Annotated in this window: 48 protein-coding genes; 18 read left to right on the top strand and 30 right to left on the bottom strand. The window is 72.2% G+C overall.

What is annotated here, in order from left to right:
- From ACZ7BZ_RS13905 to ACZ7BZ_RS13890, 4 genes are all read right to left on the bottom strand, one after another.
- Nucleotides 1-735, bottom strand: a 735-nt coding sequence (locus ACZ7BZ_RS13905) for a transglycosylase family protein (protein WP_470358503.1), incomplete at its 3' end; no start/stop codon positions are given.
- Nucleotides 736-803: 68 nt separating this feature from the next.
- Nucleotides 804-2,225, bottom strand: a complete 1,422-nt coding sequence (locus ACZ7BZ_RS13900) for a C40 family peptidase (RefSeq protein WP_470358502.1) — start codon at nucleotides 2,223-2,225, stop codon at nucleotides 804-806.
- A 104-nt stretch (nucleotides 2,226-2,329) separates the two neighbouring features.
- Nucleotides 2,330-2,605 (bottom strand): hypothetical protein, encoded by a 276-nt coding sequence (locus tag ACZ7BZ_RS13895; protein ID WP_380461687.1) that lies wholly within the window; start codon nucleotides 2,603-2,605, stop codon nucleotides 2,330-2,332.
- Between the two features lie 37 nt (nucleotides 2,606-2,642).
- Nucleotides 2,643-2,885, bottom strand: coding sequence for a hypothetical protein (locus ACZ7BZ_RS13890; protein ID WP_470358501.1), 243 nt, complete (start codon nucleotides 2,883-2,885; stop codon nucleotides 2,643-2,645).
- A gap of 333 nt (nucleotides 2,886-3,218) precedes the next feature.
- Between ACZ7BZ_RS13890 and ACZ7BZ_RS13885 the strand changes: the two genes are divergently transcribed.
- Both ACZ7BZ_RS13885 and ACZ7BZ_RS13880 read left to right on the top strand, forming a co-directional pair.
- Nucleotides 3,219-4,205 carry a LuxR C-terminal-related transcriptional regulator gene (locus tag ACZ7BZ_RS13885; RefSeq protein WP_470358500.1) on the top strand — a complete coding sequence of 329 codons (987 nt, stop codon included), beginning with the start codon at nucleotides 3,219-3,221 and terminating at the stop codon, nucleotides 4,203-4,205.
- A 143-nt stretch (nucleotides 4,206-4,348) separates the two neighbouring features.
- Complete coding sequence (locus ACZ7BZ_RS13880; protein ID WP_470358499.1) at nucleotides 4,349-5,128, top strand: VOC family protein; 780 nt, start codon at nucleotides 4,349-4,351, stop codon at nucleotides 5,126-5,128.
- Nucleotides 5,129-5,271: 143 nt separating this feature from the next.
- Here the strand turns inward: ACZ7BZ_RS13880 and hisF are convergent, their stop codons facing one another.
- From hisF to hisD, 8 genes are read right to left on the bottom strand one after another with little or no spacing between them, the layout of a single operon-like run.
- Nucleotides 5,272-6,042 carry an imidazole glycerol phosphate synthase subunit HisF gene (gene hisF / locus ACZ7BZ_RS13875; protein WP_380461691.1) on the bottom strand — a complete coding sequence of 257 codons (771 nt, stop codon included), beginning with the start codon at nucleotides 6,040-6,042 and terminating at the stop codon, nucleotides 5,272-5,274.
- Complete coding sequence (locus tag ACZ7BZ_RS13870; protein ID WP_380461692.1) at nucleotides 6,039-6,470, bottom strand: Rid family hydrolase; 432 nt, start codon at nucleotides 6,468-6,470, stop codon at nucleotides 6,039-6,041. Before ACZ7BZ_RS13870 ends, hisF begins: the two co-directional genes overlap by 4 nt.
- On the bottom strand, nucleotides 6,467-7,192 hold the full coding sequence (gene priA, locus ACZ7BZ_RS13865) for a bifunctional 1-(5-phosphoribosyl)-5-((5-phosphoribosylamino)methylideneamino)imidazole-4-carboxamide isomerase/phosphoribosylanthranilate isomerase PriA (protein WP_380461703.1): 726 nt from the start codon (nucleotides 7,190-7,192) through the stop codon (nucleotides 6,467-6,469). Before priA ends, ACZ7BZ_RS13870 begins: the two co-directional genes overlap by 4 nt.
- A gap of 17 nt (nucleotides 7,193-7,209) precedes the next feature.
- Entirely contained in the window at nucleotides 7,210-7,845 is a 636-nt protein-coding gene (gene hisH, locus ACZ7BZ_RS13860; protein ID WP_465747537.1) for an imidazole glycerol phosphate synthase subunit HisH, read from the bottom strand.
- Nucleotides 7,846-7,882: 37 nt separating this feature from the next.
- Nucleotides 7,883-8,035 carry a hypothetical protein gene (locus tag ACZ7BZ_RS13855; protein WP_188302392.1) on the bottom strand — a complete coding sequence of 51 codons (153 nt, stop codon included), beginning with the start codon at nucleotides 8,033-8,035 and terminating at the stop codon, nucleotides 7,883-7,885.
- Nucleotides 8,032-8,625, bottom strand: coding sequence for an imidazoleglycerol-phosphate dehydratase HisB (hisB, locus tag ACZ7BZ_RS13850; RefSeq protein WP_350516577.1), 594 nt, complete (start codon nucleotides 8,623-8,625; stop codon nucleotides 8,032-8,034). Before hisB ends, ACZ7BZ_RS13855 begins: the two co-directional genes overlap by 4 nt.
- Before the next feature lie 6 nt (nucleotides 8,626-8,631).
- Nucleotides 8,632-9,744, bottom strand: coding sequence for a histidinol-phosphate transaminase (locus tag ACZ7BZ_RS13845; RefSeq protein ID WP_470358498.1), 1,113 nt, complete (start codon nucleotides 9,742-9,744; stop codon nucleotides 8,632-8,634).
- On the bottom strand, nucleotides 9,741-11,048 hold the full coding sequence (gene hisD / locus ACZ7BZ_RS13840; protein WP_470358497.1) for a histidinol dehydrogenase: 1,308 nt from the start codon (nucleotides 11,046-11,048) through the stop codon (nucleotides 9,741-9,743). Before hisD ends, ACZ7BZ_RS13845 begins: the two co-directional genes overlap by 4 nt.
- Before the next feature lie 91 nt (nucleotides 11,049-11,139).
- On the opposite strand from hisD, the gene ACZ7BZ_RS13835 reads away from it, so the two are divergent.
- On the top strand, nucleotides 11,140-12,717 hold the full coding sequence (locus ACZ7BZ_RS13835; RefSeq protein WP_470358496.1) for an oxidoreductase: 1,578 nt from the start codon (nucleotides 11,140-11,142) through the stop codon (nucleotides 12,715-12,717).
- Nucleotides 12,718-12,752: 35 nt separating this feature from the next.
- Nucleotides 12,753-13,145 carry a transposase gene (locus tag ACZ7BZ_RS13830; RefSeq protein WP_470358495.1) on the top strand — a complete coding sequence of 131 codons (393 nt, stop codon included), beginning with the start codon at nucleotides 12,753-12,755 and terminating at the stop codon, nucleotides 13,143-13,145.
- 38 nt (nucleotides 13,146-13,183) lie between these two features.
- Here ACZ7BZ_RS13830 and ACZ7BZ_RS13825 read toward each other — a convergent pair whose 3' ends face one another.
- Entirely contained in the window at nucleotides 13,184-13,762 is a 579-nt protein-coding gene (locus ACZ7BZ_RS13825) for a TetR/AcrR family transcriptional regulator (protein ID WP_470358494.1), read from the bottom strand.
- Nucleotides 13,763-13,905: 143 nt separating this feature from the next.
- Between ACZ7BZ_RS13825 and ACZ7BZ_RS13820 the strand changes: the two genes are divergently transcribed.
- The 7 genes from ACZ7BZ_RS13820 to ybaK all read left to right on the top strand — a co-directional run bounded on the left by ACZ7BZ_RS13820 (nucleotide 13,906) and on the right by ybaK (nucleotide 18,284).
- The gene (locus ACZ7BZ_RS13820) at nucleotides 13,906-14,667 is read left to right on the top strand and encodes an SDR family NAD(P)-dependent oxidoreductase (protein ID WP_470358493.1); all 762 of its coding nucleotides are present in this window, start codon (nucleotides 13,906-13,908) and stop codon (nucleotides 14,665-14,667) included.
- Nucleotides 14,668-14,762: 95 nt separating this feature from the next.
- Nucleotides 14,763-15,281: a class IV adenylate cyclase gene (locus tag ACZ7BZ_RS13815; RefSeq protein ID WP_470358765.1), complete on the top strand. Its 519-nt coding sequence runs from the start codon at nucleotides 14,763-14,765 to the stop codon at nucleotides 15,279-15,281.
- A 72-nt stretch (nucleotides 15,282-15,353) separates the two neighbouring features.
- Nucleotides 15,354-15,563 (top strand): hypothetical protein, encoded by a 210-nt coding sequence (locus ACZ7BZ_RS13810; RefSeq protein ID WP_470358492.1) that lies wholly within the window; start codon nucleotides 15,354-15,356, stop codon nucleotides 15,561-15,563.
- The gene (locus ACZ7BZ_RS13805; protein ID WP_470358491.1) at nucleotides 15,560-15,964 is read left to right on the top strand and encodes a hypothetical protein; all 405 of its coding nucleotides are present in this window, start codon (nucleotides 15,560-15,562) and stop codon (nucleotides 15,962-15,964) included. The genes ACZ7BZ_RS13810 and ACZ7BZ_RS13805 overlap by 4 nt, the downstream gene beginning before the upstream one ends.
- A 160-nt stretch (nucleotides 15,965-16,124) precedes the next feature.
- Nucleotides 16,125-16,961, top strand: coding sequence for a hypothetical protein (locus ACZ7BZ_RS13800; RefSeq protein WP_470358490.1), 837 nt, complete (start codon nucleotides 16,125-16,127; stop codon nucleotides 16,959-16,961).
- Between the two features lie 77 nt (nucleotides 16,962-17,038).
- Complete coding sequence (locus ACZ7BZ_RS13795; protein WP_380461699.1) at nucleotides 17,039-17,773, top strand: LON peptidase substrate-binding domain-containing protein; 735 nt, start codon at nucleotides 17,039-17,041, stop codon at nucleotides 17,771-17,773.
- 16 nt (nucleotides 17,774-17,789) lie between these two features.
- Nucleotides 17,790-18,284, top strand: a complete 495-nt coding sequence (gene ybaK / locus ACZ7BZ_RS13790; protein WP_470358489.1) for a Cys-tRNA(Pro) deacylase — start codon at nucleotides 17,790-17,792, stop codon at nucleotides 18,282-18,284.
- Nucleotides 18,285-18,407: 123 nt separating this feature from the next.
- Here ybaK and ACZ7BZ_RS13785 read toward each other — a convergent pair whose 3' ends face one another.
- The 6 genes from ACZ7BZ_RS13785 to ACZ7BZ_RS13760 form a co-directional block, all read right to left on the bottom strand.
- Complete coding sequence (locus ACZ7BZ_RS13785) at nucleotides 18,408-19,160, bottom strand: hypothetical protein (RefSeq protein ID WP_470358488.1); 753 nt, start codon at nucleotides 19,158-19,160, stop codon at nucleotides 18,408-18,410.
- A gap of 48 nt (nucleotides 19,161-19,208) precedes the next feature.
- The gene (locus ACZ7BZ_RS13780; protein WP_470358487.1) at nucleotides 19,209-20,018 is read right to left on the bottom strand and encodes an ABC transporter permease; all 810 of its coding nucleotides are present in this window, start codon (nucleotides 20,016-20,018) and stop codon (nucleotides 19,209-19,211) included.
- Nucleotides 20,015-21,013 (bottom strand): ABC transporter ATP-binding protein, encoded by a 999-nt coding sequence (locus ACZ7BZ_RS13775; RefSeq protein WP_470358486.1) that lies wholly within the window; start codon nucleotides 21,011-21,013, stop codon nucleotides 20,015-20,017. Before ACZ7BZ_RS13775 ends, ACZ7BZ_RS13780 begins: the two co-directional genes overlap by 4 nt.
- Nucleotides 21,014-21,086: 73 nt before the next feature.
- Nucleotides 21,087-22,388, bottom strand: a complete 1,302-nt coding sequence (locus ACZ7BZ_RS13770; RefSeq protein ID WP_470358485.1) for an NYN domain-containing protein — start codon at nucleotides 22,386-22,388, stop codon at nucleotides 21,087-21,089.
- Nucleotides 22,389-22,733: 345 nt separating this feature from the next.
- On the bottom strand, nucleotides 22,734-23,780 hold the full coding sequence (locus ACZ7BZ_RS13765) for an aspartate-semialdehyde dehydrogenase (RefSeq protein ID WP_470358484.1): 1,047 nt from the start codon (nucleotides 23,778-23,780) through the stop codon (nucleotides 22,734-22,736).
- A gap of 100 nt (nucleotides 23,781-23,880) precedes the next feature.
- A complete protein-coding gene (locus tag ACZ7BZ_RS13760) occupies nucleotides 23,881-24,768 on the bottom strand; it encodes a dihydrodipicolinate synthase family protein (RefSeq protein WP_470358483.1) in 888 nt (295 codons plus the stop codon).
- 72 nt (nucleotides 24,769-24,840) lie between these two features.
- On the opposite strand from ACZ7BZ_RS13760, the gene ACZ7BZ_RS13755 reads away from it, so the two are divergent.
- Complete coding sequence (locus ACZ7BZ_RS13755) at nucleotides 24,841-25,728, top strand: LysR family transcriptional regulator (RefSeq protein ID WP_470358482.1); 888 nt, start codon at nucleotides 24,841-24,843, stop codon at nucleotides 25,726-25,728.
- 57 nt (nucleotides 25,729-25,785) lie between these two features.
- On the opposite strand, the gene dnaE is transcribed toward ACZ7BZ_RS13755, so the two are convergent.
- The 4 genes from dnaE to ACZ7BZ_RS13735 form a co-directional block, all read right to left on the bottom strand.
- Complete coding sequence (dnaE, locus tag ACZ7BZ_RS13750; RefSeq protein WP_380462015.1) at nucleotides 25,786-29,319, bottom strand: DNA polymerase III subunit alpha; 3,534 nt, start codon at nucleotides 29,317-29,319, stop codon at nucleotides 25,786-25,788.
- Nucleotides 29,320-29,501: 182 nt separating this feature from the next.
- Entirely contained in the window at nucleotides 29,502-30,446 is a 945-nt protein-coding gene (locus tag ACZ7BZ_RS13745) for a hypothetical protein (RefSeq protein ID WP_470358481.1), read from the bottom strand.
- A 134-nt stretch (nucleotides 30,447-30,580) separates the two neighbouring features.
- Complete coding sequence (locus tag ACZ7BZ_RS13740) at nucleotides 30,581-31,048, bottom strand: nucleoside deaminase (protein ID WP_470358480.1); 468 nt, start codon at nucleotides 31,046-31,048, stop codon at nucleotides 30,581-30,583.
- Nucleotides 31,045-31,860 carry an LLM class flavin-dependent oxidoreductase gene (locus tag ACZ7BZ_RS13735; protein ID WP_470358479.1) on the bottom strand — a complete coding sequence of 272 codons (816 nt, stop codon included), beginning with the start codon at nucleotides 31,858-31,860 and terminating at the stop codon, nucleotides 31,045-31,047. Before ACZ7BZ_RS13735 ends, ACZ7BZ_RS13740 begins: the two co-directional genes overlap by 4 nt.
- A 93-nt stretch (nucleotides 31,861-31,953) precedes the next feature.
- On the opposite strand from ACZ7BZ_RS13735, the gene ACZ7BZ_RS13730 reads away from it, so the two are divergent.
- Nucleotides 31,954-32,400: an Lrp/AsnC family transcriptional regulator gene (locus tag ACZ7BZ_RS13730; RefSeq protein ID WP_465747487.1), complete on the top strand. Its 447-nt coding sequence runs from the start codon at nucleotides 31,954-31,956 to the stop codon at nucleotides 32,398-32,400.
- Nucleotides 32,401-32,480: 80 nt separating this feature from the next.
- Here ACZ7BZ_RS13730 and ACZ7BZ_RS13725 read toward each other — a convergent pair whose 3' ends face one another.
- Entirely contained in the window at nucleotides 32,481-33,059 is a 579-nt protein-coding gene (locus ACZ7BZ_RS13725) for a dienelactone hydrolase family protein (protein WP_470358478.1), read from the bottom strand.
- 42 nt (nucleotides 33,060-33,101) lie between these two features.
- Here ACZ7BZ_RS13725 and ACZ7BZ_RS13720 point away from each other — a divergent pair, with 42 nt between their 5' ends.
- The 3 genes from ACZ7BZ_RS13720 (at nucleotide 33,102) to ACZ7BZ_RS13710 (ending at nucleotide 34,312) form a co-directional block, all read left to right on the top strand.
- Nucleotides 33,102-33,245, top strand: coding sequence for a hypothetical protein (locus tag ACZ7BZ_RS13720; protein ID WP_470358477.1), 144 nt, complete (start codon nucleotides 33,102-33,104; stop codon nucleotides 33,243-33,245).
- 2 nt (nucleotides 33,246-33,247) lie between these two features.
- Nucleotides 33,248-33,418 carry a hypothetical protein gene (locus ACZ7BZ_RS13715; RefSeq protein WP_470358476.1) on the top strand — a complete coding sequence of 57 codons (171 nt, stop codon included), beginning with the start codon at nucleotides 33,248-33,250 and terminating at the stop codon, nucleotides 33,416-33,418.
- Nucleotides 33,419-33,670: 252 nt separating this feature from the next.
- Complete coding sequence (locus tag ACZ7BZ_RS13710; protein ID WP_470358475.1) at nucleotides 33,671-34,312, top strand: TetR family transcriptional regulator; 642 nt, start codon at nucleotides 33,671-33,673, stop codon at nucleotides 34,310-34,312.
- A gap of 36 nt (nucleotides 34,313-34,348) precedes the next feature.
- On the opposite strand, the gene ACZ7BZ_RS13705 is transcribed toward ACZ7BZ_RS13710, so the two are convergent.
- The gene (locus ACZ7BZ_RS13705; RefSeq protein WP_470358764.1) at nucleotides 34,349-35,233 is read right to left on the bottom strand and encodes an ABC transporter permease; all 885 of its coding nucleotides are present in this window, start codon (nucleotides 35,231-35,233) and stop codon (nucleotides 34,349-34,351) included.
- A gap of 11 nt (nucleotides 35,234-35,244) precedes the next feature.
- Complete coding sequence (locus ACZ7BZ_RS13700) at nucleotides 35,245-38,070, bottom strand: alpha/beta fold hydrolase (protein WP_470358474.1); 2,826 nt, start codon at nucleotides 38,068-38,070, stop codon at nucleotides 35,245-35,247.
- A 128-nt stretch (nucleotides 38,071-38,198) separates the two neighbouring features.
- Between ACZ7BZ_RS13700 and ACZ7BZ_RS13695 the strand changes: the two genes are divergently transcribed.
- Nucleotides 38,199-39,218, top strand: coding sequence for a mechanosensitive ion channel family protein (locus tag ACZ7BZ_RS13695; RefSeq protein ID WP_470358473.1), 1,020 nt, complete (start codon nucleotides 38,199-38,201; stop codon nucleotides 39,216-39,218).
- Nucleotides 39,219-39,332: 114 nt separating this feature from the next.
- Here the strand turns inward: ACZ7BZ_RS13695 and ACZ7BZ_RS13690 are convergent, their stop codons facing one another.
- The 4 genes from ACZ7BZ_RS13690 to ACZ7BZ_RS13675 all read right to left on the bottom strand — a co-directional run bounded on the left by ACZ7BZ_RS13690 (nucleotide 39,333) and on the right by ACZ7BZ_RS13675 (nucleotide 42,118).
- Nucleotides 39,333-39,794, bottom strand: a complete 462-nt coding sequence (locus ACZ7BZ_RS13690) for a GNAT family N-acetyltransferase (RefSeq protein WP_470358472.1) — start codon at nucleotides 39,792-39,794, stop codon at nucleotides 39,333-39,335.
- A 1-nt stretch (nucleotide 39,795) separates the two neighbouring features.
- Nucleotides 39,796-40,734, bottom strand: a complete 939-nt coding sequence (locus ACZ7BZ_RS13685) for an RluA family pseudouridine synthase (protein WP_380462005.1) — start codon at nucleotides 40,732-40,734, stop codon at nucleotides 39,796-39,798.
- A gap of 79 nt (nucleotides 40,735-40,813) precedes the next feature.
- A complete protein-coding gene (lspA, locus tag ACZ7BZ_RS13680) occupies nucleotides 40,814-41,428 on the bottom strand; it encodes a signal peptidase II (RefSeq protein ID WP_380462004.1) in 615 nt (204 codons plus the stop codon).
- 222 nt (nucleotides 41,429-41,650) lie between these two features.
- Nucleotides 41,651-42,118: a TraR/DksA family transcriptional regulator gene (locus ACZ7BZ_RS13675; RefSeq protein WP_470358471.1), complete on the bottom strand. Its 468-nt coding sequence runs from the start codon at nucleotides 42,116-42,118 to the stop codon at nucleotides 41,651-41,653.
- Nucleotides 42,119-42,747: 629 nt separating this feature from the next.
- Between ACZ7BZ_RS13675 and ileS the strand changes: the two genes are divergently transcribed.
- The gene (gene ileS / locus ACZ7BZ_RS13670; RefSeq protein WP_470358470.1) at nucleotides 42,748-45,876 is read left to right on the top strand and encodes an isoleucine--tRNA ligase; all 3,129 of its coding nucleotides are present in this window, start codon (nucleotides 42,748-42,750) and stop codon (nucleotides 45,874-45,876) included.
- Nucleotides 45,877-46,071 lie beyond the last annotated feature (195 nt).

The raw sequence follows: 46,071 nt of genomic DNA, 5'->3' as shown, positions 1-46,071 counted from the left end.
CACGACATCGTCCTTACCGTCACCGTTGAAGTCGCCCACCGCGGTGTTGTTCATCCCGTTCCAGCCACCGGAACCGATCTCCACCCGGTCACCCACACCGTGACCCGTCCCCGGGTACAGCCACAGCTTCCCCGTCGACTTCTCGGTCGCCACCAGGTCGTCCCGACCGTCACCGTTCAGGTCACCGACCGCCAGGTTGCTCATCCCGTTCCAGCCACCGGAACCGATCTCCACCCGGCTCCCCAGAGTCCCCGTACCGGTCCCCGGGTACAGCCACAGCTTCCCCGTCGACACCTCCACCGCCACCAGGTCCTTCTTGCCGTCACCGTTGAAATCACCGGCCGTCAGGTCGGTCATCCCCGGGTCGGACGGACCCGCCGGGTACGGGTCCGCGTGATCGGTCGAGAGTCCGGTGCCGGGGCTGCAGGTCCACGCGCCGGCCCCCTGGTCGGCGAGGATCTTCTCGGCGATCAGGATCTGTTCCTTCTTGGTCGCCTGGTGCGGATAGGCCGCGTACTGGGTGCCGCCGTAGTGCTGCCAGTTGTCCTCGGATATCTGCAGGCCGCCGAAGTAGCCGTTCCCGGTGTTGATGGACCAGTCGCCGCTGCTCTCGCAGGCGGCCACCTTGTCCCAGGTGCTGACGGACGCGGCGTCGGCCGTGCCGGCGAGGCCGAGGGGCGCGAGGCTCAGCGCGAAGACGGCCAGGCTCTTGCGGATGCGGGTCTGTGCGGACATGGGTGTTCTCCCCCTGGAGTTGCCGTGAACTGACGTGGCTTCAGAACTGCGCCGTTGCGCGCTGCGGCTCACCAGCCGCCGGAGCCGATCTCGCTGCGGGAGCCCAGGCCGTTGCCGGTGCCCTTGTACAGGTAGAGCTTCCCGGTCTCGCCCGGGGCGGACTCCACCGCCGCCAGGTCACCGATGCCGTCACCGTTGAAGTCCGCACCGGCGTAGTCCGAGATCCCGTTCCAGCCACCGGACCCGATCTCCACCCGGCCGTCGATGCCGTGGCCGTTGCCCGGGTACAGCCAGAGCTTGCCCGTGGACGTCTCGGTCGCCACCAGGTCGTCCTTGCCGTCCTTGTTCATGTCACCAGGACTGACGATCTTGTTCATCCCGTTCCAGCCACCGGAACCGATCTCCACCCGGTCACCCAGACCGTGACCCGTCCCCGGGTACAGCCACAGCTTCCCCGTCGACACCTCCACCGCCACGACATCGTCCTTACCGTCACCGTTGAAGTCGCCCACCGCGGTGTTGTTCATCCCGTTCCAGCCACCGGAACCGATCTCCACCCGGTCACCCAGACCGTGACCCGTCCCCGGGTACAGCCACAGCTTCCCCGTCGACTTCTCGGTCGCCACCAGGTCGTCCCGACCGTCACCGTTCAGGTCACCGACCGCCAGGTTGCTCATCCCGTTCCAGCCACCGGAACCGATCTCCACCCGGCTCCCCAGAGTCCCCGTACCGGTCCCCGGGTACAGCCACAGCTTCCCCGTCGACACCTCCACCGCCACCAGGTCCTTCTTGCCGTCACCGTTGAAGTCACCGGCCGTCAGGTCGGTCATCCCCGGGTCGGACGGACCGTCCTCGCGGATGGACTTGTTGCGGACCGGCACGTAGGTGCCGTAGCCGGAGAAGTACGGGTAGGGGATCTCGCGGTAGTGGACGCCGCTGCCGGTGAACTCGTAGCCCATGTAGTGGTCGGAGTCGGTCCACTTCTCGAACAGCACCACGTGGCCGCTGGCCCCGCTGTTGTCGTTGAGCAGCGCGTCGCCGGGCTTGAGGTCGCCCTTGCCGATCTGCTCGGTGACGCCCCGCGGGCCGAAGGTGTCGGTGGTCAGCGATTCGTCGAGCTTCCAGGCCATCGAGACGTAGCCCGAGCAGTCGGTGCGGTAGCCGTCGTGCGAGCCGGTCCAGCTGTAGTCGAGGCCGATGCCGACCCAGCTCTTGGCGCGCTGGATCGCCTCGCTCCGGCTGACCGCGGGGGCCAGGACGGAGTCGGACGCCGACGCTCCGTCAGCGGCGGGCGCCTGGACGACCCCGGCCGACTTGCCGACCCCGACCGGCTGGCCGGCGCCACCGTACTCGCCGCCCGCGACCGCGGTGGCGGCGGGGGCGGGGTCGGCGGCGAACGCGGTTCCGCCCTGGACGAGCAGGCCGAGCGACAGCGAGCCGGCCAGGCCGAAGGCGATCGCGGACGTACGGAGATAGGCCTTGCGAGACATGAACACTCCTGGAAATGGCATTCGGAGGACCGGTGCGGCGCGACGGCGCCCGGATCACCGGAAGAGGGAGCGCCGGAGGGACTCCGGCAGGATGTGGACGGCCGTCAGCCGGCGACGATGACGCGCCAGGACCGGAAGGCCGGAGACCGCGAGAGGGCGGTGGAACAGATGGCCAGCGAATGGGCGGGGGCGTTGTCGCCGCTTCCGCCGCTGGTGAAGAGGATGAGGTCGATCGAGTCCTGAGAGGCTCTCGACTGGACGTGCTCCAGGCCACCGTAGGGATCGGCGTGAGCCCAGAGCACGTCCTTCAGGACATGGGCGTCGGCCGCGGTGGGCGGGCGCCGGTCGGGGGTCGTCAGGGTGAGACGGACAATGTGCATCGGGCTCGGTTCAGGCGGCCGACACCGACGGCGGCGGTCACTTCTTGTCGTCCCAGCTGATGCTGCCCGGGTCGCCCAGGCCGGGCTTGTCGGTCCCACCAACAACGGTCCCACCCGCGCCGGTCCCACCCGTGCCGGTCCCACCCGTGCCGGGGTCGCTCGCCGCGGACACGCCCGCCACGGTAACCGGTGCGACGGCGGCGGTGACGACGGGCAGAGCGAGCGTGGCCACCACTGCCGCAGCCGCCAGGACACCGGGAACGCGCGCGGAGATCCGCATGGAGAACAACCCCCTGGTTGTTGATGATCGGTCGGTTCTTCGGAGGACGACAGCTGGTTCCCGTCGCCCGTCCCGCCGGCCCGGGGCTCGGTGGCCCCTGCGGCTCGGTGATCCATATCCTGCTGGCTCGACCGGTGTTCCGGAAGGCCTCACCCGAGGCAGCATCAGGTCTGGCAGCATGGCGCCACCCGGCCCCGACCCTCCGCCCCCGCCGCCTCCGCAGCACCGCAGACGGCCCGTCAGTTCTCCTTGCACACACGTGTGCGAACTGTGAGAATCGCGCAGGCGGTCTTGACGTTCCGACCGCCCGCATCGTCGCGACCGGGGGGAATCGTGCTCGAAGTACTGGGACTGGGCCCGACAGCGGAAGCCGTCTACACGGCCTTGCTGGTCGAGCCCGGATGCGGAGTCACCGACCTGTGCCGCCGGCTCGGCCTCTCCGAGACCGCCGTCAGGGACGCCCTCGACCAACTCGCGGACCTGACGCTGCTGCGTCCCTCCCAGGAGGTCTGCGGCGCGCTGCGTCCGGTCAGCCCGGCGGTCGGCCTGGAGGCCGTCATCCGCCGCCAGGAGGACGACCTCGCCCGCCGCCAGCAGGAGCTGGCCGCCAGCAAGGCCGCCGTGGCCCAGGCCGTCGCCGCCTACGCGGACCTGATGCCCAACACCACCTCGGACGCCACCGAGCGGCTGGTCGGGATGGACGCGATCCAGGCCAGGCTGGAGACGCTGGCGCGTGGCCTCCGGGAGGAGTTCCTCGCCGCGATCTCGGGCGGGGCGCAGTCCCAGGCCAGCATGGACGCCGCCCGTCCGCTCGACCAGGACGCGCTGGAGCGCGGCGTCGCCATGCGGACGCTCTACCAGGACAGCGTCCGCAACGACCAGGCCACCCACACGTACGCCCAGTGGCTCACCGGCCTCGGCGGCCAGGTGCGGACGGCGCCCCTCCTGCCGCCCCGGCTGTTGGTCTTCGACCGGCACACCGCCGTCGTCCCGATCGACCCGACGCGGACCAGGCTCGGGGCCTTGTGCACCACCGAGCCCGGGCTGGTCGCCTCGCTCGTCGCCCTGTTCGAACAGGCCTGGTCGACCGCCGTACCGCTCGGCGCCGACCAGCCCACCCATCACGACACCGGCCTCACCCCGGCCGAACGCGACCTGCTGCGGCTGCTCGGTACGGGCCTGACCGACGAGGCCGCCGGAAAGCGGCTCGGCATCTCGGTGCGCACCGTGCGCCGCCAGATGTCCGCCCTCATGGAGCGGCTCGATGCCGCCAGCCGCTTCGAGGCCGGTCTCAAGGCGGCGCAGCGCGGCTGGCTGTAACGGCGGGCCCGGGCCCGACCGGGGCCCGACCCCTCGGCACGGCCGCCTCCCGGCTGCGGATGTCAGTGGCCGGGTGCAGACTCGCAGGTGCCCGGGTCCGACCAGGGCGCCCGGGTCACTCTCCGTCGAAGGGGCACCGCCTCATGATCACCACCGACTTTCCCATCGGCTCGCCTTGCTGGATCGACCTGGGCAGCCCCGACATCGCCGCGACCGCCGCGTTCTACGGCAAGGTCTTCGGCTGGACGTTCCAGGAGATCCCGGACGCGATGGGCTACGGCTTCCTCCAGCTGAACGGGAAGACCGTCGGCGCGATCGGCCCGCTCAATCCGGGCGACCAGTCGTCCTGGACGACGTACTTCCGCACCGCCGACGTGGACGCGACGGTCGGTGCCGCCCAGCAGGCCGGCGGCAAGGTGCTGGTGCCGCCGGCGGACGTGATGGAGGAGGGCCGGATGGCCCAGCTCGCCGACCCGCAGGGCGCGCGGTTCGCCGTCTGGCAGGCCGGGAACACCGTCGGGCTGGACGCCGTCTCCGAGGACGACACGCTGGTCTGGTCGGAGCTGCACACCCAGGACCAGGACGGCGGATTCTCCTTCTACCACGGGCTGTTCGGCTGGCGGGTGGAGAACTTCGAGCCGTCCCCGGGGATGACCTACCGGGTGATCTCCACGGCCGACGGGGACCAGCAGCAGACCAGCTTCGGCGGTATCGCCCCGACCATGCAGCAGGGCCAGCCCTCCGCCTGGACGCCGTACTTCGCGGCCGGCGACGTGGACGCGCTGGTCACCAAGGCGACGGCGGCGGGCGGCACGGTGCTGATGCCGGCCGCGGACGTGGAGAACGTCGGCCGGATCGCCTGGCTGGCGGACCCGAACGGCGCGCCGTTCGCCCTGATCAAGGGCGAGCCGCGGCAGTCCTGAGCGCGGAAACCGGAGTCCTGAGCACGGAACGCAAGGACACGGAACGCGAAGGCACGAAACGCGACGCCACGAAACGCGCGCCCACGAAACGCGCGGAGGGCCCGCCCCGGAAGCCGAGGCGGGCCCTCCTGCACGTCCGGCCGTCACCGCACCGGGTGCCCGGCCTCCCGCAGCGCGTCCTTGACCTCGCCGATCCGCAGGTCCCCGAAGTGGAAGACGCTGGCCGCGAGCACCGCGTCCGCCCCCGCCTCGACGGCCGGCGCGAAGTCGCCGAGCCGCCCGGCCCCGCCGGAGGCGATCACCGGCACCGAGACGGCCTTGCGCACCGCGCGGATCATCTCCAGGTCGTAGCCGTTCTTGGTGCCGTCCGCGTCCATCGAGTTGAGCAGGATCTCGCCCGCCCCCAACTCGGCCGCGCGGCCCGCCCATTCGACCGCGTCGAGGCCGGTGCCGCGGCGCCCGCCGTGGGTGGTGACCTCGTAGCCGGACGGCGTCTCGGTCCCTTCGGCGCACCGCCGGGCGTCGACCGACAGCACCAGCACCTGGCGGCCGAACCGCTGGGCGATCTCGCGGATCAGCTCGGGCCGGGCGATGGCCGCGGTGTTGACGCCGACCTTGTCGGCGCCGGCCCGCAGCAGCTTGTTGACGTCCTCGACGGCGCGGATGCCGCCGCCGACGGTGAGCGGGATGAACACCTGCTCGGCGGTGCGGCGGACCACGTCGTAGGTGGTCTCGCGGTCGCCGGAGGAGGCGGTGATGTCGAGGAAGGTCAGCTCGTCGGCGCCCTCGGCGTCGTAGAGCTTGGCCATCTCGACCGGGTCGCCGGCGTCGCGCAGGTTCTGGAAGTTGACGCCCTTGACCACCCGCCCGGCGTCCACGTCCAGGCAGGGGATGACACGTACTGCGAGGGTCACGGCTGCTTGCCTTCCAGGGTCTTTGCCAGCCCGGTGCGGTGCGCGTCGATCTCGACCTCGACCATCATCCGGGAGTCGATCAGTCCGTCGACCACCACCAGGGTGGCCACCGGCCGTACGGCGTCGAAGAGTTCGTGGTGGACCCGGCCCACCGCTTCGACGTCGCGGGCGTGGGTGAGGAACATCCGGGTGCGGACCACGTCGTCCGCCGTCAGTCCGTACGCGGCCAGCGCCTCCAGCGCGTTGCCGAACGCGACGCGGGCCTGCTCGGAGGGGTCGCCCTCGCCGTGGAGGACGTCACCCACCAGTGGACGGGCGCCCGACACGTGCACATGATCGCCGGCGGCGACCGCCTGCGCCGTGCCGATGGTGTCCTCCCAGTGGGAGAATCCCGCCACCCGACCGCGTACGACCTGACGTTCCGTCATCCGGAAACCGCCTCCAGGGCCTCTTCGAGGGTGAACTTCTGCTCGTAGAGTGCCTTGCCCACGATGGCGCCCTCGACACCCTCGCCGACCAGCGAGGCGATGGCGCGCAGGTCGTCGAGCGAGGAGACGCCGCCGGAGGCGACCACCGGGCGGTCGGTGGCGCCGCAGACGTCGCGCAGCAGCTGGAGGTTGGGGCCGGTCAGGGTGCCGTCGCGGTTGACGTCGGTGACGACGTAGCGGGCGCAGCCCTCGGCGTTGAGCCGCTCCAGGACGTCGAAGAGCTGGCCGCCGTCGCGGGTCCAGCCGCGGCCGCGCAGGGTGGTGCCGACCACGTCCAGGCCGACGGCGATCTTGTCACCGTGCTCGGCGATGGCCTTGGCGACCCACTCGGGGGCCTCCAGGGCGGCGGTGCCGAGGTTGACCCGGGTGCAGCCGGTGGCGAGGGCGCGGGCGAGCGACTCGTCGTCGCGGATGCCGCCGGACAGCTCGACCTTGATGTCCAGCTGACCGGTGACCTCGCGCAGCAGCTCGTAGTTGCTGCCGGTCCCGAAGGCGGCGTCGAGGTCGACCAGGTGCAGCCACTCGGCGCCGGCGTTCTGCCAGGCGAGGGCGGCGGCCAGCGGCTCGCCGAAGGAGGTCTCGGTGCCGGAGGCACCCTTGACCAGGCGGACGGCCTGGCCGTCCCGGACGTCGACGGCAGGCAGCAGCTCAAGGCTCATCAGTAACAACTCTCAGACGGTCAGAGGGTGTTGACCCAGTTGGTCAGGAGGGCGGCGCCGGCGTCGCCGGACTTCTCGGGGTGGAACTGGGTGGCCCAGAGCGGGCCGTTCTCGACGGCGGCGACGAACGGCTGCCCGTGGGTGGCCCAGGTGACCAGCGGCGGGTTGATCCGCGCGCTGTGGCTTTCCAGCTCCCAGTGCCGCACGCCGTAGGAGTGGACGAAGTAGAAGCGGGTGTCCTGGTCCAAGCCGGCGAACATCCGGCTGCCCTCGGGCACGTCCACCGTGTTCCAGCCCATGTGGGGGATGACCGGGGCGTCCAGCGGCTCGACGGTGCCGGGCCACTCGTCGCAGCCGGACGTCTCGACGCCGTGCTCGACGCCCTTCTCGAAGAGGATCTGCATGCCGACGCAGATGCCCATGACCGGGCGGCCCCCGGAGAGCCGGCGGCCGATGATCCAGTCACCGCGGACGGACTTCAGCCCGCGCATGCAGGCCTCGAAGGCGCCGACGCCGGGGACGAGCAGGCCGTCGGCGGCCATCGCGGTGTCGTAGTCGGAGCTGACCGTGACGTTCGCCCCGGTCCGTTCCAGGGCGCGCTGCGCGGAGCGGAGGTTGCCGGAGCCGTAGTCGAGGACGACGACGTTCTTGCCCATGTTCAGGTGTCCAGTCTCTCTACGGGGCCAGGCGGGTCTAGAGGCGCATGAGGCCGGAGCCCAGGCACATCACGGCACCGATGGCCAGCACCAGGATGACGCCCTTCGGCAGCTTCTGCTTCCAGAAGGAGATCACTCCGCCGGCCAGGAAGAGGCCGACGAACAGGAGGATCGTCGCGGTCTTGTTCACAGCGCGCCCTTGGTCGAGGGGAGGATTCCGGCCGCACGCGGGTCGTGCTCGGCGGCGTAGCGCAGCGCCCGGGCCAGCGCCTTGAACTGGCACTCCACGATGTGGTGCGCGTTGCGCCCGTACGGGACGTGCACGTGCAGCGCGATCTGGGCCTGGGCCACGAAGGACTCCAGGATGTGCCGGGTCATCGTGGTGTCGTAGCTGCCGATCATCGGCGCCATGTTCTCGGGCTCGGTGTGCACCAGGTAGGGCCGGCCGGAGAGGTCGACGGTGACCTGGGCGAGCGACTCGTCCAGCGGCACCGTGCAGTTGCCGAAGCGGTAGATGCCGACCTTGTCGCCGAGCGCCTGCTTGAAGGCGGCGCCGAGCGCGAGGGCGGTGTCCTCGATGGTGTGGTGGGTGTCGATGTGCAGGTCGCCGTCGGTCTTGACGGTGAGGTCGAACAGACCGTGGCGGCCGAGCTGGTCGAGCATGTGGTCGTAGAAGCCGACGCCGGTGGAGATGTCGGTGCGGCCGGTGCCGTCCAGGTCTATCTCGACCAGGACGGAGGTCTCCTTGGTGGTGCGCTCGACGCGTCCGATGCGGGACATGAAGGGTTACAGCTCCTTGATCACGGTGCGGACGGCGTCCAGGAAGGCGTCGTTCTCGGCGGGCGTGCCGGCGGTGACGCGCAGCCACCCGGGGACGCCGTTGTCACGGACCAGGACACCCTGGTCGAGGATGGCCTGCCAGACGGCGTGGGTGTCGGCGAACCGGCCGAACTGGACGAAGTTGGCGTCCGAGTCGGTCACCTCCAGGCCCATCGCGCGCAGCGCGTCGACCAGCCGGTCGCGCTCGGCCTTGAGCCGGCCGACGTACCCGAGCAGGGTGTCCGTGTGCTCCAGGCAGGCTAGCGCGGTGGCCTGGGTGACGGCCGACAGGTGGTACGGCAGCCGGACCAGCTGGACGGCGTCCACCACGGCCGGGTCGGCGGCCAGGTAGCCCAGCCGCAGCCCGGCGGCGCCGAAGGCCTTGGACATGGTGCGGCTGACCACCAGGTTGGGGCGGCCCTCGATCAGCGGCAGCAGCGAGGCGCGGTGCGAGAACTCGACGTACGCCTCGTCCACCACCACCAGGCTGGGCCGGGCGGCCTGGGCGGCCTCGTACAGCCGCAGGACGGTCTCCGCCGTCACCGCCGTCCCGGTCGGGTTGTTCGGCGAGCAGATGAACACCACGTTCGGCCTGTGCTCGGCGATGGCCGCGAGGGCGGCCTCCACGTCGATGGTGAAGTCGTCGCCCCGCGGGCCGGAGATCCAGGCGGTGCCGGTGCCCCGGGAGATCAGCGCGTGCATCGAGTACGAGGGCTCGAAGCCGAGCGCGCTGCGGCCGGGGCCGCCGAAGGTCTGCAGCAGCTGCTGGAGCACCTCGTTGGATCCGTTGGCGGCCCACACCTGCTCGCGCGCCACCGGGAAGCCGGTGGTGCGGGTGAGGTACGCCGCCAGGCCCTCGCGCAGCTCGACCGCGTCCCGGTCGGGGTAGCGGTTGAGGTTGCGGGCGGCCTCGGCGACCCGCTCGGTGATCCGGGCCACCAGCTCCTCGGGCAGCTGGTACGGGTTCTCGTTGGTGTTCAGCTGGACGGGCACGTCCAGCTGCGGCGCGCCGTACGGGGACTGGCCGCGCAGCTCGTCGCGGATGGGCAGGTCGTCGATGCGAGTCGTACGCGTGGTCACGAGCCGGGAACCGTCCAATCGAACCGGGCCTTGATGGCGTCCCCGTGTCCGGGGAGGTCCTCGGCGTCGGCCAGGTTGACCACGTGCGCGGCGACGTCCGCCAGCGCCTCCCGGTCGTACTCGACGACCTGGACGCTCCGCAGGAAGGTCTGCACCGACAGCCCGGAGGAGTGGCAGGCGCAGCCGCCGGTCGGCAGCACGTGGTTGGAGCCGGCCGCGTAGTCGCCCAGCGAGACCGGGGTCCAGCGGCCGATGAAGATCGCGCCGGCGTTGACCACCCGCTCGGCCACCGCGTGCGGGTCCCGGGTCTGGATCTCCAGGTGCTCGGCCGCGTAGGCGTTGACCACGGCGAGGCCCTGGGTCAGGTCGTCGACCAGGATGATGCCGGACTGCCGGCCGCCGAGCGCCTCGGCGACCCGCTCGCTGTGCTTGGTCCGGCCGACCTGCGCGGCCAGCTCGACCTCGACCGCGTCGGCCAGCGCCGGGGAGTCGGTGACCAGCACCGAGCCGGAGGTGGGGCCGTGCTCGGCCTGGCTGATCAGGTCGGCGGCGACGTCGGACGGCAGCGCGCTGTCGTCGGCGAGGACGGCGATCTCGGTCGGCCCGGCCTCGGAGTCGATGCCGATCCGGCCGGCGAACAGCCGCTTGGCGGCGGCCACGTAGATGTTGCCGGGGCCGGTGACCATGTTCACCGGCGCGCACTCCTCGGTGCCGAGGGCGAACATCGCCACCGCCTGGGCGCCGCCGACGGAGTAGACCTCGTCCACGCCGAGCAACGCGCAGGCCGCCAGGATGGTCGGGTGGACGCGCCCCCCGAACTCCTTCTGCGGCGGCGAGGTCACCGCGATGCCCCGGACGCCCGCCTCCTGGGCCGGCACCACGTTCATCACCACGGAGGACGGGTACACCGCCAGCCCGCCCGGCACGTACAGCCCGACCCGCTCGACCGGCACCCAGCGCTGGGTGACCGTGCCGCCCGGCACCACCTGGGTGGTGTGCCCGGTGCGGCGCTGGTCGGCGTGCACGGCGCGGGCCCGGCGGATGGACTCCTCCAGCGCGGCCCGCACCTTCGGGTCCAGCGTCTCCAGGGCCTCGGCCAGCTGCTCGGCGGGCACCCGGGTGGACTCCAGCCGGACGCCGTCGAAGCGCTCGGTGATCTCGATCAGCGCCGCGACCCCGCGATGGCGTACGTCCTCGGCGATCGGCCGCACCTTCTCCAGGGCGGCCGCCACGTCGAACTCGGCACGGGGCAGCAGGTCACGCGGGTCGTCCAGCGAGCCGCGGAGGTCGATTCGAGAGATCACGCCACCCAGTGTAAGGAGTGGCCGGAACGGCTGGTCCCACATTTCAGTCCGTGATACGAAAGGCGAGACGACCGGGGGGACGGGGGAAACCATGGCGGAGAGCGCCCCAGAAGGCTGGAGCGACACCGAACGGGAGCTCTGGGAGGCCTTCCGTGAGGGCGAGGTCTTCGACCGCCGGTGTGGCCGGAACGACATCGACGACCCCTTCGGGGACACCCTCTGGGGGCCCGATCGAACGGTCGGCGCCGAGGTCCTCGCCCACCTGCTGCTGGCCGGCCCGCGGCCCACCGCCGGGCGGGTCGCCTCGCTGCGGATGAGCGGGGTGTACGTCACCGGCGCGCTCAACCTGGCCGGCGGGCACATCGACCGGTACGTCGAGCTGCGCGGCTGCCGCTTCGAGCACAAGGTCCTCATCTCGGAGGCCTCGGCCACCACCCTGCGCCTGGTCGACTGCCTGCTCCCCCGGCTGGAGGCCTCCCGGCTCTCCACCACCGGCGACGTCCACCTGGCCCGCTGCCGGATCCCCGACGGCATCCGGCTCACCGACGCCAAGATCGGCACCGACCTGCTGCTCAACATGGCCGTCATCGGCGGCGACCGCTACGGCCGCGCCGTGTCCGCCGACGGGATGACCGTCCACCAGGACTTCGAGGCCGAACGCCTGGAGACCAGGGGCGAGTTGAGCGTCCGCACGGCCCGCATAGGCGGCCGGTTCTCGCTCCGCGGCGCCCAGCTGCACGCCGACCCGCAGAACCGGGTCTGCCTCAACGCGGTGCGGCTCAACGTCGGCCACACCCTCTACCTGACCAGCTCCGCCGACGGCGGCTGGTTCGGCTCCCGCAGCTACTACGGCTCCGGCTACGGCCAGAGCCCCCCGCCCGACGCCCCCAGCACACCCTTCCGCGCCTACGGCCAGGTGCGCCTCTCCGACGCCCGCTTCGAGGCCGCCTGCCTGATCTCCGGCGAATTCCACCTGGAGGGTGACGACGAGCTCTCGCTGCGCCGCATCCACACCCCCGAACTGCGCTTCACCTGCAAGATCCGACCCACCGGCACCGTCTCGCTGTCCCGCGCCCGGGTCGGCAACCTGGTCGACACCCCAGAGGCCTGGCCGCTCGGCCGACACCTGCGGCTGACCGGCTTCGTCTACGAGAACCTGCGGCCGGTCGGCCAGTTCACCGTCCAGCAGCGGATCGCCTGGCTGGAGGGCTCCGCGGTGGAGTTCCAGCCCGAGTCCTACGAGCAGCTCGCCACCGCCCTGCGCCGCGACGGGGCCGACGACGACGCCCGGCACGTGCTGTACGCCAAGCAGCGCCGCCGCCAGGAGACCCTGCCACTGCCTGCCCGGATCTGGGGCCGCGTCCAGGACGTCACCGTCGGTTACGGCTACCGCCCCGGCCGGGCCGGCCTCTGGCTGCTGCTCGTCTGGGCCCTGGGCAGCATCTGGTTCGCCACCCACCAGCCGGCGCCGCTCAAGTCCGACGAGAAACCGCACTGGAACGCGGTGCTCTACACCCTCGACAGACTGCTGCCCATCGTCGACCTCAACCAGGGCGCCTGGAACCCCGGCGGTGCCTCCCAGTGGATCGCCGCCGGCCTGGTCGTCGTCGGCTGGCTCCTCGCCTCCACCGTCCTCACCGGCGCCACCCGCCTCCTCCAACGCGGCTGACCCCGGCCGCACGCCCCGAAATCACGGTTGGGTACGTGGGCGGCCGGGCTGGTCGCCGGGCCAACCGGCGCTGCCGCCCCTGCCCGGTCCGCGACCAGTGCACCCGCTCCAAGGCCGGCTGCCGCAGCCTCTCCCTACAACCGCGGGAACGCCAAGAGGCCCTCGACAAGGCCCGCGCCCAGCAGACCGACCAACACTGGCGGGCGAAGTACGCCATTCGCGCCGGAGTCGAAGGCACCATCCACCAGGCCGTAGCAGCCGGTATCAGACGCACCCGCTACCGAGGCCTGCCCAAGACCCACCTCGAGCACGTCTTCTCCGCCGTCGCGCTGAACATGATCCGGCTCGACGCCTGGTGGACCGGCGACCCCCTCGACCGCACCCGCACCGGCCGCCTCGCCCTGCTCGACCTGTCCCTCGCCGCATAACCAGCAATTGGCGAGCAGGATCACTTCCGGGGGCGGCATCAATCCGTTGTGCCGTACCTGAGTCCGTCGAGGGTGAGGTCGAGGAGGCGTTCGGCCTGTTCGCGCTGTTCGGGCTTTCCTGAGGCGAGGGCGACGCCGGTGAGGGCGGCGAACATGTCGGCCGGACTGATGTCCGATCGGATGCTGCCGGTGGCGGTCGCGGCGTCCAGGAGCGAGGTGAGGGCGGTCATCATCAACTCCCGGCTGTGGGCGTAGGGGTTGACGCCGGAATCGACGACGGCGCGGAGAGCCTCGGCCATCCCTAGTTTCGCGGTGGCGTAGTCGATGAAGCGCCCCATCCAGACGCGAAGCGCCTCGCGTGGCGGCCTGGCCGCCAGGAGCTCGGGGGCAGCCTCGCACAGTCGGCTCAGTTCGTTGCGGTAGGCGGCCTCGATCAGGAGTTCCCGGGTCGGGAAGTTGCGGTAGAGCGTGCCCGTCCCGACTCCCGCCTCCTTGGCGATGTGCTCCAGGTGCGCGTCCAGTCCCTGCTCCGCGAAGACGCGCGCCGCGGTGGAGAGGATCTTCTCCCGGTTGCGCCGCGCATCGGCCCGCAGTGGCCGGCCGGTCTCTGTGGTCATCGGAGGGCTCTTTCCTCGAAGAGTTGCTAAGTGGCGGCGCCTCCGCTTACTGTCCCGGAAGTGGCGGCGCCTCCGCTTACGAGTTTAGGGCACACGTCGCCATCGTCCGCATGGTGCGGGCAAGCAGATCAGAGGAGAAAACGATGAGCCTCCCGCTCGAAGGCAAGGTCGTCGTGGTCACCGGTGGCGCGTCCGGTGTCGGCCTGGGGATCGCCCAGGAATTCGTGGACCAGGGCGCCCGCGTGGTCATCAGCGACCTCCAGCAGGACCAGCTGGACGAGGCGGTCGCCAAGATCGGCCCGAACTCCTCGGGCATCGTGGCCGACGTCACCAAGCTCGCGGACATGGAGGCGGCGTACCAAGCGGTCATCGCCCGCCACGGACACCTCGACGCGGTCGTGGCCAACACCGGCATCGGCGCGCACGCCCCGCTCGGCGCGATCACCGAGGAGCAGTTCGACCGCACCTTCAACGTCAACGCCAAGGGCGTCCTGTTCACCGTCCAGCCGGCGATCGCGCTGCTGCCGCCCGGCGGAACGGTCGTCATCATCGGGTCGACCGCGTCCATCCAGCCCCCAGCAGGCATGGGCCTGTACGGCGGCTCCAAGGCCGCGGTGCGCGCCTTCATCCGGTCCTGGATCCAGGACATCAAGGGCACCGGCATCCGCATGAACGTCCTCAGCCCCGGCGCCGTGGACACCGAGTCCCTGCGCAGCGCCCTAGGCATGGCGCAGGGCGCCGACGCCGTTGCCGCCGCCGTCCAGAAGATGGGCGAGGGCAACCCAACCGGGCGGATCGCCGACCCGCGCGAGATCGGCAAGGCCGTGGCATTCCTCTCCAGCGACGCCTCCGGCTTCATCACCGGCGTCGAGCTCTTCGCCGACGGCGGCATGGCGCAGGTCTGAGCAGCCAAGCCGTGACGCCCCCGCCCGGAGACCAGGTCCGCCGGGCGCGCGTCACCCCCGCCGACGCATCGTCGGCCGGTCTCCGGGGCCCGGCACTGCGGGCGAAGATCCTCGACGTCGAGCCGGAGAAGATCCGCGCGTTGCTGGCCGAGACGGGAGCCGAGCACATGGCCGACCGCTTCCAGCGCCGCTACGTCTACGACATCCCCGACCAGCCTGGAACGTGGGTCCGCCTCCGCGACACCGGTACCGACGTCACGCTGTGCGTCAAGGAGATCCACTCCGACGCCATCGACGGCGTGACCGAAACGGAGACGACGGTCGGCGACTTCGACGCCACGAACACGCTCCTCGGCAAGCTCGGCTACCAGCCGAAGGCGTACCAGGAGAACCGCCGGTCCTCCTGGACGCCGGGCGGTGCGGCCATCGAGATCGACGAGTGGCCGCTGATCCCCCCGTACCTGGAGATCGAGGGGGACAGCGCGGATCACGTCCACGCGACGGCGGCCGCGCTCGGGCTTCCCCTGGCCGAGCTGACGAGCGAGAACACCACCAAGGTCTACCGCCGGTACGGGATCGACATCGAGACGATTCCCCGACTCACCTTCGAGTGACAGGAGACATGCCTTGCCAATACCCAACACCCGGCGATCCGGGTCGTCCGGGACAGGACCATCCGCATCAAGGTGATCGACGACTGCGGGCTGGCCTGCACGTTCTGCCACAACGAGGGCACCCCGGTCACCGCCGACAACCGGGACCGTACGCTACTGCCCTTCGCTGCGGGCCCGGGCCGGACCGGGCGCGTGCCGATCTACAGCGAGACGAACGGCGTCGGCCTCCTCGCTGCGAAGATGACCCCCGACTGCAATTCCGGCATGCGGTGCGGACCGTGACGAGGGCGTTCGGCGCCGACGAGGTCCACCTCACCGGAGGGGAGCCCACCCTCCACCCGGAGGTCTCCACACTGGTAGCGGCGCCCACCGGCATGGGCCTGAGCGTCGGCATGACCAGCAACGGCGAGCGGGGCCGGCAGGTGATGCCGGACTGCTCGGCCTCCGGCCTCAACCGCGCGTCGTGCCGGTTCAACAACGACACGGACTGCCAGGAGGGCTACTACGGCGTCCGCCTGTACCTCACCGACCAGGGCGAGTTCATGGTCGGCGTCTGCATTCAGCGCATGGACCTCTGCGTCCCCGTCGCCGAGCTGGCGAAGAGCGGGGTCGCGGAAGAGGTGCAGGCGTTCAAGGACAACGAAGTCCGGCGACTGACCAGCCAATACGGCGCCGCCGCCTGATCGACGCGCGCGTACGCGACGCGGGCAGTGGCCGGCGGATTTCGCAAGCGGCTAGCACCCAGTGTAGTGACTGTGCTACTTTCCGCATCATCAACAGAACATAGAAGACCCCGGCGGTGCTACCAACACCCCGGGGTCCGGCACAGGAGCAGCAACTCCCATGCAGATTCATCGTAGCGCCCACGCGCGCTGTTTCACCGTCCTTCCGAACGGCCTCCTCCAGGACCGCCGCCTCAGCTACACCGCCCGAGGCCTCCTCGCCGACCTCCTCTCCCGCCCCGACGGCTGGCGCGAGGACGGGCGGCACATGGCCGACACCAGCCCGCAGGGACGCGGCGCAATTCGCCGGGCGCTCAGGGAGTTGAAGGACGCCGGGTACTACCGCGTCGACACGCTCCGGCTGCCCGACGGCACCATCCGCTCCGAGGCGCACGTCTTCGACACCCCCCGACCGGCACCAGCTGTCCCCCACCCGGCTTCCGGTGAGCCCGAGACCGGTCCGCCTGACAGCCCTGTAGTAAAGAACCCGGGAGAAGTACCCACCCTCCCCGCCCAGTTGACGCGAGCGGACGAGCAGACCCGCCGGGCGGTGGCAGCGCTCTTCCGCGCCATCCGCCCCGAGCCCCGGCTGCGCCTCGGCCAGGCCGAGGCGCAACAGCTCGCGCCCCTCGTGTCGCAGTGGCTGGAACGCGGCAGCACCCCAGCAGAGTTGGCCCACGCCCTGCTGCCCGGCCTGCCCTCGCCGATGCACTCCCCGGTGGCGATCCTGCACGACCGGCTCCAACGCAAGCTGCCGCCGGCCCGGGCACCACAGGCCGCACCCGCCGAGTGCGCCGAGTGCCACGACCCCGTGCCCCGCCCCGGCATCTGCCGTCCCTGCGCGGGCCTCGGCGGCGCCAGAATCCTCGCGATCGGCACCGGCGCCACCGCCGCACCCGGCGGCGCCGCCCGTGCCCGCGCAGCGCTGCGCGGGCACGGTCTGTTCACCACCGCGTGAACACGGTGCGTGTCCACGGGTCGGCGCTCCGGTAACCGCGCGACAAGGGGTGGCTCCGGGGAACTACGCTGTCCGCCGTGACAGAACGGCTGCCGCTCTTCCCGCTGAACACCGTGCTCTACCCGGGCCTCGTGCTGCCCCTGAACGTCTTCGAGGAGCGTTACCGCCGTCTCGTCGCCGATCTGCTCGAACAGTCCGAGGACGAGCCGCGCCGCTTCGGCGTGCTCGCCATCAAGGACGGCCGCGAGACCTCCCCGGTCCGGCCCGAGGAGGGCCCGGCCGGTCCGCTCGACGGCCTGGGCACCGTCACCGGGGACCCGCTGGAGGCGGTGTACCACGTCGGCTGCGTCGCCGACGTCTCCTCCGTCCAGGCCCAGCCCGACGGCCGCTACGAGCTGCTGGTCACCGGCACCACCCGGTTCCGGCTCCGGCTCGACTCGGTGGACGTCACCGGCCCGTACCTGACCGGCGAGGTCGAGCTGGTGGAGGAGCGCCCCGGCGACGGCTCCGGCGCGCTCGCCGCCGAGGTGGAACGGGCCTTCCGGGTCTACCAGAAGCGGCTGGCCGGCGCCCGCGAGGCCAGCACCCACGGCCGGCAGGAACTCCCGGACGACCCCCAGGTGCTCTCCTACCTGGTCGCCGCCGCCTCGGTGTTCGAGACCCCGGTCAAGCAGCGGCTGCTCGCCTGCCCGGACACCGCCCAGCGGCTGCGCACCGAACTCGACCTGCTGCGCCGCGAGAGCGCCGTGCTCAGCTGGCTGCCCTCACTGCCCGCGGTCGACCTCACCCGCCAGTCCTTCAGCCCCAACTGAGCCGAGGCACGCCCCCATGGCCAAGAAACCGAAGAAGGGCGGCCAGGGCACCCCCGCCATCGTCACCCTGGAAGCCGCCGCCGTCCCCTTCACCGTCCACTCCTACGAGCACGACCCGGCCGCCGCCTCCTACGGCGGCGAGGCCGCCGAGGCCCTGGGCGTGGCCGCCGAGCGCGTCTTCAAGACCCTGGTCGCCGACGTGGACGGTGCCCTCACCGTCGGCGTGGTGCCGGTCGCCGGCCAGCTCGACCTCAAGGCCCTGGCCGCGGCAGTCGGCGGGAAGCGCGCCGCCATGGCCGACCCGGCCGCCGCCGAGCGCAGCAGCGGCTACGTCCTCGGCGGCATCTCCCCGCTGGGCCAGCGCCGCCCCCTGCGCACCGTGATCGACGCCAGCGCCCTGACCCACCCGACCGTCTACGTGTCCGCGGGCCGCCGCGGCCTGGAAGTGGAACTGGCCCCCGCCGACCTCATCACCCTCACCCGCGCCCGCACCGCCCCCATCGCCCGCTGAGCCCACCCGGCAAAAACCCCGCGCCCCGAAAGGGGCGCGGGGAGCTGCGCGAGACGGAAGGGCCCGGCCTGTACCCGGCCGCCGACCTCCCGTCCCACTCACGAAACTTCCGAACTTCCGAACTCAACCCTGCCGCCGGTCCTCCGGAACCGTCTCCGCAGGAGCCCCCTGCCCAGGAGCCCCCTCCGCCGGAGGCCCGTACGTCCCCGCCGGCACCCCCCAGTACGGCGGCGGGTCCTCCTCCCGCTTCCCGAACGCCGCCGACAGCGCCAGCAGCACCACCATCGCCGTCATCGGCCACACCAGCAGCGCCCCCAGCGCTCCCAGGTCGATGCTGGCGTCGAAGTGCCCGCCGTTGCCGACCCGCCGGGCCTCGGCGATCAGGTTGTCGCTCGGCCCGAGCCACCGGCCGAGCTTCCAGGCCCCGTACGAGCCGAGCAGTCCGCCGATCGCCAGCCCGAGCGCGACCGAGATGCCGCCGCCGCGCTTGCGGGTCACCAGGAAGGCGCCGAGCGCGGTGAGGATCCCGGCGCCCAGCCCGATCAGCACGAACACCGCGTCGGCGCCGGCCCGCTGCTCGCCCTCGGGGTCCACGTAGAGGATCCGGTCCCCGTCCACGACCAGCGGCACCTTGGGCGCCAGCCAGGCCCACAGCCCGGCCATCGCCAGTCCGGCGAGCAGGCACACGAGCACGACCCCGGAGCCGATCCGCAGTTCGGCCGGCACCTGGCGCCCGCCCGCGGGCGGCGCCGTCGGCAGCCCGGCGGGCGGCTCCTCGGCGGAGACCGGCGGCGGTGCGAACGGGTCGGGTACGGCTCCCGGCTCGGCCGGCACATCGGCGCGGGCGGGTTCCGGAGGTGTGTTCGGTACGGTCACAGGCCCCATCGTTTCACGACGCCCGTACGAACGGCCCCACGGCCGCCCCTACCGCGCGACGGCCCGCCGGTACGCCCAGGTGGCCAGGGCCAGCGACACCACGCCCACCGCCGCGCAGACCCCGAGGTCGGCGAGCACCATCCCCCAGTCCGGGTCGGGCGCGAAGGTCCGGGCGAAGGCCTCCACCCCGTACGTCGAGGGCAGCAGGTCGCGCAGCCACAGCACCGGCTGCGGCAGGTGGTCCACCGGCAGCACGCCGAGCAGCAGGGCCGCCGACATGCCGAGCTGCCCGAGCATGGTCGCGATCTCCTGCCGCGGCGCGAGCAGCCCGCAGGCCGCGCCGAGTCCGGAGAGGGCGGCCCCGGCGAGCGGCACGACGGCCAGCAGCACCCACAGCTGGCCGAGCGGCAGCCCGAACATCACCGCGCCGATGCCGGCCGTGACGAGCGTCCCGGGCAGGGTGAAGGAGGCGTAGGCGGCGGCCGCGCCGAGCACCACGGAGGCGGCCGGCACCGGCAGCGTCGCGTAGTGGTCGAGGCCGCCGGTGGCGCGCAGCTTCCCGAAGTACTGGGCCAGCAGGTTGAGGGCGACGAAGGCCACCACCAGCACGCTGGACCCGGCGACCACCGAGCGGGCGGCCGAGGTCTGCCCGGCGTCCACGACGCCCCGCATCATCACCAGGATGCCGACGGACTGGAAGGTCGCCACGAACAGCAGCGGGATCCGGGCCACCTTCGCCCGGGTGAGCTGTGCCCGGTACACCGCGGCCAGCGCGGGCAGCAGCCGGGCGGCGGGGGCGAGCGGGGCGGCGGCGGCCGCGGACCGGCGGGTCTGCGGGGGCACCGAGAGCAGCGTCACTTGGCCAGTCCTCCGTGGCGGCCGCCCAGCTTGAGGTAGGCGTCCTCAAGGCTGGGGGTGGCGAGGGTGAAGTCGTCGAGGGCGGCGAAGGCCGGGCCGGTGGTGACGGCGGCGACCAGCTCGCGGGCCTGCTCGGGGGTGGTGCGGACGGTCCAGCGGCGCCCGGTGCGTTCGGCGCGTTCGGCCAGTTCGGCGACGGCGGGCACGCCGATCGGCGCCTCGTCCCGCCAGACCAGGTCGAGCCGGACGTCGCCGTCGACCAGCGCCTTGAGCCCGCCGGGCGTGTCGCAGGCGATCACCCGGCCCTCGTCGATCACGGCGACCCGGTCGAGCACGGTCTCCGCCTCGATCACGTTGTGGGTGACCAGCAGCACCGTCGTGCCGTACTCGGCCCGCCGCCGGTCGACGGCCGACCAGACGGCCCGCCGGGCGACCGGGTCCATGCCGGTGGTGGGCTCGTCCAGGACGAGCAGCGGCCGCTCCCCCACCAGGGTGGCCGCGAAGCAGGCGAGCCGCCGCTGCCCGCCGGACAGCTTGGCGAGCGGCCGCGCGGCGATCGGCTCCAGCCCGAGTTCGGTGAGGACGTCCGCCGCCGCGCTACGGGCCGCCGCGCGCGAGAGCCCCCGCAGGCGTCCGGTGGTCTCGGCGGCCAGGGCGACGGTCAGCTCGTCCAGCGCGGTGGATTCCTGCCCGAGGTAGCCGAGCAGTCGGGCGGCCCGTTCCGGGTGGCGCACGAGGTCGTGGCCGAGCAGTTCGACGGTCCCGGAGTCCGGCCGCAGCAGTCCGGTGACCTGGCGGACCAGGGTGGACTTCCCGGCACCGTTGGGCCCGAGCAGCCCGAAGACCTCGCCCTGCCGGACCGTGAGACTGATCCCGTCGTTGGCCCGGACCTCGGTGGCGGCGGCGCCGCGCCCGGTGCGGTACGTCCTGACCACGTCGCGTACGGCGACGCACGGCGGGGTGTCCTGGGGTGCTCGCCCGGCCGTCTCTTCCACGACCGGAGACTTTACGCGCTCACACGGGCGAACCGGACAACGGGGCCCGATCGCCGCGACCCGCCGGAGGCCGTCAGTCGTCCACCACCATCGAGCCGCCCGGCACCCGGGCGGCCAGCTCCTTCCAGAACCCCGCCCGGATGGCGTAGCGGTCGTGCTCGTCGATCTGGTCGTCCTTGTGGGCGAGCAGCCCGAAGCGGGCCGCGTAGCGCAGCAGCTCGCCGTCGACCCGGTGCGGGATGCGCGGGTAGTCGGGCCAGAGCAGGGTGAGTCGTTCGAGGTCGCCGAGCCGGTCGCTCCAGCGGCGGGCGAAGACCTGCCCGACCTCGTGGGCGTCGCCACCGATGGTGGTGATGTCCTCCTCGCGGTCGGCCCAGCGCTGTTCGGCGGTGGTCAGCTGGGCCAGGGTGGGCAAGCCGTCCCCGGCGGTGACGGAGGGCTCGGGCGCGGGCCGGTCGACCCAGCCCCGATCGGAGGACCAGCGCAGCACCGGTCCGCCCGCCGCGTTCCCGTTGGCGGCGTGGCCGTTGGCGGCGTGGCCGTTGGCGTGGCCGTTGGCGTGGCCGTTGGCCGGTACGCCCGCCGCCGGGGTGATCGGGGTGACGGCCGAGACCCGCCCGGCGAGGTCCTTGGGGGTGGGCACCACCCGCAGTGCCGCGGCCGGCTGCGGCCGTCCGTCGGCGGCGGGTTCGTCGGGTGCCGCGGCGGCGGCCGGCCGGACGACCGGGGGCGCCACGCTGGGCAGGGAGGCCGGCGGGGCGGCGAGGATCTTGGCGATCTCCTGCCGGGCGCCGCCCGTGCCGGGGGCGGGGAACACGGTGGTGTGGTCGCGCAGCGAGAAGGACCCCTCGATCCACTCGCGGTCCAGCACCCGGCGCTCGTCGGCCTCGCCGACCAGGTCCTCGGACTGGTTGAAGTCCCCGTCGGCTGCCTGCAGCGCCCACAGGTGCACGGCCACGCCGTGCTCCTTGGCGGTCATCATGCCGGGCAGCAGGTCCCCGTCGCCGGTGATCAGCACGACGTCGGCGCAGGCCCGGTTGCGGGCGAGTTCGGAGAGTTCGGCGTGCATCGCGGCGTCCACGCCCTTCTGCACCCAGCGCCCCTCGGCCCGGGTGAGGGCGCCCAGCCGTACGGTGACCCGGGGCAGCACGCGCAGCCGGCGGTGCTCGGGCATCGGGCGGCGGTCGGGGGCCGCGTCGAACCAGTAGATGCGCAGCAGCGGCAGCCCGGTCTCGGCCTCGGCGCGTTCGCGCAGGGCGCTGATCAGCGCGGTGTGGTCGACGCTGACCTTGGAGCGGGAGGGGTCGCCGGCGAGCAGGCTGGCGGCTGCGCCCAACAGGTATCCGGCGTCCACCAGGACGACACATCGGTCCATCCGCGCACCTCTTTCCGCTCGCCCTCGTAGGTCGGTCTGGGTGGGCGGTCCGCCCGTCGGCCGGACGTGTGGGGTGAGGGGCCCCCTTGTCCGCCCGATCGTTGGGTCACCTTTTCCCACTGGTTCGCGGCCCGAACCTCGGAGGATGTCCCGGTCCCGCAACAGCCGCCCAATGAGTCGCAAAGAAACACGAAGGCGGGCCCCGTTCAACGACGGGGCCCGCCAAACGTCACGTGACGCTGCGCCGGGCTGCTGGACAGGGGTGCCAGCGCGTGAGCTCGGTCAGCACTTGGTCCCGGGGTGTCAGCGGGTGCGCTCCGGGGTGTCTGCCTTGCGTCCCGGGCGTCAGCGCTTGAGCTCGGCGGCCACCAGCTCGGCCAGCTGGACGGCGTTGAGCGCGGCGCCCTTGCGCAGGTTGTCGTTGGAGATGAACAGCGACAGCCCGTTCTCCACCGTCTCGTCGGCCCGGATCCGGCCGACGTAGCTCGGGTCCTGCCCGGCCGCCTGGAGCGGGGTGGGGATCTCGGACAGCTCGACGCCGGGGGCGCCGGTGAGCAGCTCGACGGCCCGCTCGGGGCTGATCGGGCGCTCGAAGCGGGCGTTGATCTGCAGCGAGTGGCCGGAGAAGACCGGGACGCGCACGCAGGTGCCGGCGACCTTGAGCTCCGGGATGCCGAGGATCTTGCGGCTCTCGTGGCGGAGCTTCTGCTCCTCGTCGGTCTCGTTGGAGCCGTCGTCGACGAGGGAGCCGGCCAGCGGCACCACGTTGAAGGCGATCGGCCGCTGGTAGACCTTGGGCTCGGGGAACTCGACGGCGGCGCCGTCGTGGGCGAGCGCGGCGGCGCCGTCCACGACCTTGGCGGCCTGGTCCTGCAGCTCGGCCACGCCGGCCACGCCGCTGCCGGAGACGGCCTGGTAGGTGGAGACGACCAGGGCGGCGAGCCCCGCCTCCTCGTGCAGCGGGCGCAGCACGGGCATGGCCGCCATGGTGGTGCAGTTGGGGTTGGCGATGATGCCCTTGGGGCGGTCGGCGATCGCCTCCGGGTTGACCTCGGAGACGACCAGCGGGACCTCGGGGTCGCGGCGCCAGGCGGAGGAGTTGTCGATGACGACGGCACCGGCCGCGGCGACCTCGGGGGCCAGGGCCTTGGAGGTGGAGCCGCCGGCCGAGAAGATCACGATGTCCAGGCCGGTGTAGTCGGCCGTGGCCGCGTCCTCGACGGTGATCTCGGTGCCCTGCCAGGGCAGCGTGCGTCCGGCCGAGCGGGCCGAGGCGAACAGTCGCAGCTGCTCCACCGGGCCGATTCCACCGGGAAGTCCAGCGCGCTCGGCCAGGATCTCGCGGACCACGCCGCCGACCTGGCCGGTGGCCCCGACAATGCCGATCTTCATTCCGACTACTCCTCTGAATGGTGCTGTCTACAGCCGCACTCTGCCCATCATGCCTTGTCACGGGCATCGCACGACCTGGTATTCCACGGTATGAGAGCGCTTAGTGGTCCAGACCATTGGCGAGGGCCAGCGCGGCCGCGACCTCGGCCTCCCCGGCGGGCAGCAGCGGCAGCCGCACGTCCGGGGTGGGGATCCGGCCCTGGGCGTGCAGCACGCCCTTGGTCACCGTCGGGTTCGGCGCGGTGAACGCGGACAGCGCCAGCGCGGTCAACCGGTGCCCGAGCCCCCGGGCCCGCTCGACGTCCCCGGCCCGCCAGGCCTCGTACAGCTCGACGAAGCGGCCGGTCGCCAGGTGCGCGGAGGCGAGGATGCCGCCGGCCGCGCCGATCGCCAGCATCGGCGCCAGGAAGGCGTCCTCCCCGGTCAGCACCGCGAAGCCGGCCGGGGTGTCGGCGAGCAGTTCGGCGGCCGTCTGGTCCAGCCCGCCGGTCGCGTACTTGACGCCCACCACGCCCTCGATCGCGGCCAGTTCGCGCAGCGCGGCGGTGGAGAGCTGCTGCCCGGTGCGGTACGGGATGTGGTAGACGACCAGCGGCAGCGGGCTGGCCGCGGCCAGCGCCCGGAAGTGCGCGACCGTCCCGGCCTCGCCGGCCCGGACGAAGGCCGGGGTGGTGACCAGCGCCGCCGCCCGCGGCACCCGCGCGCCGAGCGCGGCGAGCGCCTCGCCGACGGCCCGGGTGTCGCCGCCGGAGGCCCCGACCATCAGCTGCGCCCCGCGCGCGGCGCAGGCGGACGCCGTCACGTCGATCACCGCGTCCCGCTCCTCGGCGGTCAGCGCGGCGGGCTCGCCGGTGGTACCGAGCGCGACCAGGCCGGCCGCCCCGGCGTCCAGGACCTCGTGCGCGAGCTTCTCCAGCGCGTCGAGGGCGACGGAGCCGTCGGCGGCGAAGGGGGTGATCAGGGGGACGTGGATGCCCTTGAGTTCCATACCGACGATCCTGCGGCCCGTCGACACCCCAGGTCCAGTTCACATTTCCGACGCTTCTCGTAAGCTGGGCCGATGCTCGACGTCCGACGCCTGCGCCTGCTGCGCGAACTCGCCCACCTCGGCACCATCGCGGCCGTCGCCGAGGCGCTGTCCTTCAGCCCCTCGGCGGTGTCCCAGCAACTGTCCGTCCTGGAGAAGGAGGCCGGCGTCCCGCTGCTGGAGCGCACCGGGCGGCGGGTCAGCCTCACCCCGGCGGGGCTGGGCCTGGTCCGCCACGCCGAGGCCGTACTCGCCCTGCTGGAGCAGGCGGGCGCCGAACTCGCCCACGCCAAGCGGGGGTTGGCCGGGCCCCTGCGGATCGGCACCTACCCCTCGGCGGCCCGCGCGATCATCCCGGCGGTGCTCGCCGGCCTCGCCGCCTGGCACCCGGGACTGGAGCCGATGGTCACCGAGGTGGATCCGGCCGCCGTCGGCGCGGCGCTGCGCGCGGGCGAGCTGGACGTGGCGCTGGTCCACGAGTACGACCTCGTCCCGACCGATCCGGAGCCGGGGCTCGCGGTCACCCACCCGGTCTTCACCGAGCCGATGTACCTGGCCGCCCGCACCGCGGGGACGGTCGCCGAGCAGAGCGGCGCGCCGTGGATCATGTCCCCGCCCGGCACGCTCTGCCACACCATGGCCGTCCGCGCCTGCGAGGCGGCGGGCTTCGCCCCGCGGATCCGGCACCAGATCGACGACTTCACCACGGTGCTCTCGCTGGTAGCCGCGGGCCAGGGCGTGGCGCTGGTCCCCCACCTGGGCACCGCCGGGCCGCCGCCCGGCGTGGTCCTCACCAGGCTGCCGATGTACCGCCGCACCCGCGCCGCGTTCCGGGCCGGCGCGGGCTCCCACCCGGCCATCTCGGCCTTCGTCTCGGCCCTGCACACGGCCGTCCCGCCGGGGCTGGGCGGCGGGGCCTGAACGCGCGGGCGGGGCCGGGGTGTGCACCCCGGCCCCGCCCGCGCGCCGCTGACCCCGCTAACCCGCCAGGCAGCTCGGCCCGAGCAGCTGCTTGAGGTCCCCGAACAGCGCCGGGTCCGACTTCACCCGGTGCCGGTCCAGCCGCAGCACCGTGGTCTTGGTGCGGCCCTCCAGCCGCACCCGCACCTCGGTGGTGCCCTTGTGGTGGGTCAGCACCTCGCTGAGCCGGGCGATCAGCGGCGGGGTGACCTTGGCGGTCGGGATGTTGATCACGATCGGCGCCTCGGCGTGCGCGTTCGACAGGTCCGGGATGGACAGCTCCATGCCCATCAGCCGCGGCACGTCCTCCCGCTTGTCCAGCTTGCCGCGCACGAACACCACGGCGTCCTCGACGAGTTGGGAGGAGACCAGCTGGTAGCTCGCCGGGAAGAACATGCAGTCGATCGAGCCCGCCAGGTCCTCGACGGTGGCGATCGCCCAGGCGTTGCCCTGCTTGGTCATCTTCCGCTGGAGGCCCGAGATGATGCCGCCGATGGTGACGATGGTGCCGTCCGGCCGCTCCGCGAGGTCCGCCACCGCGCAGTCCGACTTGTCGGCGAGCACGTGCTCGATGCCGTGCAGCGGGTGGGAGGAGACGTACAGGCCGAGCATCTCCCGCTCCTGGGTGAGCAGGAAGGACTTCTCCCACTCCTCCTCGGAGAACACCACGTCCAGCCCGAAGCTGGGCTCCTCCGAGGTGGCGTCGCCGCCGAAGAGGTCGAACTGCCCCTCGGCCTCCTTGCGCTTCACCCCGACGACGTTGTCGATCATCGGCTCGAACTGCGCGCTCAGGCCCTTGCGGGTGTGCCCGAGCGAGTCGAACGCCCCTGCCTTGATCAGCGATTCGACGGTCCGCTTGTTGCAGACCACCGACTCCACCTTCTCCAGGAAGTCCGGGAAGGAGGCGAACTTCCCCTTCGCCTTCCGGGTGCGGATCATCGACTCGACCACCGGCCCGCCGACGTTGCGGATGGCGGTCAGGCCGAACCGGACGGTCTCGCTGCCGTGCGGCGTGAAGTCCGAGTCCGACTCGTTGACGTCCGGCGGCAGCACCTGGATGCCCATCTTGCGGCACTCGTTGAGGTAGACCGCCGACTTGTCCTTGTCGTCCTTGACGGAGGTCAGCAGGCCGGACATGTACTCGGCCGGGTAGTTGGCCTTGAGGTACGCCGTCCAGTACGAGACCAGCCCGTACCCGGCGGTGTGCGCCTTGTTGAACGCGTAGCCGGAGAAGGGGACGAGGACGTCCCACACCGCCTGGATGGCCGCGTCGGAGTAGCCGCGCTCGCGGCAGCCCTTCTGGAAGGGCACGAACTCCGCCTCCAGGATCTCCTTCTTCTTCTTGCCCATCGCGCGGCGCAGCAGGTCGGCCTGGCCGAGCGAGTAGCCGGCCAGGATCTGCGCGGCCTTCTGCACCTGCTCCTGGTAGACGATCAGGCCGTAGGTGGGCCGGAGCACCTCCTCCAGGGGCTCCTCCAGCTCCGGGTGGATCGGGGTGATCTCCTGCTGCCCGTTCTTGCGCAGCGCGTAGTTGGTGTGCGAGTTGACGCCCATCGGACCCGGCCGGTACAGCGCCAGGACTGCGGAGATGTCCTCGAAGTTATCGGGCTTCATCAGGCGCAGCAGCGAGCGCATCGGCCCGCCGTCGAGCTGGAAGACGCCGAGCGTGTCGCCGCGGGCGAGGAGTTCGTAGGTGGGCTTGTCGTCGAGCGGCAGATCAAGCAGGTTGATCTTGACGCCCTTGTTCTTCTCGATCGCCTTGACGGCGTCGTCCATGATCGTCAGGTTGCGCAGACCGAGGAAGTCCATCTTGAGGAGGCCGAGGCCCTCGCAAGTGGGGTAGTCGAACTGCGTGATGGTGACGCCGTCGGTGTGCCGGGTCCAGACCGGGATGTGGTCGGTCAGCGGCTCGGAGGACATGATGACGCCGGCCGCGTGCACCCCGGGCTGGCGGATCAGGCCCTCGATGCCGCGCGCGGTGTCGATCACCTTCCGCACGTCCGGGTCGTTCTCGTACAGCGCGCGGATCTCGCCCGCCTCGCCGTAGCGCGGGTGGCTGCTGTCCGTGATGCCGGACAGCGGGATGCCCTTGCCCATGACGTCCGGCGGCATCGCCTTGGTGATCCGGTCGCCCATCGCGTACGGGTAGCCGAGGACGCGCGAGGAGTCCTTGATGGCGGCCTTCGCCTTGATGGTGCCGTAGGTGACGATCATGGCGACCTTGTCGGACCCCCACTTCTCCGTCACGTACCGGATCACGTCCCCGCGCCGGCGCTCGTCGAAGTCGATGTCGACATCGGGCATCGAGATGCGCTCGGGGTTGAGGAAGCGCTCGAAGATCAGTCCGTGCGGGATGGGGTCGAGGTCGGTGATGCCCATCGCGTAGGCGACCAGCGAACCGGCCGCCGAACCACGGCCCGGGCCCACCGCGATGCCCTGGCTCTTCGCCCACATGATGAAGTCGGCGACCACCAGGAAGTACGCCGGGAACCCCATCTGGATGATGGTGTCCATCTCGTACTCGGCGAGCTTCTTGTGTTCCTCGTCGTACCCGCCCGGGAAGCGCCAGTCCATGCCCTCCCAGACCTTGGACTTGAAGAAGTCCGCCTCGGACTCGAAGCCCTCCGGGATCGGGAACCGGGGCATCAGGTTCTTGAACTTGAACATGCCCTCGGTGTCGACCCGGGAGGCGACCAGCAGCTGGCTGTTGCGGCAGCCCTCCTGCCAGGCGTCCGAGGAGTCCAGCGCGTACATCTCGGCGGCCGACTTGATGTAGTAGCCGGTGCCGTCGAAGCGGAAGCGGTCCGGGTCCGAGAGGTTCTTGCCGGTCTGCACGCAGAGCAGCAGGTCGTGGGCGCCGGCGTCGGCCTCGGTGGTGTAGTGCGAGTCGTTGGTGACCACCGGGGGGATGTTCAGCTTCCTGCTGATCTCCAGCAGCCCGTCCCGGACACGCTTCTCGATGTCCAGGCCGTGGTCCATCAACTCCAGGAAGTAGTTCTCCCTGCCGAAGATCTCCTGGTAGTCGGCGGCGGACTTCAGCGCCTCGTCGAACTGGCCGAGCCGCAGCCGGGTCTGCACCTCGCCGGACGGGCAGCCGGTGGTGGCCATCAGCCCGCCGGACAGCTCGGAGATCAGCTCCTTGTCCATCCGGGGCCACTTCACCAGCCAGCCCTCGGAGTACGAGCGCGAGGTCAGCTTGAAGAGGTTGTGCAGGCCCTCCTTGTTCCGGGCCCAGATGGTCTTGTGGGTGTACGCGCCGGACGCCGAGACGTCGTCCCGCTTCTGGTGCGGCTGGCCCCACAGGATGCGCTTGGTGTTCGACCGGGACTCGGGGGCGACGTACGCCTCGATCCCGATCACCGGGGTGATCCCGGCATCGGTCGCCTGCCGGTGGAACTCGGCGGCGCCGTACATGTTCCCGTGGTCGGTCATCGCGACGTGGGTCTGCCCCAGCCGCTCGACCTCCTTGAACATCTGCTTCAGCCGGGCGGCACCGTCCAGCATCGAGTACTCGGTGTGGACGTGCAGATGCGCGAACGGCTGGTCGCTCAAGGCGGGGCCTCCGGAGGCTCTGGTGCTGTTCTGGTGGGCCGGCGAACGCGCGGGTCACAGGGGGAGGAGCCCCGGAAATGGATGTGGCCCGGAACACCTCTCGGGGTCCGGACCATCACTCACGCGTTCACGCGTCCACTCTAGCCCCCTTCGAACAGCTCCCCCACGTCTCCGGAGGGGCCTCAGCTCAGCCCGGCGAGTCGCTCCTCGGCGGCGTTCCGGACCTCCGGCACCTCGATCGGATCGTCCCGCAGGTACGCCAGCCGGGCCCGCACGTGCGGTGCGTCGGGGGCGTGCTCGACCCCCAGCAGCCGGACGTCCGCCTCGCAGTCCCAGAGCGACTCCGTGTACGCCTCGGGCATGCCCGCCGACCCGGCCGCCGCCAGCGCCTCCAGGTACGCGGCCCGCTCGTACGAGTGCGGGGTGTACAGCCAGAACCGCCGCAGCAGCGAGACCGCACCGGCCGCCCCCGGCCCGAACCGCGCCAGCCCCCGCGCCAGCTGCATCGGCCCGCACCAGGTCCGGTCCACCCAGTCCCGCTCCAGCTCCGCGACCAGTGCCGGAACGTCCCGCTCCTCCCCGTGCCCGGCCGACCGCCCCGGCAGCGCGCCGCTCGCCGCCTCGGCCATCGGGTCGGGCCGTTCGGCCTCCCGTACCGGTCCCGGCGGTTCGCGCCGGCCCGAGCCACGGTCCCGGTCCCGGTCCCGGACAGCCTCCAGGTCGCCCCACCACTCCCGCGGCCAGGCATCCGCCACCGACTCCAGGACGTCGGCCCGGTGCTCGCCCTCCCGGATGTACGCCCGCAGCGCCTCCCGGGCCTCGACCGAGCCGCTGAGCGCCAGCAGCGCGAGCACCCCCGCGGCCCGCTCACACGCCTCCTCGCCCCCGGCCAGCACCTCGACCACCGGTCCGAGCGGCAGCTCCAGGTCCCGGACCAGCCGCGCCAGGTACAGGTGCCGCTCGTCGGTGTTCGAGTCCCAGCGCCACTCCCACCGGATGCAGCCGTACACCAGCTCGGCGGCCGAGGCGGGATCCTCCGCCGCCATCAGCGCGCCCAGCCCCCGCCCGCGCTGCAACATCCCGGGCAGTGTCCCCGCCGGTGCGTACTCGTGTCGCCGCTCTGCCATGCGCCCCATCGTGCCCCACCCCCGACCCCCGGCCGCGGCGGGGGACGCCCGAGCACGCCCCCTCGGCGGCGCCGCCGACCGATCAGCAGCACGACCAACCGGTGTCCCCCGCCAACTCGACTACACCAAGTCCTTCATGACGAGGCATCAGCTACCCTCTCGTCCCGCCCCCGGTGGTAGTACACCTCGATCGGCACCCGCGCCTCCTCGAACAGCGCCGGCCCGTCCTCCGCCACCACCGGCCATGCCCCCGACTCCGGGTTGAGCTCGACCAGTTGCTCGGTCGCGAGCGCGTACACGACCCGCCCGATCCCCGACCGGACCAGCGCCCCCGCGCACATCCCGCAGGGCTGGCAGCTGGTGTACATGGTCGTGAGCGCGGCGGTCTCCTCGTCCAGGACCCGGGCCGCCCAGCGGGCCAGCTTCAGTTCCGGGTGGGCCGTGATGTCGTCGTCGCGCCGGACGGTGTTGTGCGCTCCGGCCAGCACCGCCCCGTCGGGCCCGGCCAGCAGCGAACCGTACGGGGCGTCGCCCAGCTCCACGGCCCGCGCCGCGATCCCGATCGCCTGCCGCAGCAGTGCCTCGTCCGCAGGGGTGATCATGACGTCTTCCTCCACTCCTCGGCCACGGCCGTCAGGGTTCGCCACGCGGTCTCGGGGTGGCGGGTCTCGTCCGGGTCGGCCTGGTACGGGTCCAGTACCACGGCCTCGGCGCCGAGTCCGCGCAGTTCCCGCAGGTCGGCGATGACCTGCTCCAGGCTGCCGACCCCGGCGGGCCGTTCCGGGTCGTCCAGCGGCCGGTCGGTCAGCCGCAGCGCGATCCGCGGCGCGAACCCGGGCAGCGCGTGTTGCTCCAGCACCGACCGCATCTTCGCCAGGGTCAGTCGCAGCGGGTGCCAGGCGTCACCGTGCTCGATCGCCCGTCGGATCGCGGCCCCGCTGTGGCCGCCGACCCACACCGGGGCGGCGGCACCCTCCCCCTGCTGCGCCCAGGCCTCCCGCACCGCCCGCAGGTACTCGCCCGTCAGCCGCCCCCGCGCGCCGAACGGCACTCCCAGCGCCTCGAACTCCTGCCGCGCCCAGCCGGCCCCGACACCGAGGACGAACCGCCCGCCGCTGAGCCGCTGCAGGGTGCCGGCCATCCGCGCCACCAGCAGCGGGTTCCGGTACGGCAGCACCAGCACGGTGGTGCCCAGTCGCAGCCGCCCGTCACTCACCCCGGCCAGCCAGGAGAGGGTGGCGAAGGGGTCGTAGAAGGGTTCGGGGTAGCGCTCGGAGACGTCCGCCGTCACGGCGACGTGGTCCGACACCATCAGCAGGTCGAACCCGAGGCCCTCCACCACCCACGCCCAGTCGCGCAGCATGCCGGGGTCCGTCCCGGGTCCGAAGTTCGGTACGTTGACGCCAAATTGCATGCCACGAGGCTATTCCCGGGCAGATTCCGCACGGAACCCGAAGCTCCCGGCAGAACCCTCTCCCGGCCGCGAATCACCCGGTAATATCGCCGGATGGCCGCGAACCTCGACGACACCGACTGGGCGATCATCGACCAGCTCCAGCAGGAGGCCCGGATCTCGCTCAGCGAGCTGGGCCGCCGGGTCAACCTCAGCCCGTCCGCCACCACCGAGCGGGTGCGGAACCTGGAGTCGCTGGGCGTCATCACCGGCTACCACGCCACCGTCGACCTGGCCAAGGTCGGCTACCCGGTGCTCGCCGTGGTCCGCCTGAAGTACCCGGGCAACCGCCACCAGCCGCTGCACCTGATGCTCGCCCAGCGCCGCGAGATCCTGGAGTGCCTGCGCACCACCGGCGACGACTGCTACACCCTCAAGGTGGCCGCGACCTCCATGGAGCACCTGGAGACCCTGATGGACTCGCTCGCCGGCTTCGGCAGCACCACCACCAGCGTCGTCTACAGCCAGACCCTCCCCCGCCGCGGCCCGGCCCGCCCGTGACGGGCCGGCCGGGCCCCCGGTGACCGGCGGGGACGAGATCCGCCGGACCAGCCAGGCCAGGGCCGAGGTCCGGACGGCGCCTAACCGTCCAGGTCGGCGAGGAAGTCCAGCGCCGCCGCCCAGGCCTGCTCGGCGGCGTCCGCGTCGTAGTCGTCCAGGTCCGGGTCGGTGAACAGGTGGCCGGCGCCCGGGTAGCGGTGCACCTCGACCTCCGCACCGGCCCGCCGCATCCGCAGGTACCAGGCGTTCAGCCAGTCCTCCGGCTCGTACGGGTCCGGCTCCGCCATGTGCAGCTGCACCGGGATCGCGGTTGCCGCGTCCTCCCGCAGGTCGGAGGTGCCGTGCAGGAGCAGCAGCCCGCGGGCCTTCTCGTCGGCCAGCGCCAGGTTCTGCGCGATGGCGCCGCCGAGCGAGAACCCGGCGTACACCAGCCCGCCCTCGGAGTGCGGGGCGGAGGCGACCACTGCGCGCCGCAGCAGTTCGTCCCCGCCGCCGATCTCCTCCTGGTAGGTCTGCGAGGCCTCGTTGTCATCGAAGGTGCGCCCCTCGAAGAGGTCCGGGGTGTGCACGGTGTGCCCGGCGGCGCGCAGCCGGTCGGCGGCGGCCCGGACGGCCGGGTGCAGGCCGCGGGCGGAGTGGAAGAGGACGATCTGGGCCACGGTTCGGGGTCCTTCGGCGAACGAGATCAGGGATACCCATCCATGATCCCGCACCCGCCCCGGGAGGCGGTGGCAGTCCTGCTCCTCGCCGCCCTGCTGGCGGGCGCCGGCCAGGGGACGGGCCGGCTCGGCTGCTCAACGCCGGCATCCCGCCGCAGCGCCTCGCCGAGGCCGACGCCGCACTGAACGTGGGCGGCTACCTCCTGGCCGGCCTGCTCCCCGTCTCGGCCGGCTACCTCAGCGACGCGGTGGGCCCGACCGGCGGCGCGACGATCTTCGGCACCGTCCTCCTGGCCCCGGCCGTCGTCGGCGGCCCGGTGGTCCTGGCCGCCGGACGCGAGGTGACCGACCCGGCCTGACGGTCCACCGGCGCGCGGGGGCGGTGCACCGTGGTGGTGCACCGCCCCCGCGCGCCGTTCCACACCCTCCCGCGCCGCTCCGCTCCGTTCTGCGCCGTTCACATGTTCGTAAGATTCCTTCCTTTAGGAATGTTTCTTGACCTCGATCCGACGGGCAAGGACAAGCACACTCCCTCCACCAACGTAAGCCTTGCAACAACATTCCATCCCGATGGTATGTATGAGCTGTCGTCAACCACGGAGGGCAGGAACATGGCAAAGCAGGAGCGGGCGCGCCGCACCCGGGAGAAGGTCCTGACGGCCGCGGCCGAGATCTTCGCCGCCCAGGGCTACGAGAGCACCACCCTGAACACGGTGGCCGATCGCATCGGCATGACCAAGGGCGCGCTCTACGGCCACTTCCCCTCGAAGGGCTCCCTGGCCCGCGCCCTGATCGACGAGTCCCGGACGGTCTGGACCAGCGTGCACGCCGAGTACGACACCCCGGGAGCCGACGCCGCCGAGGTGCTCCGGGGCGTCGTGGTGGGCTTCGCCGACCGGCTGCGGTCGGACGTCCGGCTGCGGGCCGCCCTCCGGCTGGCGGCGGACTGCCCCAACCTGGCCCAGGCCCCCGCCGACGTCCTCGCCGACATGCACGTCGCCCTGACCGACCTGGTCCGCCGGGCCCAGCGCGACAGCGGCTTCCCCGACCACTGCCCGCCCCTGGTCGCCGAGCTGCTGCTGATCGTGCTCCGGGGGCTGCTGAACACCCGCACCGAGTGCGACGGCGGCACCCGCGCCCCCGGCGGGGAACCGCTGTGGCGGCTCCTCTTCACGGCCCTGTCCGGCAGCACCGCCCTGCCCGGCAACCCCGCCCCGACCGGAGGCCCCGCCCCGGGCCCCGCCCACCCTTGAGCCCCCGCCCCGACGCCCGGGCCTGCCCCCACCCCGCTACGACACCACGTCCTTGCGCGCGAACCCGCGGAAGGCCAGCGCCAACAGCACCACCGCGTACGACAGCGACAACGAGACCCCCTGCAGCATGCCGCCCCACTCCAGCTGCGGCTGCAGGGCGTCCGCCCAGGCGTACTGCCAGTGCGCCGGCAGCCACTCCCGCAGGTCCCCCAGCGCGGTGACGGCGTCCAGCACCCCGGTGATGATCGACAGGAACACCGCCCCGCCGACCGCCCCCAGCGGCGCGTCCGTGGCCGTCGACAGCCAGAACGCCAGCGCGGCGATCACCAGTTCGCTCAGGAACACGAAGGCCACCGCGATCGCGATCCGGGGCAGCGCCTCCCCGGCCGGCAGGCTGGCCCCGGCGGGCAGCTTGAGGTCCCCCCAGCCGTACGCCACCGTGCCCACGACCAGCCCGATCGCGGGCAGCATGACGACCGCGACCGCCGAGAACGCCAGCCCGACCACGAACTTGCGGGCCAGCAACCGGGCCCGCGGCACCGGCGCGGCCAGCAGGTAGCGCAGCGAGGACCAGCTGGCCTCCGAGGCCACGGTGTCCCCGCAGAACAGGGCGACGGGGATCACCAGCATGAAGCCGGTGCCCACGAACAGCATGGTGACGGCGAAGTTGGCGCCCGAGGCGGTGGCCAGGTCGATGAAGGTGGTCCGGTCCGGGCGCCCGGGGGTGCCGCCGATCTGGAACGCCGCCAGGATGACGAACGGCATGGCGGCCAGCACCGCGCCGATCGCCAGGGTGCGCCGCCGGCGCAGCTGCCGGATCGCCTCCACCCGAAGCGGCAGGGTCCGGCTCGCCCGGTACCCCACCGCATGGTCCCCCGAGGCACGGTCGCCCCGGCCGGCGTCCGTGCTGTCACTCGTCACCCTGGCAGCGCTCACGCCGCACCTCCGATCAACGACAGGAACGCGTCCTCCAGGCGCCGCTGCGGTCCGGCGCTCTCCACCGGCACCCCCAACCGCACCAGCTCCGCCAGCAGTTCGCTCGCCGGCAGCCCGTCCAGCCGGACCAGCAGCCCGCCCTCGACCGCCTCCGCCGAGCCGACCCCGGCCAGTGCGCCGATCTTCTCGACGACCGGCTCCGGGTCGTAGGACGCGGCCACCCCGATCATCAGCAGCTCACCACCGCCGACGATCTCGCCGACCGGCCCGGCCGTCACCAGCTGCCCGCGGTCCATCACCACCAGATCCGTACAGCTCTGCTCGACCTCGGCCAACAGGTGGCTGGAGACGATGACGGTCCGGCCGGCGGCCGCGTACCGGATCATCACCTCGCGCATCTCGCGGATCTGCGGCGGATCCAGCCCGTTGGTCGGCTCGTCCAGGATCAGCAGGTCCGGCATCCCGAGCATCGCCTGGGCGATGGCGAGCCGCTGCCGCATGCCCTGCGAGTACGTCCGCACCGCGCGGTCCAGCGCCTCGCCCAGCCCGGCGATCGCGAGCGCCTCGTCGAAGCGCGCGTCGGCCTCCGGGCGCCCGGTGGCCTTCCAGTACAGCCGCAGGTTGGCGCGTCCGGTGAGGTGCGGCAGGAAGCCCGCGCCCTCGACGAACGCCCCGACCCGCGAGAGCACCGGCGCCCCGGGGCGGATCAGGTGCCCGAAGACCCGGATCTCCCCGGCGTCCGGCCGGATCAGGCCCATCAGCATGCGCAGCGTGGTGGTCTTCCCGGCCCCGTTCGGCCCGAGCAGGCCGAGCACCTGGCCCCGCTCCACCCGGAAGCCCAACTCCCTTACGGCATAACGGTCCTGAGAGCCCTTGTAGCGCTTGCTCAGCCCGCTGATCCGCAGCGGCACCCCGGCCAGCGCCGGATCGAACTCGGGCCCCGAGGGCCCCGACGGCCCGGAGAGCCCCGCCGGCCCACCCGCCGCAGCCCCCCGCCGCAGCCGCCGCCGCAGCCACGGCAGCAGCACCACCCCGGCGGCCACCAGCACGGCGCCCACCGGCAGCATCCAGGTCCGCGCGGGCAGCGGCGCCGCCTCCGTGACCAGCTCGTCGACGGTCGGCGCGGTGAGTGCCCCGGCCACCGCCACCCGGTAGGTGGCCGGGTCGGCCGGCGAGGCGTACGCCAGATCGGTGGAGGCCAGCACCAGCCGCAGCCGGTGCCCGGCCGGGAAGTCATGGTCCACGGCGGGCAGCCGGACGGTCACCGTCTGCCCCGCGTCGGCGCCGGTGACCCGCAGCGGCGCCGCGAGCTGCTGCGGCAGCACCGCCTTGCCGTCCGGCCCGACGTCGTACAGCTTCGCGAACAGCACCGCGTCCGGCCGGTCCGCCGTCACCCGTACCGGTACCGTCGGCTGCCCGGTGAGGTGCAGCGGCTTGTCCAGCGGCACCGACTCGAAGGCGGCGTTCTGCCCGGGGAAGTCCAGCGAGAGCCCGGCCCCGAGCGAGGCCGCCTGGCTCAGCGCACCGATCCCGGGCAGCGTGGAGATCCCCGGCGGCGCCCCGCCGGGCGGATTGGCGAGGGCCTGCTCCCGGCCGGTCAGCTCGACGGACCGGGTCGCGGTCCCCCCGAGCCCGGGGTAGCGGTCGGCGTCCGCGCCGCGCAGCACGGCCTGGAAGCCGGTCGAGTCCACGCCGCCGGTCCGGGTCACCCGGAACTGCGGCCCGGTGTCGTTCCCGCGCCCCCTCAAGTAGTGGTCGAACCAGGCGGTGACCCGGTCGTCCACCCGGGCGCTGGTGTCCGTCCCGCCGTCGTGCCCGCCGGCGAACCAGTCCACCGAGACGGGCGCGCCGTTGGCCGCGACCGCCTGGGCGATCCGGTCGCCCTGGTCGAGCGGGAACAGCGAGTCCTGTTGGCCCTGCACCACCAGGGTGGGCGCCTTGAGCTGCGCCGCCACCGAGGACGGGCTCGACCTGTCCAGCAGCGCGACGGCCTCCGGGTCGGCGTGCCCGGCGGTGGCGACCCGGTCGTACATCTGGCAGAGCGAGTCCAGGAACCGCCCGCAGCCGACCTGCCCGTCCGTCGGGGCGCCGTCCGGCTTGGTCCCGTTGCGCGGCGCACCGCCCGAGGGCCCGAGGTCCCCCGCCGAGCCGGTGGTGAAGAAGATCCCGGCCCACAGCTTCTTGAACACGCCGTCGGCCGCGCCCGAGCCCTGCACCCCCTGCGGGAACAGCGCGTCGGCCAGGTTCCACCAGGTGATCTGGGTGGCCACCGCGTCGATCCGGTGGTCGTACGCCGAGGCCAGCAGCGAGATCGCCCCGCCGTACGAGGCGCCGGTGATGCCGACCCGGGGGTCGCCGGGGCCGTCGAGCTGCACCTCGGGCCGCTGGGCCAGCCAGTCCACCAGGTGCTTGACGTCCTCGACCTCCCGGTCCGGCGCGTTCAGCCCGATCTTCCCGCCCGAGTGTCCGAAGCCTCGCGCCGACCAGGTCAGCACCGCGTAGCCCTGCCGGGCCAGCTGCTGGGCGCGGTCCCGCTCGCCCTCCTTGGAGCCGCCGAAGCCGTGCGCGAGCAGCACGGCCGGGCGCGGGCCGGTGCCGGCGGTGAAGAACGAGGTGTCCAGCTGGACCTGCTGGGTGCTGCCAGGCGTCTCCGGCAAGCTGAGGAAACGATCCTCTTGATGGACCGCCTGCTCACCGTCGGACGCCACCGCCACCGTGCCGACCCCGGCCACCGCCACCAGGGCCACCGCCCCGGCTACCAGCCTGCGCCGTACCGACGTACCCCGGCCGCGCCATCGACGCCATGCCCCACCGAACTCCATGGGGGCAGATCGTATCCGCCGCACGAGTAGGTGTCCGATAAAGCCGCCACCCCTTTTCACCCGTTTCAGGACACTGAGCGCCAGTATCGTACGGGTCACCCGCCTCTCCCGCCCCGAGAAGGTCCCCCGTGCTCTGGCCGCTGATCACCCTGCTCGCCACCGTCGCCGTCACCCTCGCGATCGGCTGGATCGTCGACCAGGCCCTCCAGCGGATCAGCGCCGACCACCCCGGGGCACCGGTCTGGGCACTGCTCCGCCGCTGCCGGATCCCGCTCCAACTCGCCATCGCGTCAGCCCTGTTGCTCGCCATCGACCCGCTCAAGCGGATCTTCCACCTGGCCGACGACGAGGGCGCCCACCACCTGCTCCTACTGCTCCTGCTCGCCTCCCTCGGCTGGCTCACCGTCCGCGTGGTGGCCGCCGCCCTGGAGGCACTGCTCCGCCGCTACGAGACGGCCACCGACGACCCGGCCCGGGTGCAGCGGGTACGCACCCAGGTCAGCATGCTGCGCCGGGTGGTCAGCGCGGTGATCGTCGTGGTCACCGCCGCCGTGATGCTGCTGACCTTCTCCGCGATGCGCACCGTCGGCGCCAGCCTGCTCGCCTCGGCCGGCCTGATCGGCATCGTGGCCGGCATCGCCGCCCAGAGCACCCTGGGCAACTTCTTCGCCGGCCTCCAGATCGCCTTCGGCGACACCGTCCGGATCGGCGACACCGTGGTGATGGACGGCCAGCAGGGCACCGTCGAGGAGATCACCCTCTCCTACCTGGTGGTCCGGCTCTGGGACTACCGCCGACTGATCGTCCCGGTCTCCTACTTCGTCAACAAGCCCTTCGAGAACTGGACCCGCCGCGATCCCGGCCTGCTCGCCGCCGTCCTGCTCCACCTCGACCACACCACCCGGGTCGACGACCTCCGCGCCACCCTGCACACCCTGCTGGAACAGCACCCCCGCTGGGACGGCGACGAATGGGCGCTCAACGTCACCGACACCACCCCCAGCACCATCGTCGTCCGCGCCACGATGACCGCCCGCACCCCCGACGACGCCGCCCAACTCCGCTTCGACATCCGCGAACAGCTCATCGCCCGCCTCCGCGACGAGCACCCCCAAGCCCTCCCCCGCCTCCGCACCACCGACACCTGAGCCCGCACCCCTGCCCCTCCCCCTCAAACAAAGGTCCCCGCGCCCCGAAAGGGCGCGGGGAACTGCGCGAAGCGGAAGGCCGAGACCCGCACACCCGCCCCGACCTGCAAAGCCCTACAAAACCCTCGTCATCGTCCGATGCGGAATCCCGGCATCGTCATACGCCGGCCCCTCCGCCACGTACCCCAGCCGCTCGTAGAACCCGAGCGCCCGCACCTGTGCGTGCAGCTCGACCTCGACGCCCCCGCGCTCGCGCCCCGCCTCCTCGATCGCCCGAACCAGCTCGACCCCGAGCCCGGTCCCCCGGGCCGCCGCGACGACCGCGAGCCGCCCGAGCAGCACGCGTCCCTCGACGCCCCCGGTCAGCTCCAGCGCCTGGTCGCCGAAGATCAGCCGCCCGGTCCCGAGCCCCGCACCGTCCGCGCCCACGGCCAGCACGTGCACCGAGGTCGCGTCGTACTCGTCGTACTCCAGCTCCTCCGGCACGTTCTGCTCGACGACGAACACCTCACGCCGGACGGCCCGCGCCAGCTCCAGGTCCGCTTCGCTCTCGGCGATCCGCACGGAGACGGTCATCTCAGCTCTCCGAGGCGATGATGTCGAGGGCCTTCTGCAGGTCCGCCGGGTACTCGCTGCTGAACTCGACCCACTGCCCGTCCGCCGGGTGCTCGAAGCCGAGCGAGACGGCGTGCAGCCACTGCCGGGTGAGCCCGAGCCGCTTGGCGAGCGTCGGGTCGGCGCCGTACGTCAGGTCGCCGACGCAGGGGTGCCGCAGCGCGGACATGTGGACGCGGATCTGGTGGGTGCGGCCGGTCTCCAGCTTGATGGCCATCAGGGAGGCCGCCCGGTACGCCTCGATCAGGTCGTAGTGGGTGACGGACGGCTTGCCGTCGCGGGTCACCGCCCACTTCCAGTCCGAGCTGGGGTGCCGCCCGATCGGCGCGTCGACGGTGCCGCTCAGCGGGTCCGGGTGGCCCTGGACCAGCGTGTGGTAGCGCTTGTCGGTGATCCGGTCGTGGAACTGCCGCTTGAGGTCGGTGTAGGCCCGCTCGGACTTGGCGACGACCATCAGGCCCGAGGTGCCGACGTCCAGCCGGTGCACGATGCCCTGCCGCTCGGCCGCGCCGGAGGTGGAGATCCGGTAGCCGGCCGCGGCGAGCCCGCCGATGACGGTGGTTCCGGTCCAGCCGGGGCTCGGGTGTGCGGCGACGCCGACCGGCTTGTCGATCAGGACGATGTCGTCGTCGTCGTGGACGATCCGCATGCCCTCGACCGGCTCGGCCACGATCTGCACCGGGGCGGCGGGGGCGGGGATCTCGACCTCCAGCCAGGAGCCGGCGGTCACCCGGTCCGACTTGCCGGCCACGGCGCCGTCGAGCGTCACCTTGCCCTCGGCGGCCAGTTCGGCGGCCTTGGTCCGGGAGAAGCCGAACATCCGGGCGAGGGCGGCGTCGAGGCGCTCGCCCTCCAGGCCGTCGGGAACGGGGAGGCTTCGGATCTGCGCTGCGGTACTCACCCGTACGAGTATGCCGGAAACGCGCGGTGCCCCTTCCCCCGCCGGGAGCCGCACTGCTCCCGGCGGAGGACGGAGCGCACTACTTGTCGCCCTTCTCCGCCTGCTGGTGCACGGTCCCGTCCGGGTTGCTGCCGCGGAACGAGAGCAGCACCACGAGGATGCCGCCGCAGACGATCGCCGAGTCGGCGAGGTTGAACACCGCGAAGTGCTGGACCGAGATGAAGTCCACGACGTGGCCGCGGAAGACACCGGGCGCGCGGAACAGCCGGTCGGTGAGGTTGCCGAGGGCACCGCCGAGCAGCAGCCCGAGCGCGATAGCCCACGGGAGGCTGTACAGCCGGCGGGCGATCCGCCAGATCACCACGATGACGGCCGAGGCGATCATGGTGAAGACGACGGTCAGCGCCTGCCCCATGCCGAAGGCGGCGCCGGAGTTGCGGATCACCTGGAAGGTGACGATGTCACCGATCACCTTGATCGCCGCGTGGTTCTCCAGTCGGGCGACGACGAGCAGCTTGCTGGCGAGGTCGATCAGGAACGCGAGGACGGCGACGACCAGCAGTACCCCGACCCGCCGCCGGCCCTTCGGCTCGTCCAGCGCCGTGGCCCCGCCCCCGGCGACCGCCTCGTCCGCGTTCCCGTTCTCCGCGGAGCCCGCCCCGGAGGGCCCGGTGGGCTCGGTGGGTTCGGCCACAACCGCCTCCGCGCCATCGGCGGGGTTCGGGACGGCGTCGTCCCGGGTCTGAGGGGAACCTTGCGTACTGATGATCCGCTCCGCTGCCGATGTGAGCCGGTGAGGGCCTGAACGCGTCCGTACCGACGAGTCAGGCGACGTTACGGGGTCGAGCGTACGGCAAGCCCGACCCCCCAGGTCGCCCCGGTCGCCCAACCGAGCCGCCCGGTCAAGCGCTCCGCGTCAGCGGCGTTCCTGCTTGGCCTTGCACTGCACACAGAGCGTGGCCCGGGGGAAGGCCTGCATCCGGGCCTTGCCGATGGCCTGTCCGCAGGACTCGCAGGTGCCGAAGCCGACTCCCTCCAGCCGCCCCAGGGCGCGCTCGGTCTGGGCGAGGCTGTCCCGGGCGTTGTTGGCGAGGGCCAGTTCGCTCTCCCGCGAGATGTTCTTCGTACCGGCGTCCACCTGGTCGTCGCCGGCTCCGTCGTTGGAGTCGCGCATCAGGCCGGCGATGGCGGCGTCGGCCGCGTCGATCTCGCCGCGCAGCCGTTCCAGGTCGGCGATCAGCTCGTCGTGCAGTTCGTGGACCTCTTCCGAGGTCCAGGCGTCCTCGCCCGGCCGGACCGGCAGCGTGGCCGGGTCGACCGACTCGGCTCCGCGCGGCACGGTGACGGTGTCGGTACTGGTGTTCTGAGGTGCGGTAGTGGTCACGGTCCCCTCCCCTGGATCGGCCGCCACGGCCTTGCGTGCCCGCTTGGTGGCGGTACCCGCGCTGGTTGCCTTCTCAGCCATGGCTTCGACCCCATCTACGAACGAATCGAGCCGCCGGTTCCCGGCGGCTTCCAGTGCCGGAACGATAATCCCGATCAAAACCGGTCACAACATGACATACCGGCGCCTCGTGATGATCCCACCCAGGCAGCCGCCCCAAGCGCCACGCCCCACGCGCTGAGAGACTTGTGCCCACCTCACCCCTGCCTAACCGCCCCCGCCGACCAGCCCGGATCGGCCTCCCCCGAAACCGTTTGGACAAACCGTCTCGCCCGGCCGATACACTTGCCCTGCAAGGCGCAGATGGGACGAGTACCGACGTACGCAGCCACCAGCGACCCGGGGACGGTGCGAGCCCGGGGGTGTGCACGACGGGAAGATCACCCCGGAGCCGCCGGAAGAACGGCCACCGCCCAGCCCACGGCGGCCCACTAGACCCGGCAGCAAGCCCAAACAAGAGGGCCGCAGCGCAGTACGGCGGCCAAGGAGGGTGGTACCGCGGGGCGGCCAGGCCGTCTCGTCCCTCCGGAGGATCCAGTCCCAGCATCCGCCGGAGGTAGACGCCCGCGATGAATTCCTACAACCCCGTCCCCGCACAGGTCGATCTCCCCGCCCTCGAACACCAGATCCTCTCCTTCTGGCAGGACAACAAGGTGTTCCAGCGCAGCCTGGAGCAGTCCGAGGGCCGCCCCGAGTGGGTGTTCTACGAGGGCCCGCCGACCGCCAACGGCATGCCCGGTGCCCACCACATCGAGGCCCGCGTCTTCAAGGACGTCTTCCCCCGGTACCGGACGATGAAGGGCTACCACGTCGCCCGCAAGGCCGGCTGGGACTGCCACGGCCTCCCGGTCGAGCTGGCCGTCGAGAAGGAGCTGGGCTTCTCCGGCAAGCAGGACATCGAGGCGTACGGCATCGCCGAGTTCAACGCCAAGTGCCGCGACTCGGTGACCCGCCACACCGACGCCTTCGCCGAGCTGACCACCCGCATGGGCTACTGGGTCGACCTCGACGAGGCCTACCGCACGATGGACCCGTCGTACGTCCAGTCCGTCTGGTGGTCGCTCAAGCAGATCTTCGACAAGGGCCTGCTGGTCCAGGACCACCGGGTCGCCCCCTGGTGCCCGCGCTGCGGCACCGGCCTGTCCGACCATGAGCTGGCCCAGGGCTACGAGACCGTGGTCGACCCCTCGGTGTTCGTCCGCTTCCCGCTGACCAGCGGCCCGCTGGCCGGTCGGGCCGCCCTGCTGGTCTGGACCACCACCCCGTGGACGCTGGTCTCCAACACCGCCGCCGCCGTCCACCCGGAGGTCACCTACGTGGTGGCCACCGACGGCAACGAGCAACTGGTCGTGGCCGAGCCGCTGCTGGCCAAGGCTCTCGGCGAGGGCTGGGAGAGCACCGGCGAGTCCTTCACCGGTGCCGAGATGGAGCGCTGGGCCTACCGCCGCCCCTTCGACCTGGTCGAGATCGAGAACGCCCACTACGTCCTCAACGCCGACTACGTCACCACCGAGGACGGCACCGGCATCGTCCACCAGTCCCCCGCCTTCGGCGCGGACGACCTCGCGACCTGCCGCAAGTACGGCCTCCCGGTGGTCAACCCGGTGCTCGCCGACGGCACCTTCGCCCCCGAGGTCCCGCTGGTCGGCGGCCAGTTCTTCAAGAAGGCCGACGAGGCCCTGGTCGCGGACCTCAAGGAGCGCGGCCTGCTCTTCCGCCACCTGCCGTACGAGCACAGCTACCCGCACTGCTGGCGCTGCCACACCGCGCTGCTCTACTACGCGCAGCCGTCCTGGTACATCCGGACCACCGCCGTCAAGGACGCGCTGATCCGCGAGAACGAGGCCACCAACTGGTTCCCGGAGACGGTCAAGCACGGCCGCTTCGGCGACTGGCTGAACAACAACATCGACTGGGCGCTCAGCCGCAACCGCTACTGGGGCACCCCGCTGCCGATCTGGCGCTGCGAGGAGGGCCACCTCACCTGCGTCGGCTCGCTGGCCGAACTCAGCGAACTCACCGGCACCGACCAGAGCGGCCTGGACCCGCACCGCCCGTACATCGACGCGGTCACGTTCGCCTGCCGTGACTGCGGCGGCGCCGCCACCCGCGTGCCCGAGGTCATCGACGCCTGGTACGACTCGGGCTCGATGCCCTTCGCCCAGTACGGCTACCCGTACCAGAACAAGGAGCTGTTCGAGAAGCGCTACCCGGCGCAGTTCATCTCCGAGGCGATCGACCAGACCCGCGGCTGGTTCTACACGCTGATGGCCGTCGGCACCCTGGTGTTCGACAAGAACAGCTACGAGAACGTCGTCTGCCTGGGCCACATCCTGGCCGAGGACGGCCGCAAGATGTCCAAGCACCTGGGCAACATCCTGCAGCCGATCCCGCTGATGGACCAGCACGGCGCGGACGCCGTCCGCTGGTTCATGGCGGCCGGCGGCTCGCCCTGGTCGGCCCGCCGGGTCGGCCACGGCACCATCCAGGAGGTGGTCCGCAAGACCCTCCTCACCTACTGGAACACCGTCGCCTTCCAGGCCCTGTACGCCCGCACCTCGAACTGGGCGCCCTCCGCGACCGACCCGGCCCCGGCCGACCGCCCGCAGCTGGACCGCTGGGTGCTCTCCGAGCTGAACACCCTGGTCCGCGAGGTCGACTCGGCCTTCGAGGCCTACGACACCCAGCGCGCCGGCAAGCTGCTCTCCGGTTTCGTCGACGACCTCTCCAACTGGTACGTCCGCCGCGGCCGCCGCCGCTTCTGGCAGGGCGACGCCGCCGCGCTCGCCACCTTGCACGAGGCACTGGAGACCGTCACCCGCCTGATGGCTCCGCTCACCCCGTTCATCACCGAACGGGTCTGGCAGGACCTCATCGTCCCCACCGACCCCCAGGCCCCGGCCTCCGTGCACCTGGCCACCTGGCCCGAGGCCGACGAGACGCTGATCGACACCGAGCTCTCCCGGCACATGGCGCTGGTCCGCCGCCTGGTCGAGCTGGGCCGGGCCACCCGCGCCGAGTCCGGCGTGAAGACCCGCCAGCCGCTGTCCCGCGCACTGGTCGCCGCCCAGGGCTGGGAGGAGCTGCCCGCCGACCTGCGCGCGCAGATCGCCGAGGAGCTCAACGTCGCCACCCTCGAATCCCTCGCCGAGGTCGGCGGCTCCCTCGTCGACACCACCGCCAAGGCCAACTTCCGCGCGCTGGGCAAGCGTTTCGGCAAGGGCGTGCAGGACGTCGCCAAGGCGGTCGCCGCCGCGGACGCCGCCCAGCTCGCCGCCGACCTGCGCGCCTCCGGCGAGACCGGCGTCGAACTCAACGGCGAGACGATCACCCTCTCCCCCGACGAGGTGATCATCACCGAGACCCCGCGCGAGGGCTGGGCCGTCGCCAACGAGTCCGGCGCCACCGTCGCCCTCGACCTGGCCATCACCCCGGAGCTGAAGCGCCTCGGCGTCGCCCGCGACGCCATCCGCCAGATCCAGGAAGCCCGCAAGAACTCCGGCCTGGACGTCGCCGACCGCATCGTCCTCCGCTGGCGCGCCACCTCGGAGGACACCGCCGAGGCCATCGCCGAACACGGCCCCCTGGTCGCCGAAGAGGTCCTCGCCACCGACTTCGCCGCCGGCGCAGCCGACTGGGAGTCCACCACCTTCACCGACGAATCCCTCGGCCTCGCCTTCCAACTCCGCAAGGCCTGACCCACCCCGAAGCCGCCGTCACCCCCAAGGTGCCGGCGGCTTCGCCACACCCACCCCCAACACCCCCCACCCCGCACCAACCCGCACCCACCCCCACCTCCCCCCTCACCCGCCCCAGGCGAGAGGGACGCGCTGCGGAAGGGGGCGGTGGAGGGGGTGGGTGCGGAGAGGGGCGTGACGGGTGATTTTCAGACC

The organism is Kitasatospora sp. NPDC036934 (assembly GCF_055608425.1).
This window is presented reverse-complemented; position numbering and strand designations above follow the sequence as displayed.

Bases quoted from the DNA above. Each gene is read 5' to 3' on its own strand.
- ACZ7BZ_RS13690 (WP_470358472.1), bottom strand. From the start codon at position 39,794: ATGACCGTCTCCGTGCGGATCGCCGAGAGCGAAGCGGACCTGGAGCTG.
- ACZ7BZ_RS13880 (WP_470358499.1), top strand. From the start codon at position 4,349: ATGATCACCACCGACTTTCCCATCGGCTCGCCTTGCTGGATCGACCTG.
- ACZ7BZ_RS13770 (WP_470358485.1), bottom strand. From the start codon at position 22,388: ATGGACCGATGTGTCGTCCTGGTGGACGCCGGATACCTGTTGGGCGCA.
- ACZ7BZ_RS13820 (WP_470358493.1), top strand. From the start codon at position 13,906: ATGAGCCTCCCGCTCGAAGGCAAGGTCGTCGTGGTCACCGGTGGCGCG.
- ACZ7BZ_RS13895 (WP_380461687.1), bottom strand. From the start codon at position 2,605: ATGCACATTGTCCGTCTCACCCTGACGACCCCCGACCGGCGCCCGCCC.
- ACZ7BZ_RS13765 (WP_470358484.1), bottom strand. From the start codon at position 23,780: ATGAAGATCGGCATTGTCGGGGCCACCGGCCAGGTCGGCGGCGTGGTC.
- ACZ7BZ_RS13800 (WP_470358490.1), top strand. From the start codon at position 16,125: ATGCAGATTCATCGTAGCGCCCACGCGCGCTGTTTCACCGTCCTTCCG.
- ACZ7BZ_RS13745 (WP_470358481.1), bottom strand. From the start codon at position 30,446: ATGGCAGAGCGGCGACACGAGTACGCACCGGCGGGGACACTGCCCGGG.
- hisB (WP_350516577.1), bottom strand. From the start codon at position 8,625: ATGTCCCGCATCGGACGCGTCGAGCGCACCACCAAGGAGACCTCCGTC.
- ACZ7BZ_RS13870 (WP_380461692.1), bottom strand. From the start codon at position 6,470: ATGACGGAACGTCAGGTCGTACGCGGTCGGGTGGCGGGATTCTCCCAC.
- ACZ7BZ_RS13900 (WP_470358502.1), bottom strand. From the start codon at position 2,225: ATGTCTCGCAAGGCCTATCTCCGTACGTCCGCGATCGCCTTCGGCCTG.
- ACZ7BZ_RS13720 (WP_470358477.1), top strand. From the start codon at position 33,102: ATGATCCCGCACCCGCCCCGGGAGGCGGTGGCAGTCCTGCTCCTCGCC.
- ACZ7BZ_RS13755 (WP_470358482.1), top strand. From the start codon at position 24,841: ATGCTCGACGTCCGACGCCTGCGCCTGCTGCGCGAACTCGCCCACCTC.
- ACZ7BZ_RS13735 (WP_470358479.1), bottom strand. From the start codon at position 31,860: ATGCAATTTGGCGTCAACGTACCGAACTTCGGACCCGGGACGGACCCC.
- ACZ7BZ_RS13835 (WP_470358496.1), top strand. From the start codon at position 11,140: ATGGCGGAGAGCGCCCCAGAAGGCTGGAGCGACACCGAACGGGAGCTC.
- ACZ7BZ_RS13740 (WP_470358480.1), bottom strand. From the start codon at position 31,048: ATGATCACCCCTGCGGACGAGGCACTGCTGCGGCAGGCGATCGGGATC.
- ACZ7BZ_RS13825 (WP_470358494.1), bottom strand. From the start codon at position 13,762: ATGACCACAGAGACCGGCCGGCCACTGCGGGCCGATGCGCGGCGCAAC.
- ileS (WP_470358470.1), top strand. From the start codon at position 42,748: ATGAATTCCTACAACCCCGTCCCCGCACAGGTCGATCTCCCCGCCCTC.
- ACZ7BZ_RS13890 (WP_470358501.1), bottom strand. From the start codon at position 2,885: ATGCGGATCTCCGCGCGCGTTCCCGGTGTCCTGGCGGCTGCGGCAGTG.
- ACZ7BZ_RS13730 (WP_465747487.1), top strand. From the start codon at position 31,954: ATGGCCGCGAACCTCGACGACACCGACTGGGCGATCATCGACCAGCTC.
- ACZ7BZ_RS13710 (WP_470358475.1), top strand. From the start codon at position 33,671: ATGGCAAAGCAGGAGCGGGCGCGCCGCACCCGGGAGAAGGTCCTGACG.
- ybaK (WP_470358489.1), top strand. From the start codon at position 17,790: ATGGCCAAGAAACCGAAGAAGGGCGGCCAGGGCACCCCCGCCATCGTC.
- ACZ7BZ_RS13760 (WP_470358483.1), bottom strand. From the start codon at position 24,768: ATGGAACTCAAGGGCATCCACGTCCCCCTGATCACCCCCTTCGCCGCC.
- ACZ7BZ_RS13700 (WP_470358474.1), bottom strand. From the start codon at position 38,070: ATGGAGTTCGGTGGGGCATGGCGTCGATGGCGCGGCCGGGGTACGTCG.
- hisH (WP_465747537.1), bottom strand. From the start codon at position 7,845: ATGGGCAAGAACGTCGTCGTCCTCGACTACGGCTCCGGCAACCTCCGC.